This window comes from Planosporangium mesophilum, assembly GCF_016863255.1.
Taxonomy (GTDB): Bacteria; Actinomycetota; Actinomycetes; order Mycobacteriales; family Micromonosporaceae; genus Planosporangium; species Planosporangium mesophilum.
This window is the reverse complement of the sequence record NZ_BOON01000018.1, coordinates 1-55255: the sequence shown is the minus strand read 5'-3', so window position 1 is coordinate 55255 and position 55255 is coordinate 1. Positions and strand designations below refer to the sequence as shown.

Annotated in this window: 56 protein-coding genes and 1 pseudogene (1 of these 57 cut by a window edge); 32 read left to right on the top strand and 25 right to left on the bottom strand. The window is 71.8% G+C overall.

Annotated elements, in window-relative coordinates; genetic code table 11:
• The 3 genes in view from lnt to Pme01_RS10115 are tightly spaced (at most 4 nt apart) and all read left to right on the top strand, a layout consistent with a single transcriptional unit that may run on beyond the window.
• Positions 1-1171, top strand: partial view of an apolipoprotein N-acyltransferase gene (gene lnt, locus Pme01_RS10125; protein ID WP_373315479.1) — the 3' portion only. The gene continues 440 nt to the left of window position 1, outside the view; only the last 1171 of its 1611 coding nucleotides appear in the window; its start codon lies beyond the left edge, outside the window; its stop codon occupies positions 1169-1171.
• On the top strand, positions 1171-1971 hold the full coding sequence (locus Pme01_RS10120) for a polyprenol monophosphomannose synthase (RefSeq protein WP_373315481.1): 801 nt from the start codon (positions 1171-1173) through the stop codon (positions 1969-1971). Before lnt ends, Pme01_RS10120 begins: the two co-directional genes overlap by 1 nt.
• 4 nt (positions 1972-1975) lie before the next feature.
• Complete coding sequence (locus Pme01_RS10115) at positions 1976-2503, top strand: FxsA family protein (RefSeq protein WP_168114451.1); 528 nt, start codon at positions 1976-1978, stop codon at positions 2501-2503.
• Positions 2504-2570: 67 nt separating this feature from the next.
• Here Pme01_RS10115 and Pme01_RS10110 read toward each other — a convergent pair whose 3' ends face one another.
• Positions 2571-2909: an RNA polymerase-binding protein RbpA gene (locus tag Pme01_RS10110; protein WP_168114450.1), complete on the bottom strand. Its 339-nt coding sequence runs from the start codon at positions 2907-2909 to the stop codon at positions 2571-2573.
• 181 nt (positions 2910-3090) lie between these two features.
• Positions 3091-4215, bottom strand: a complete 1125-nt coding sequence (locus Pme01_RS10105) for a coiled-coil domain-containing protein (RefSeq protein ID WP_168114449.1) — start codon at positions 4213-4215, stop codon at positions 3091-3093.
• A 69-nt stretch (positions 4216-4284) separates the two neighbouring features.
• On the opposite strand from Pme01_RS10105, the gene Pme01_RS10100 reads away from it, so the two are divergent.
• Positions 4285-5226, top strand: coding sequence for a LysR family transcriptional regulator (locus Pme01_RS10100; protein WP_168114448.1), 942 nt, complete (start codon positions 4285-4287; stop codon positions 5224-5226).
• A gap of 42 nt (positions 5227-5268) precedes the next feature.
• On the opposite strand, the gene Pme01_RS10095 is transcribed toward Pme01_RS10100, so the two are convergent.
• The 4 genes from Pme01_RS10095 to Pme01_RS10080 form a co-directional block, all read right to left on the bottom strand.
• Positions 5269-6672 carry a hypothetical protein gene (locus tag Pme01_RS10095; RefSeq protein ID WP_168114447.1) on the bottom strand — a complete coding sequence of 468 codons (1404 nt, stop codon included), beginning with the start codon at positions 6670-6672 and terminating at the stop codon, positions 5269-5271.
• A gap of 297 nt (positions 6673-6969) precedes the next feature.
• Positions 6970-9159 carry an MMPL family transporter gene (locus tag Pme01_RS10090; RefSeq protein WP_168114446.1) on the bottom strand — a complete coding sequence of 730 codons (2190 nt, stop codon included), beginning with the start codon at positions 9157-9159 and terminating at the stop codon, positions 6970-6972.
• 80 nt (positions 9160-9239) lie between these two features.
• The gene (locus tag Pme01_RS10085; RefSeq protein WP_168114445.1) at positions 9240-9857 is read right to left on the bottom strand and encodes a TetR/AcrR family transcriptional regulator; all 618 of its coding nucleotides are present in this window, start codon (positions 9855-9857) and stop codon (positions 9240-9242) included.
• A 690-nt stretch (positions 9858-10547) separates the two neighbouring features.
• Positions 10548-11015: an HNH endonuclease gene (locus tag Pme01_RS10080; protein ID WP_168114444.1), complete on the bottom strand. Its 468-nt coding sequence runs from the start codon at positions 11013-11015 to the stop codon at positions 10548-10550.
• A 103-nt stretch (positions 11016-11118) separates the two neighbouring features.
• On the opposite strand from Pme01_RS10080, the gene Pme01_RS10075 reads away from it, so the two are divergent.
• From Pme01_RS10075 to Pme01_RS10055, 5 genes are all read left to right on the top strand, one after another.
• Positions 11119-11259 (top strand): hypothetical protein, encoded by a 141-nt coding sequence (locus Pme01_RS10075; RefSeq protein ID WP_168114443.1) that lies wholly within the window; start codon positions 11119-11121, stop codon positions 11257-11259.
• Between the two features lie 78 nt (positions 11260-11337).
• Positions 11338-12150 carry a hypothetical protein gene (locus Pme01_RS10070; RefSeq protein ID WP_168114442.1) on the top strand — a complete coding sequence of 271 codons (813 nt, stop codon included), beginning with the start codon at positions 11338-11340 and terminating at the stop codon, positions 12148-12150.
• 199 nt (positions 12151-12349) lie between these two features.
• Entirely contained in the window at positions 12350-12823 is a 474-nt protein-coding gene (locus Pme01_RS10065) for a GNAT family N-acetyltransferase (RefSeq protein ID WP_168114627.1), read from the top strand.
• Positions 12824-13119: 296 nt separating this feature from the next.
• Positions 13120-14091 carry a tyrosine-type recombinase/integrase gene (locus Pme01_RS10060; RefSeq protein ID WP_168114441.1) on the top strand — a complete coding sequence of 324 codons (972 nt, stop codon included), beginning with the start codon at positions 13120-13122 and terminating at the stop codon, positions 14089-14091.
• Between the two features lie 11 nt (positions 14092-14102).
• Positions 14103-15050 carry a DUF3500 domain-containing protein gene (locus Pme01_RS10055; protein ID WP_168114440.1) on the top strand — a complete coding sequence of 316 codons (948 nt, stop codon included), beginning with the start codon at positions 14103-14105 and terminating at the stop codon, positions 15048-15050.
• A 7-nt stretch (positions 15051-15057) separates the two neighbouring features.
• Here the strand turns inward: Pme01_RS10055 and Pme01_RS10050 are convergent, their stop codons facing one another.
• Together Pme01_RS10050 and Pme01_RS10045 are read right to left on the bottom strand one after the other, a co-directional pair.
• Positions 15058-16422, bottom strand: a complete 1365-nt coding sequence (locus Pme01_RS10050; RefSeq protein WP_373315480.1) for an MFS transporter — start codon at positions 16420-16422, stop codon at positions 15058-15060.
• Complete coding sequence (locus Pme01_RS10045; protein WP_168114438.1) at positions 16419-17189, bottom strand: glycerophosphodiester phosphodiesterase family protein; 771 nt, start codon at positions 17187-17189, stop codon at positions 16419-16421. The genes Pme01_RS10050 and Pme01_RS10045 overlap by 4 nt, the downstream gene beginning before the upstream one ends.
• 259 nt (positions 17190-17448) lie before the next feature.
• On the opposite strand from Pme01_RS10045, the gene Pme01_RS10040 reads away from it, so the two are divergent.
• Positions 17449-17712, top strand: coding sequence for a helix-turn-helix domain-containing protein (locus tag Pme01_RS10040; RefSeq protein ID WP_239088124.1), 264 nt, complete (start codon positions 17449-17451; stop codon positions 17710-17712).
• A gap of 10 nt (positions 17713-17722) precedes the next feature.
• Here the strand turns inward: Pme01_RS10040 and Pme01_RS10035 are convergent, their stop codons facing one another.
• The 3 genes from Pme01_RS10035 to Pme01_RS10025 form a co-directional block, all read right to left on the bottom strand.
• Positions 17723-18457 (bottom strand): DUF6319 family protein, encoded by a 735-nt coding sequence (locus tag Pme01_RS10035; RefSeq protein WP_168114437.1) that lies wholly within the window; start codon positions 18455-18457, stop codon positions 17723-17725.
• Between the two features lie 383 nt (positions 18458-18840).
• On the bottom strand, positions 18841-19335 hold the full coding sequence (locus tag Pme01_RS10030; RefSeq protein WP_168114436.1) for a YciE/YciF ferroxidase family protein: 495 nt from the start codon (positions 19333-19335) through the stop codon (positions 18841-18843).
• Positions 19336-19591: 256 nt separating this feature from the next.
• Entirely contained in the window at positions 19592-20134 is a 543-nt protein-coding gene (locus Pme01_RS10025) for a DinB family protein (protein WP_168114435.1), read from the bottom strand.
• A 710-nt stretch (positions 20135-20844) separates the two neighbouring features.
• Between Pme01_RS10025 and Pme01_RS10020 the strand changes: the two genes are divergently transcribed.
• The 3 genes from Pme01_RS10020 (at position 20845) to Pme01_RS10010 (ending at position 23047) form a co-directional block, all read left to right on the top strand.
• Positions 20845-21882, top strand: a complete 1038-nt coding sequence (locus Pme01_RS10020) for a tyrosine-type recombinase/integrase (RefSeq protein WP_168114434.1) — start codon at positions 20845-20847, stop codon at positions 21880-21882.
• An 84-nt stretch (positions 21883-21966) separates the two neighbouring features.
• Positions 21967-22194: an ATP-binding cassette domain-containing protein gene (locus Pme01_RS31635; RefSeq protein WP_203935541.1), complete on the top strand. Its 228-nt coding sequence runs from the start codon at positions 21967-21969 to the stop codon at positions 22192-22194.
• A gap of 235 nt (positions 22195-22429) precedes the next feature.
• A complete protein-coding gene (locus Pme01_RS10010) occupies positions 22430-23047 on the top strand; it encodes a hypothetical protein (RefSeq protein ID WP_168114433.1) in 618 nt (205 codons plus the stop codon).
• Between the two features lie 64 nt (positions 23048-23111).
• On the opposite strand, the gene Pme01_RS10005 is transcribed toward Pme01_RS10010, so the two are convergent.
• The 3 genes and pseudogenes from Pme01_RS10005 to Pme01_RS09995 all read right to left on the bottom strand — a co-directional run.
• A complete protein-coding gene (locus Pme01_RS10005; protein ID WP_168114432.1) occupies positions 23112-24404 on the bottom strand; it encodes a rod shape-determining protein MreC in 1293 nt (430 codons plus the stop codon).
• Positions 24397-24918 (bottom strand): SigE family RNA polymerase sigma factor, encoded by a 522-nt coding sequence (locus Pme01_RS10000; RefSeq protein ID WP_168114431.1) that lies wholly within the window; start codon positions 24916-24918, stop codon positions 24397-24399. The genes Pme01_RS10005 and Pme01_RS10000 overlap by 8 nt, the downstream gene beginning before the upstream one ends.
• A 274-nt stretch (positions 24919-25192) precedes the next feature.
• Positions 25193-26044: pseudogene (locus Pme01_RS09995) on the bottom strand (Tn3 family transposase); the annotation flags it as partial.
• Between the two features lie 118 nt (positions 26045-26162).
• Between Pme01_RS09995 and Pme01_RS09990 the strand changes: the two are divergent.
• Positions 26163-27530, top strand: coding sequence for a CoA transferase (locus Pme01_RS09990; protein WP_168114430.1), 1368 nt, complete (start codon positions 26163-26165; stop codon positions 27528-27530).
• A 38-nt stretch (positions 27531-27568) separates the two neighbouring features.
• Here Pme01_RS09990 and Pme01_RS09985 read toward each other — a convergent pair whose 3' ends face one another.
• Complete coding sequence (locus Pme01_RS09985) at positions 27569-28078, bottom strand: VOC family protein (protein WP_168114429.1); 510 nt, start codon at positions 28076-28078, stop codon at positions 27569-27571.
• 67 nt (positions 28079-28145) lie between these two features.
• Between Pme01_RS09985 and Pme01_RS09980 the strand changes: the two genes are divergently transcribed.
• Positions 28146-28646 carry a MarR family winged helix-turn-helix transcriptional regulator gene (locus tag Pme01_RS09980; RefSeq protein WP_168114428.1) on the top strand — a complete coding sequence of 167 codons (501 nt, stop codon included), beginning with the start codon at positions 28146-28148 and terminating at the stop codon, positions 28644-28646.
• Here the strand turns inward: Pme01_RS09980 and Pme01_RS09975 are convergent.
• On the bottom strand, positions 28606-29385 hold the full coding sequence (locus tag Pme01_RS09975; RefSeq protein ID WP_168114427.1) for an endonuclease/exonuclease/phosphatase family protein: 780 nt from the start codon (positions 29383-29385) through the stop codon (positions 28606-28608). The genes Pme01_RS09980 and Pme01_RS09975 overlap by 41 nt on opposite strands.
• 106 nt (positions 29386-29491) lie before the next feature.
• Here Pme01_RS09975 and Pme01_RS09970 point away from each other — a divergent pair, with 106 nt between their 5' ends.
• Together Pme01_RS09970 and Pme01_RS09965 are read left to right on the top strand one after the other, a co-directional pair.
• Positions 29492-29947, top strand: a complete 456-nt coding sequence (locus Pme01_RS09970) for an RrF2 family transcriptional regulator (protein WP_168114426.1) — start codon at positions 29492-29494, stop codon at positions 29945-29947.
• A 165-nt stretch (positions 29948-30112) separates the two neighbouring features.
• The gene (locus Pme01_RS09965; protein ID WP_168114425.1) at positions 30113-30859 is read left to right on the top strand and encodes an SAM-dependent methyltransferase; all 747 of its coding nucleotides are present in this window, start codon (positions 30113-30115) and stop codon (positions 30857-30859) included.
• A gap of 57 nt (positions 30860-30916) precedes the next feature.
• Here Pme01_RS09965 and Pme01_RS09960 read toward each other — a convergent pair whose 3' ends face one another.
• Both Pme01_RS09960 and Pme01_RS09955 read right to left on the bottom strand, forming a co-directional pair.
• Positions 30917-32398, bottom strand: a complete 1482-nt coding sequence (locus tag Pme01_RS09960; protein WP_168114424.1) for a methionine--tRNA ligase — start codon at positions 32396-32398, stop codon at positions 30917-30919.
• A 245-nt stretch (positions 32399-32643) separates the two neighbouring features.
• Positions 32644-33501, bottom strand: coding sequence for a hypothetical protein (locus Pme01_RS09955; protein ID WP_168114423.1), 858 nt, complete (start codon positions 33499-33501; stop codon positions 32644-32646).
• A gap of 760 nt (positions 33502-34261) precedes the next feature.
• Here Pme01_RS09955 and Pme01_RS09950 point away from each other — a divergent pair.
• The 7 genes from Pme01_RS09950 (at position 34262) to Pme01_RS31935 (ending at position 42817) form a co-directional block, all read left to right on the top strand.
• Complete coding sequence (locus Pme01_RS09950) at positions 34262-36586, top strand: xanthine dehydrogenase family protein molybdopterin-binding subunit (protein WP_168114422.1); 2325 nt, start codon at positions 34262-34264, stop codon at positions 36584-36586.
• Positions 36587-36597: 11 nt separating this feature from the next.
• Positions 36598-37074 carry a (2Fe-2S)-binding protein gene (locus Pme01_RS09945; RefSeq protein ID WP_168114421.1) on the top strand — a complete coding sequence of 159 codons (477 nt, stop codon included), beginning with the start codon at positions 36598-36600 and terminating at the stop codon, positions 37072-37074.
• A gap of 214 nt (positions 37075-37288) precedes the next feature.
• Complete coding sequence (locus tag Pme01_RS09940) at positions 37289-38962, top strand: IucA/IucC family protein (RefSeq protein WP_203935523.1); 1674 nt, start codon at positions 37289-37291, stop codon at positions 38960-38962.
• Positions 38959-40662: an IucA/IucC family protein gene (locus Pme01_RS09935; protein WP_168114420.1), complete on the top strand. Its 1704-nt coding sequence runs from the start codon at positions 38959-38961 to the stop codon at positions 40660-40662. The genes Pme01_RS09940 and Pme01_RS09935 overlap by 4 nt, the downstream gene beginning before the upstream one ends.
• The gene (locus Pme01_RS09930; RefSeq protein WP_168114419.1) at positions 40659-41813 is read left to right on the top strand and encodes an alanine racemase; all 1155 of its coding nucleotides are present in this window, start codon (positions 40659-40661) and stop codon (positions 41811-41813) included. The genes Pme01_RS09935 and Pme01_RS09930 overlap by 4 nt, the downstream gene beginning before the upstream one ends.
• 22 nt (positions 41814-41835) lie before the next feature.
• A complete protein-coding gene (locus tag Pme01_RS09925; protein ID WP_168114418.1) occupies positions 41836-42648 on the top strand; it encodes a TPM domain-containing protein in 813 nt (270 codons plus the stop codon).
• Entirely contained in the window at positions 42593-42817 is a 225-nt protein-coding gene (locus Pme01_RS31935) for a YqeB family protein (RefSeq protein ID WP_420850490.1), read from the top strand. The genes Pme01_RS09925 and Pme01_RS31935 overlap by 56 nt, the downstream gene beginning before the upstream one ends.
• Here the strand turns inward: Pme01_RS31935 and Pme01_RS09920 are convergent.
• The 4 genes from Pme01_RS09920 to Pme01_RS09905 all read right to left on the bottom strand — a co-directional run bounded on the left by Pme01_RS09920 (position 42777) and on the right by Pme01_RS09905 (position 47106).
• On the bottom strand, positions 42777-43301 hold the full coding sequence (locus tag Pme01_RS09920) for a DinB family protein (RefSeq protein ID WP_168114417.1): 525 nt from the start codon (positions 43299-43301) through the stop codon (positions 42777-42779). The genes Pme01_RS31935 and Pme01_RS09920 overlap by 41 nt on opposite strands.
• Before the next feature lie 153 nt (positions 43302-43454).
• A complete protein-coding gene (locus Pme01_RS09915) occupies positions 43455-44585 on the bottom strand; it encodes a non-reducing end alpha-L-arabinofuranosidase family hydrolase (protein WP_239088142.1) in 1131 nt (376 codons plus the stop codon).
• Between the two features lie 352 nt (positions 44586-44937).
• Complete coding sequence (locus Pme01_RS09910) at positions 44938-46413, bottom strand: molybdopterin-dependent oxidoreductase (protein WP_168114416.1); 1476 nt, start codon at positions 46411-46413, stop codon at positions 44938-44940.
• A 54-nt stretch (positions 46414-46467) separates the two neighbouring features.
• Complete coding sequence (locus Pme01_RS09905; protein WP_168114415.1) at positions 46468-47106, bottom strand: fasciclin domain-containing protein; 639 nt, start codon at positions 47104-47106, stop codon at positions 46468-46470.
• Positions 47107-47272: 166 nt separating this feature from the next.
• Here Pme01_RS09905 and sigK point away from each other — a divergent pair, with 166 nt between their 5' ends.
• The 5 genes from sigK (at position 47273) to Pme01_RS09880 (ending at position 50625) form a co-directional block, all read left to right on the top strand.
• Positions 47273-47881, top strand: coding sequence for an ECF RNA polymerase sigma factor SigK (gene sigK / locus Pme01_RS09900; RefSeq protein ID WP_168114414.1), 609 nt, complete (start codon positions 47273-47275; stop codon positions 47879-47881).
• 2 nt (positions 47882-47883) lie between these two features.
• Positions 47884-48630, top strand: coding sequence for an anti-sigma factor (locus tag Pme01_RS09895; protein WP_168114413.1), 747 nt, complete (start codon positions 47884-47886; stop codon positions 48628-48630).
• Positions 48631-48711: 81 nt separating this feature from the next.
• Positions 48712-49134 (top strand): DUF4383 domain-containing protein, encoded by a 423-nt coding sequence (locus Pme01_RS09890; RefSeq protein WP_168114412.1) that lies wholly within the window; start codon positions 48712-48714, stop codon positions 49132-49134.
• A gap of 133 nt (positions 49135-49267) precedes the next feature.
• The gene (locus Pme01_RS09885) at positions 49268-49747 is read left to right on the top strand and encodes a cupin domain-containing protein (RefSeq protein WP_168114411.1); all 480 of its coding nucleotides are present in this window, start codon (positions 49268-49270) and stop codon (positions 49745-49747) included.
• Between the two features lie 80 nt (positions 49748-49827).
• Positions 49828-50625, top strand: coding sequence for an SAM-dependent methyltransferase (locus tag Pme01_RS09880; RefSeq protein WP_168114410.1), 798 nt, complete (start codon positions 49828-49830; stop codon positions 50623-50625).
• Between the two features lie 7 nt (positions 50626-50632).
• On the opposite strand, the gene Pme01_RS09875 is transcribed toward Pme01_RS09880, so the two are convergent.
• The 3 genes from Pme01_RS09875 to Pme01_RS09865 form a co-directional block, all read right to left on the bottom strand.
• Positions 50633-50869 (bottom strand): hypothetical protein, encoded by a 237-nt coding sequence (locus Pme01_RS09875; protein WP_168114118.1) that lies wholly within the window; start codon positions 50867-50869, stop codon positions 50633-50635.
• A 142-nt stretch (positions 50870-51011) separates the two neighbouring features.
• The gene (locus Pme01_RS09870; RefSeq protein ID WP_239088121.1) at positions 51012-51251 is read right to left on the bottom strand and encodes a DUF397 domain-containing protein; all 240 of its coding nucleotides are present in this window, start codon (positions 51249-51251) and stop codon (positions 51012-51014) included.
• A gap of 126 nt (positions 51252-51377) precedes the next feature.
• On the bottom strand, positions 51378-52274 hold the full coding sequence (locus Pme01_RS09865) for a Sco1979 family transcriptional regulator (protein ID WP_505868747.1): 897 nt from the start codon (positions 52272-52274) through the stop codon (positions 51378-51380).
• A 211-nt stretch (positions 52275-52485) separates the two neighbouring features.
• Between Pme01_RS09865 and Pme01_RS09860 the strand changes: the two genes are divergently transcribed.
• From Pme01_RS09860 to Pme01_RS09850, 3 genes are all read left to right on the top strand, one after another.
• Positions 52486-53283: an SAM-dependent methyltransferase gene (locus tag Pme01_RS09860; RefSeq protein WP_168114407.1), complete on the top strand. Its 798-nt coding sequence runs from the start codon at positions 52486-52488 to the stop codon at positions 53281-53283.
• Between the two features lie 44 nt (positions 53284-53327).
• A complete protein-coding gene (locus Pme01_RS09855; RefSeq protein ID WP_168114406.1) occupies positions 53328-54062 on the top strand; it encodes a hypothetical protein in 735 nt (244 codons plus the stop codon).
• An 82-nt stretch (positions 54063-54144) separates the two neighbouring features.
• On the top strand, positions 54145-55131 hold the full coding sequence (locus Pme01_RS09850) for a TolB-like translocation protein (RefSeq protein WP_168114405.1): 987 nt from the start codon (positions 54145-54147) through the stop codon (positions 55129-55131).
• Positions 55132-55255: the final 124 nt, after the last annotated feature.

Genomic DNA, 55255 nt, shown 5'->3' with positions numbered 1-55255 from the left:
TACCCCGTTCGGCGGGTTCCCGTGGGCCCGGCTCGCGTTCAGCCAGGCGGACTCGCCGCTGCTGCGGCTGGCCGCCCTCGGCGGCGCCCCCACCGTCACCTTCGCGGTGGCCCTGGCCGGCGGCCTGCTCGCCGCGGCGGCCCTCGCCGCGGCACGAAAGGCGCCCCGGCGGGCGGCTGCCGTCCCCGCCGCCGCCGCGCTCGCCCTGGTCGGACTCGCCGCGGTGGTCCCGACGGCCGGTACCGGCGGCCGGCCGGTCACCGTCGCGTACGTGCAGGGCAACGTGCCCCGCCTCGGGCTGGACTTCAACGCCCAGCGCCAGCAGGTGCTGCGCAACCACGTCGCCGGCACCGAGGAGCTGGCCCGCCGGGTGGCCGCCGGGCAGGTCGCCAAGCCCGACCTGGTGATCTGGCCGGAGAACGCCAGCGACGTCGACCCGGTCGAGGACGTGGTCGCCGGTGACCTGATCACCCGGGCGGCCCGCGCGATCGACGCGCCGATCCTGGTCGGCGCCCTGCTGGAGGGGCCCGGCGACCGGACACGCAACGTCGGCCTGGTGTGGCTGCCGACCGGCGGTCCGGTCGCCACGTACGTCAAGCGGCACCCGGTGCCGTTCGCCGAGTATGTGCCGCTGCGCCCGCTGGCCCGCAAGGTCACCACCAAGGTCGACCTGGTGCGCTCCGATTTCCTGGCCGGTGACCGCCCCGGGGTGCTGCGGGTGGGCCCCGCCACCGTCGGCGACGTCATCTGCTTCGAGGTCGCCTACGACGGCGTGGTCCGCGACACCGTCACCGGCGGCGCCGAGCTGATCGTCACGCAGACCAACAACGCCACCTTCGACGCCGACGAGGCGGCCCAGCAGCTGGCCATGGTCCGGCTGCGGGCGGTGGAGCACGGCCGGGACGCGACGATGGTCTCCACGGTCGGCATATCGGCGTTCGTCACCGCCGACGGGCGGGTGCACGAGGTCACCGGCTTCAACACCCCAGCCGTCGAGGCGCGCGTACTGCGGCTGCGCGATACCCGTACGCTTGCTACCGGACTCGGCGCATGGCCGGAGTACGTGCTGCTGGCGGCCGCGGCTGCCGCGCTCGTCGGCGCGGCTCTGCTGGGAAGGAAACCACGGACGGTCGCTTCCGCGACGGCCGGCGAGAGCAAGGGGGAACAGTGATCGACAGCACCAACACACCGGATGGCTCGGCGGAGGGCTACCCCGGCGTCGGCCGGGTGCTCGTCGTGATCCCCACCTACAACGAGTCGGACAACATCCGCATCATCGTCGACCGGGTACGGCGGGCGACCCCGACCGTCGACATCCTGATCGCCGATGACAACAGCCCGGACGGTACCGGCGCCATCGCCGACGAACTGGCCGCCGACCCGCAGATCCACGTCCTGCACCGCCCCGGCAAGCAGGGCCTGGGAGCGGCGTACATCGCCGGCTTCGGCTGGGCCCGCGACCGCGGCTACGACGCGGTCGTGGAGATGGACGCCGACGGCTCACACGCGCCCGAGGACCTGCCCCGGCTGCTCGACGCCGCCCGCGACGCCGACGTGGTGATCGGCTCCCGGTGGGTACGGGGCGGGAAGGTCGTCAACTGGCCGGCGCGCCGGCTGCTGCTGTCGCGGGGCGCGTCGCTGTACACCAGGATCGCCATGGGCTACCCGGTGCGCGACGCCACCGCCGGCTACCGGGTGTACCGGATGCCCGTGCTCGACAAGCTCGAACTCTCCCAGGTCGCCTCCCAGGGGTATTGCTTCCAGATCGACCTGGGCTGGCGCTCGTACCGCAGCGGGTTCCGCATCGTCGAGGTGCCGATCACGTTCGCCGAGCGGGAGCGCGGCGCCAGCAAGATGAGCTCCAACATCGTCCGCGAGGCGCTGGTGCGGGTCACCGTCTGGGGCGCCGAGGCGCGGCTGGCGTCGCTGAAGCGGGCGCTGGGCGGCGCGAAGAAGCCGACCAGGGTGTAACGGGATGCGTCGCGCCCCGCTGATCGGTCTGGCTGCGATCGCGACGGTCGTGGTGGAGATCGCCGTGTTCGTCGCGGTGGCAAGGCTGGTGGGGCTGGTCTGGGCGGTCGCCGCGCTGCTGGCGATCTCGCTGCTCGGCGGCTGGCTGGTACCCCGGCAGGGGGTGCGGGCCTGGCGGCGCTTCCGGACGGCCGCGAGCGAGGGCCGGCCGCCGGGCCGGCAGGCCACCGAGGGCCTGGTCGGGCTCGTCGGCGCGCTGCTGCTGGCCGTGCCGGGGTTCGTCACCGGACTACTGGGCGCGGCGCTGCTGGTGCCGCCGCTGCGCTGGTACGCCCGGGACCGGGTCGAACGCCTCGTTGAGCGGCGCACCTCGCCTGCGCTGGCCGGCGACCTGTTCGGGCCGCGACGGGTACGGGTGCGGCGCGGCCGGCCCACGACCGCGCCGCCGGGCACATCATCCAGCCAGCCCCCGCCACCACCCCAGGGTCCGCCACCGCCCGCGATCGAGGGCGAGATCGTCGACAAGGACTGACAACGAAACAGCCGCCCCGACATGATGTCGGGGCGGCTGTTTTCAGTGCCGGGGCCTGGTGCCGGTGTCAGCGACCGCGGCGGGTACGGACCTCCTGCAGCCGTTCGGCCAGGATGTCCTCCAGCTCGGCGATCGAACGCCGCTCCAGCAGCATGTCCCAGTGGGTGCGCGGCGGCTTCGCGCGCTTCTGCTCCGGTTCGCTGCCGTCGACCAGTCGCGCGACGCTACCGTCGAACTTGCACTCCCAGGTCATCGGGACCTCGGCGTCGACAGCGAAGGGCACCTCGAACTGGTGGCCCTTGGCGCACAGGTACTCGCGGGTCTGTCGTGGCGCCAGCTCGGTGTTGCGGTCGGACTCGTAGCTGACGGCTCCGAGACGGCTTCCGCGCAGCATGCGCTCGCCCATGATCGGATCTTCCCCTTCGGGTAGTGTGCGGTCTTCACGTGCTACAACGACGCAGGTCGACCGGATCATTCCCGGTGACGGTTGGCGGCGGCGCTGACACCGGGCAGAGCCGGGTACGCCATTTTACCCATGATTCACCGGTGGCGGCGAATCGTACGCCTTATGGGCACCATAGGCAACGTCACGGGGTGAGCGCGGCCGCCAGGTTGGCCACCTGCTCGCTCAGCCGGCCGATCTGCGCGTGAGCCGCCGACAGCTCCGCGCGTACCGTGTCCCGTTCGCTGTCCGCGGCCCGCAGCCGGCCCCGCAGATCGTCCTCACGGGCCTGCGCGGCGACCAGTTCGGCGGTCAGCGCGGCCACCCGTCGTCCGGCCTCCGCCGCCTCGTCGCGCAGCCGGTCGACCTCGGCGCGGGCGGCGTCCACCCGGGCCAGTGCCTGGTCGCGGTCCCGGCCGGCGCGCTCGGCCCGGGTACGGGCGTCGTCGCGTCCACGGGCCGCCTCGTCGCGGTCGCGGGCGGACGCCTCGGCATCCCGCTGCGCCTGGGCCCGGGCGGTCTCGGCGTCGGCGGCCTGGCGGCGGGCCGCCCGCAGGTCGTGCTCGGCGTTCAGGCGCAGCGCCTCGGCCGCCGCGGCCCGGTCGCGGGCCTCGTCGCGCTCCGCGACCGCCCGGGTGGCCGCCGCGGTGGCCTGCTCGGCGGTGGTCCGGGCGGCCGCCGCGTCCCGGGCCGACTCCTCGGCCTGCGCCCGGGCGGCTGCCACCTGCTTGTCCGCCTCCGCGTGGGCGGCCTTCACCAGGTCCTCGGCGTCGGTGCGGGCGCGCTGCACCGTCTCCTCGGCAGCGGCGTGGGCGGCAGCGACGGACTCCTCGGCCTGCTCCCGGGTTCGTTCCGCGGCGGCGAGGGCCGCGTCGGCGGCGTCCCGGGCGGTGCGGGCCTGCCGCCGGGCGGTCTGCGCGTCCTCGCGGGCCTCGTCGCGCTCGGCGTGGGCGGCCGCGACGGCGGTTGCCGCCTCCGCCCGTACCGCGGCGACCTGCCGCTCCACCCCGGCCGGCGACATTTCGGCGTGCAGCGCCGCGGCGAGCGTCTCGCTGACCTGCTCGAGCCGATCCACCACCTCGAACGCCCGCGCCACCTGGCCGGTCAGGCCGGGGGAGTTGCGCTGGCGCATCCGCGCGGCGCGCGCGGAAGACTGGCAGGCGCCGTCGTTGTCGCGGCAGTACCGGAACGGGCGCCCCGCGCTGCCGCGCTGCGGCACCGGACGCCCGCAGTGCGCGCATGGCCGGGTGGACTCAGACTGATCACTCACCCGCGCGAATCTACTGGGTGCGCCGCGCGGACACCCGGCTGCGGGATCGGGGCGGCGTAGCGTTGCTTTGTGACCGACCTGGACGCGCGCCGGCTGCGGGTGCTGCACACCGTCGCGCTGCGTGGCGGCGTCACCGCCGCGGCCGCGAGCCTCCACGTCAGCCCGTCCGCCGTCAGCCAGCAGCTCGCCCAACTCGAGCGTGAGGCAGGGTGCGACCTGGTCGAACGGGTCGGCCGGGGAATCTGCCTGACGCCCGCCGGGCAGGCCCTCGCCGTCCACGCCGAACAGGTCCTGCACGCCCTCGACCGGGCCGGGGCGGCCGTCGCGGCCGCCCGTACGGGCGTCGCCGGCACGGTACGGGTGGGCACCTTCGCCACCGCCGGCGCGTTCGTCGCGCCGGCGGTCGCCCGGGCCCGGCGCCGCCACCCGGCGCTGGACCTGCGCGTCACCGAGGGCGAGGACGAGTCGACCCTGCTCGACCTGCGGCTGACCCTCCTCGACGTGGTGGTCATGCAGGAGTACGACCACGTACCGGTGACCCTGCCGTCCGGTCTGACCGCCCGCCCGGTCGCCGACGACCCGCTCTACGTGGTCACACCGGCGACCGGCCCGCTGTCCGGCCGGGTACGCCTGCGCGACCTGCGCGACGCGCCCTGGATCGCGCCCGCCCCCGCCACGCCGGGCGGGCGGGTCACCCGGCAGGCCTGCCGCGACGCCGGCTTCGAGCCGGAGATCCGGCACACCGCGATCGACGTCGCGCTGGTCCTCGACCTCGTCGCCGCCGGCCTCGGGGTGGCGCTCGTCCCGGCGCTGGTCCTGCGCCACGGCGTACCGGCGGGGGTGCGCACCGGACCGACCTGGGACCCGCCGCTGAAGCGAACGATCTCCGCGGTGGTGCGGACGGCCGGGGGCGGGCCGCAACGCCCCGCCGTCGCGGCGTTCCTCGCCGAGCTCGCCGCCGCGGGCGCGGCCGCCGCCGGAGCGGCCGGGTCGTACGCGGCCGGGTCGTAGCGCACGCCGGGGCCGGCTCTGCGGCGGCGGCCGGGACCGCGCCTACCAGCGCCAGCCCCGCAGCCCCTCCGCCAGCGGCCGGCGGGACCGGCGGGCGACGTCGGCGCCGAGGGACCGCACCAGCGGCGCGGCCAGGTAGCAGTACACCAGCCCGCAGTAGATGATCATGACGATGTCGCGGCGGGTGACCGGCAGGTCGGCGACGAAGGGATACCACAGCGCGCTGAACTCCGGCGTGTAGTGGCACAGCGCCTCGTTGGCGAAGTGGTCGACCACGCACGCCGGTGGGGTCTCCGCCGCGAACACGGCGGCGCACAGCCCGACCCAGGCCGACAGGGTGAGCACGGCCAGGGTCAGCGCCCGCGACCACAGCGCCTCGGCGGGCTCCCACAGCCGCACCGCGAGCGCCAGCGACGCCGGTACCGAGACGAAGAGCATGAACCGCGGCCCCCAGGTCAGGCCGCCGTACCAGGACCACCAGGGCGCGTACACGACGACCAGCCCCACGGTGAACAGCAGCCACCACCCGTAGAGCCGGTACAGGGTGGTGCCGTCGCGCAGTGGCAGCCGGCGCATGCTCGCGCGTACCGGCAGCATCAGGCCGGGGGTGAAGAACAGCAGGCCCTTGCCGAACGACAGGCACACCGACAGCAGCCCGAAGAAGATCGGGTACGAGAAGTCCAACCGGCCGCTGTAGGGCATGACCGTGCGGTAGCCGGAGGTGCCGCTGTAGCCGGTCTCCAGCGGAGAGCCGCGGCGCACCCAGTTGTCGGCCACCAGGACCGCCACGGCCGCGACGCCGGCCAGCGCGTACCGCAGCCGCCGGTCCTCCCACATCCGTCTGGCGACCACGAACGCGAGCGGGACCAGCGTCGCGGCCGTGTTGGCCACGCCGAGCGCCACGGCGGCCCAACCGGCCAGCGACCGTCCGCGCACCGCGATGGCGACGAGCCCGACCGCCACGGCGAGGGCGGTGAACGGCTCGGCGTTGAACTGCACCACGTGCGCGGCGAACATCGACGCGGCGATGAGGACCAGGAAGAACCGCCGCAGCAGCGCCGCGGGTAGCCGCCGGCGCAGTAGTAGGTACAGCACGCCGATCGCGACGGCGAACAGCAGGCTGTTGTACATGGTCGCCCACTGCTGCTGGTCCTGGCCGAGGAGCCGGGCCGCCAGCAGCAGCGGTACGGCGAAGAGGTGGCCCACGATCGTGTACCGGTTGTCGGTGAGGGTCCCGTCGTCGAGCAGCTGCCGGAGCGTGTCGTAGCGCAGGACGGCGTCCCCGAGCGCGGAGTGCCGAAGCACGAACACGAACGCGGCGAGCCCGGCCACGATCAGCGCCGTCTCGAACACCGCGGGCAGGCGTCCCCATCGCCGTCCGGGCGGGGCCGGCGGGCGGAGTTTCTCCGGGTCCCGGGCCGGCGGCTCGGAGGCGACGACCGTCATGCGGATCTCCAAGGGGGCGTACCGGGGAGCGGCGCACGGGAGGGACAACAATCGCCGCGCTCAACGCGGAAGTGTCCCACCGGCCGGAGGCGGGCGCGCCGGTCCGCGATCCGGACCACCCGACCGGGTGACCGCCGGTCCGCAGCGGTCCCGGGCAGATCGTCACCCGTCGTCACACCGCTGGACGCTACCGCGCTACCCCGGCATCCCGACGAACCCGCGCCGCGCGGCCCGCCCGGCGACGGTTACCGGCCGCCACCGTCCGACCAGGACGGTGGCGGCCGGTAGCCGGACAGGTCAACGCAGCGCGGGCTCCGGGGTACGGGCGCCCGACTCGGCGGCCGCGTCCTGGCTGAGCCGGTGCAGCAGCTTCTCACCCTCGACGTCGACGTCGGGCAGCGCCCGGTCGAGCCAGCGGGGCAGCCACCAGGCCGCGCGGCCGAGCAGGGTCATGACGGCCGGTACGAGCACCATGCGGACGACGATGGCGTCGAAGAGGACAGCCACCCCGAGGCCGAAGCCGATCGACTTGATGATGGCCTCGTCGGCGAGGATGAAGCCGAAGAAGACGCTCATCATGATCAGGGCTGCGGCGGTGACGACCCGGGCGCCGTGGCCGAAGCCGCTGATGATGGCCGGCCGGGACGCCGCGCCGTGGACGTGCTCCTCGCGCATGCGGGTGACCAGGAAGACCTGGTAGTCCATGGCGAGGCCGAACACGATCCCGATCAGGAAGATCGGCAGGAAGCTGATGACCGGTCCGGTCTGCTGCACGCCGAGCAGGTCGGCCAGCCAGCCCCACTGGAACACGGCGACGACGGCGCCGAAGGTGGCGGCGACGCTGAGCAGGAAGCCGACGGTGGCCTTCAGCGGTACCAGCAGCGACCGGAACACCAGGGTGAGCAGGACGAAAGCCAGACCGACCACGAGCGTGAGGTACGGCAGCAGCGCGTCGGCGAGCTTGGAGGAGATGTCGAGGTTGACGGCGGTGGGACCGGTGGCGCCGATCCCGACCCCGGCCGGGGTGTCGAGGGCGCGGATGGTGTGCACCAGGTTCTCGGTCGCCGCGGCGGCCGGGCCGGCGGCGGGGATGACGGTGAGGATGGCGGTGTCGCCGGCGGGGTTGGTCACCGCCGGGGCGACCACGGCAACGCCGGCCAGCCCGCGGATCCGCTGACCGACCTGGTCGGCGGTGGCCTTCGCGGTACCGGCGGGTGCGTCGACGACGACGGTCAGGGGGGCGTTGAAGCCGGGGCCGAAGCCGGCGGCGAGTAGGTCGTACGCCTTGCGCTGGGTGCTGTCCGGCGCGGCGGTGCCGTCGTTGGGCATGCCCAGCCGCAGGTCCAGGGCGGGGACGGCGACGACGCCGAGGCCGATCACGGCGGCGAGCAGCGCGGTGACCGGGCGGCGCACGATCGCGCGTACCCAGCGGGTACCGAGGGTGGGCCTGGCGCCGGCCCCCTCGGGGTCACGCTCGTGTCGGCCGGGGATGACGCGGGCGCCCGCGAAGCCGAGCAGGGCCGGCAGCAGGGTCAGGGCGATGAGGACCGCGAGGGCGACGGTACCGGCGGCGGCCACGCCCATCTGGGTCAGGAACGGGATGCCGACGACGGCCAGGCCGGCCAGTGCGATCACGACGGTGAGGCCGGCGAAGACGACGGCTGAGCCGGCGGTACCGACGGCGCGGCCGGCGGCCTCCTGCGGGTCGCGGCCCAGGGCGATCTCGTGCCGGTACCGGGAGACGATGAACAGGGCGTAGTCGATGGCGACCGCCAGGCCGAGCATCATCGCCAGGGTCGACGTGGTCGCCGACAGGTCGGTGAAGTGGGTCGCCAGGGAGATGGCGCTGACCCCGATACCGATGCCGAGGACGCCGGTCAGCAGCGGCAGGCCGGCCGCGACCAGCGAGCCGAACGTGATCACCAGTACCACCGCGGCGACGGCCAGGCCGATGACCTCGGCGGCACCGGCGTGCGGGCGTACCTGTACCGCGTCACCGCCGGTCTCGACGGTCAGCCCGGCCTTGCGGGCGGTGCCGACGGCGGTGTCCAGGGCGGCGCGGTCGGAGTCGGTCAGTCCGATCGCCGGGACCTTGTACGTGGCCTGGGCGTAGCCGACCGTGCCGGCGGGGTTGACCGCCCGGGTCTGGAAGGGGTCGGTGACCGAGGCGACCTGCGGGCTGTTGCGCAGGTCGGCCACGACACGCTCGATGGCCGCCCTCCGCTCCGCGGTGAGCGTCTGCCCGTCGGGCGCGGCGAAGACGATCCGGGCGGTCGCCCCGCCGGCCGACGCCTGGGGGAACCGCTCGCGGAGCAGGTCGATGGCCTGCTGTGCCGGCGTGCCGGGGATGCTGAACGCGCCCGAGGTCGGCTTGGACAGCGTCGCCGCGCCGACCAGGGTCGCCGCGAGTACGGCGAGCCACGCGAGCGTGACCAGCCAGCGCCGGCGGAACGCGAACCGGCCCAGCCGGTACAGCAACGAGGCCATCAACATTCTCCTGTTCAAAGGGTGTGCGAGAGCGCCCGACCACCCGGTGGGGGCGGCCGGTGCGAAGCGGTCGGATGGGGTCAGGCGGCCGGTGCGGCGGCGCCCACGGGAAGGCCGGCGCGCAGCTGCGTCAGGCAGTCACGGACCAGGTCGGGCAGCGGGATGTCGGTACCGCTACGGGCCCAGAAGTCGACCGACGTGGCGAGCGCGGTACCGACCGTGCCGGCCAGCAGGCGAGGCGCGAGATCCCGCTGCGCGTCGGTACCGGTACGGTCAGCGATGATCTTGGTCATGACCTCGCTGACGTGCTCCGTCACCAGCAGGATCTGAGCCCTCAGCGCCGGGCTCTCCCGGACCACCCGCATCAGCACGGCGAGCCGGTCGCGGTCACCCGCCATCTCGACGACCACCGAGGGCAGCACCGCGGCCAGGGAGTCCCACACCGGCTCGTCGGCGGGCCGGGTGCGGATCGTGTCGGCGAGGCTCAGGTACCGCTGCGCCAGTTCGTCGACGATCGCCTCTTCCCGGCTGGAGAAGTAGTTGCGGAAGGTGCGCGGCGACACGTCGGCCGCCTCCGCGATCGCCTCCGGCGTCGCCGCGTCCAGCCCCTGCGTGAGCAGCAGGGACCACGCCGCCCGGCTCAACGCCGCCCGCGTCGCGGCCTTCTTGCGCTCCCGCAGGCCCATGTCAGAGGTCACGTGTCTACCGTCGGATAATCTTGCCAATTTTGCAAGTTTTCCAGGGTTGCAAGACAGTGGCGTTTCTCATACGGCCCCCGGTGCGGCCTGCCGGCACCCGACGGCGCGCGGAGGTCATCCCCGGTCGCCTTCGGGGGCGCGACGAGTTACCTCACCGCGCCGCCCGACCCGCACCTCACCGTGCTCCCCGCCTTTGCTCTGCTCCCGGGCCGGCAACACGGGTAGCGGCGCTACGCACGATGCCTATCCGGGAGCAGAGCAAAGCACGCGAACGAGGAGGGCGGCCCGACCGCACTGGTCCGCGCAACGGCGGAGACGCTTGCCGACTTCGCTAACTTGATCTCAGCGAATTACCGTTACTGGTAATCCAATAATTGGAGTCATCATAATGCCGGTTATTGTGCGTAATGCTTGAGAGTGGTGTGACCAGGGAACAGCGACGCCGACAACGAGGCCACCGTCGTCGCAGCGTTCGACACGTTCCTCACCGCGGTGCTGGTGTGCCACAACGCGCACTTCGATATCGCCCGGCTCCACGAGTCGTCCGACCGCGCCGGCGTCCGCCGCTTTCCCGCCTGGTTCTCGGGCCGGTGAACCACATCTCCAGTGAACGCCCGCAGCCGTCCCCTGACCGCACGGTGTCAGCGCCGGTCGCTCCGCGGGCCCGCCGGTTCCCCGGGGACGGCGCCCTCAGGTGCCGCTCGGGCGGAGTCCGGTACGGGCGCGCGCGACCTCCTCGGCCTGCCGCTCGCGCCACCGCCGTTGGGCATCCCGGTTGCACACCCGGCACCCGCGCCGGTAACGACCCGTCGCGTCGTCGAGCTCGCGAGGGTGGCCCTGGCGGCACACCGGTCGCTGCCGCCGCGCCCGGGAGGTCTCGGTACGGGTCGCCTGGCGCAGGTGCGTGGGCTCGATGCAGTCCTTCACGCCGCAGCTCTGCGCGACGTCCAGGTCCGGGTCGTAGCCGCCGACGAAGACGACGTACGCCGCGATGTGGGCCCAGGCGCGGCCGGCCACCTTCTGGTGGACGCCGCTCCGCGAGCCGTACCCCCGGATGATCAGGCAGCCGCCGTCACCGCGGGTCGAGCGCTCCGCCAGGTAGGCCCGGAGGCTGTCCTCGGTGAAGTGCTTCGAAAGGCCCTTGATGTCGGCGAGCACACGCCGACGGTACCGCAGCCTCCCGGCGACCGAGGTAAGGCACCGATGGCCGACGTGAGCCTTACTCGAGGGGCGTACGGCACGACTGGTCCCGCGGTCGGCCATGGCCGACCTGCCGGCGGCGCATGAGATCCACGCCGATCCCGCGACCAGCGCGTACAACCCGGCGGGGCCGCACACCTCGTTGGCGCAGGGCCGCGAGACGCTGGCGGAGTGGCCGCCCGCGACGGGCATGTTGACCTGATTCGCCGACCGCCGCGCAAAATGTCAGACCCCCGCGGTGTACTTCAATCGTACAGATGTACTAACGATGGGAGTGCACATGTCACCGGAGCAGATCGCGCGGGACGCGGCCGACCTGGCCATGCGTCTGCTGCCCGTCGCCGTTCAGGCGGTGGGGCCGATGCGCGACAACGAGACGCAGGCTCAGTACATGGAGCGGGTCCGCGGCCTCGCGGTCGACCTGTGGATCGAAAGCGGTCCCCGCGCCGAGCTTACGCGTCGGCTCACCGAGCTGATGGACTCGCAAGTGTTCGTCGGCGTCCTCACCGCGGTGGAGATCGAGCAGTCCAGCACCCGCGCCATGCTGACCCTCAGCGTCACCAGGGACCGGGAGTCCGTCGAGGAGATGATCCGCACCGACCGGACCGACGGGCCGGCCGGCCGGGCGCTGTGGGAGACCGCCAGGACCCTGATCGGGCACCGGGTGGCGATCTACAAGCACATGGAGACCCGCGCCGACCCGAACAAGAAGTACCGGTGCGCCAAGCACATCGTCGACCTGGGGGTGGCCGACGACGCGGGCGAGGAGAGCCCGGTCGCGGCCATCCGGCCGGTGTCGGCGGCCCCGTCGCAGCCCGGACCGCGGTCGTTGCGCCAGAGCGGCCAGACGCCGAGCGCGGCGGACGCCCGCGTCGAGGTCGTGGCGACGCTGGAGCGGGCCGGCCACGCCGACCCCGGCTACCGGGAGGCGGCCTGCGCCGGAATCATGGACCGGGCCACGGTCCAGGGCGGGGTGGTGACCAACGTCGACATGCTGCTGCAACTGGCCCGGACCACGCCGCCGGCCGACACCGCCGCCGGCCGGATGATCAGCCAGCGGTACGGGCATCAGGCGGAGCGGCTGTCGGCCTGATGTACGCGGACGCCGGCAGGAGGTGCTCCGTCGGGGGGAGGGCGACGACCATGGCCGGACTGGCCGGCTACCAACCGTTGACGCGAAGGACCGCCGCCGCGTGACCTGTGCCGCGTGGCGTGGCAACGCGTCGGCGGCGGCCGGCGCCGGACATAGAGTGGTGGCCGTGCACAGCCAGCAACACATACGGATCATGCCGATGCGCGACGGGCACGCCGACGCGGTCCTGGACATCTACCGGATCGGTATCGAAGGCGGCGACGCGACGTTCGAGACCGAACCGCCCGACTGGCAGCGGTTCGCCGCGAGCCGGCTGCCCGGCCACCGGTTCGTCGCCGTCGACGCGGACGGCCGCGTGCTCGGCTGGGTCGCCTGCTCCCCGACGTCGACGCGGAGCACGTACGCCGGGGTGGTGGAGCATTCCGTGTACGTGCACCCCGAGGCCCGCGGCGCCGGGGTGGGCCGGGCCCTGCTGCGCGCGTTGATCGATTCGACCGAGGCGGCCGGGATCTGGACGATCCAGTCGGGCATCTTCCCGGAGAACGCCGCCAGCCTGGCCATGCACGGCACGCTCGGGTTCCGGGTCGTGGGTACCCGCGAACGGGTCGCCCGCCACCACGGTCGATGGCGCGACGTCGTTCTCGTCGAACGTCGCAGCCCCGTCGTGATGTGACCCAGGGCCCGGAAGGCAGCTACCCCGACATGTCCCGCTCCCTGGCCGGCCCGTGCGTATGCGGGCACGATCGACAGGCACACGAGCACTACCGGTCCGGCAGCGACTGCGCCCTGTGCGTCTCACCCCGCTGTGACCGGTTCCGCCCGCAGCGGGCCGGACGGCTCGCCACCCTTGCCCGACGCATCCTGCGTCACCGGTGAGCCCGGGCCATCCCGTCGGGCGCCCATTCCCGGACGCCCGACGGGATGGCCTACCGCAGCGGAGCGACGGCGACGGATATCCTGTAGCCGCCCATGAACCTCCCGATCCGCTCCCAGCCGCCCACCGGCGCCGTCGCGCACCCCGGCGACCTCGCCGATGTCACCACCGCGTGGCTGCGCAACCGTCGGCTGTCCCCGCACACCCGCCTGGCGTACCAGCGGGACGTCAATGCCTGGCTACAGTGGTGTTCCCGCCACGGCGTGGACCCGCTCACGGCATCGTTCTGGCACGTCAACGAGTACGCCCGCGAGCTTGAGTCCACGGTGGACGGTCGCCGGGGCCGGGCGGTCGCGCCGGCCACCGTGGCCCGTCGGCTGTCCGGGCTGGCGAGCTGGTACGAGTTCCTGACCCGGCTGCGGGTGGTGACGGTCAACCCGGTCGCCGGTGCCGACCGGCCCCGGGTGGACCGCGACCACTCGGCCACGGTGGGGCTGACCGCCGACGAGGTGGCCGCGCTGCTCGCCGCCGCCGACGCCGACGACGGCCCGCAGGCGCTGCGCAACCGGGCGATGCTCACCCTCCTGGCCGACCTGGGGCTGCGCGTCGGGGAACTGGTCGGCCTGGACCTCGCGGACCTGGGCCACGAGCGCGGCCACCGGACCGTCCGCTTCGTCGGCAAGGGCGGCAAGCCGCGCCGCCGCGCCCTCGCCCCGTCGACCGCCGCGACGCTCGACGCCTACCTGGCGGAGCGCTCGCCCGACACCGTCGACGGCCCGCTGTTCGTCACCGCGACCGGCGCCCGTGTCGACCGGGCGGCCGTGTTCCGGCTGGTGCGCCGGGTGGCCCGGGCCGCCGGCATCCCGGCGTGGGCCAGCCTGTCACCGCACTCGCTACGGCACGCCTTCGCCACCACGGCCCGGGCCGAGGGCGTACCGCTCGAAGACGTGCAGGACGCGATGGGCCACGCCGACCCGCGTACCACCCGCCGCTACGACCGCGACCGGCACAACCTGGACCGCGACCCGGCGTACCGGATCGCGGCGGCACGGGCGAAGCGCAGCTGAAGGAGGACCCCATGACGCAGTCCACGGCGGCGGCGATGCGCACGGCCGCGGCGGCCCTCGTCGACCGGCTCGACGAGGCGCACCGGGCGCAGGGCTGCCACCCGTTCTCCGACGACGGGATGCGCCGCTGGATCGAGTACCGGCCGCAGCCCCGGCCCGGGATCAGCCTGGCCGACCTGGCCGGGCCGGCCCGCAAGGCCACGCACCGGCTGCTCGCCACCGGGCTGAGCCCGCACGCGTACGCGCAGGCCATGACGATCGTCGCGCTCGAAGAGGTGCTCGACCGGTCCGAGGGGTGGGTACGCGGCCGGCACAGCAACGACTACTGGATCAATGTGTTCGGCGACCCGACCGGCGCCGGGCCGTGGGGCTGGCGGTTCGAGGGCCACCACATCTCGGTGACGATGACCGTCGACGGCGACCGGGTGTACCCGACCCCGGTGTTCCTCGGCGCCAACCCGGCGACCGTCAGCTACGCCGGTCAGCCGGTGGTCCGCCCCCTCGCCCTGGAGGAGGACCTCGCCCGGCTGCTGCTCGACGAGATGGGCGTACCGGGGCGGGCCCTCGCCGTCACCGCCGACACCGCGCCCGCCGACATCACCAGCGGGCAGTCCGCCCGGGTGGCCGCACCGGTGATCCCGCTGGGGATCCCGGCGCACCGGCTCGGCCCGGCCGCGCGGGAGCTGCTCGACCGCCTCGTCGCCGGATACCTCGACCGGCTGCCGCCGGAGCTGGCCCGCGCCGAGGCGACCCGCATCGACCGGCGCGAGCTGCACTTCGCGTGGGAGGGGCCGGTGCGCCCCGGCGCCGGGCACTACTACCGCATCCAGGGACCGGACCTGCTCATCGAGTACGACAACACCCAGAACGACGCCAACCACGCGCACACCGTGCTGCGCCGCCCGGACAGCGACTTCGGCGGCGACGTGCTCGCGGCCCACCGGGCCGAGGCCCACTAGGCAGGGATCAGAGCACCCGCGGCGGGGTGTTGCCGGCGGCGACGATGGCCCGGCGCATCGGCACCGCCGCGAGGGCCACGAACCCGACGACGAAGAACCCGACCAGCGAGATGATCGCGACCCGGTAGCTGCCGGTGAACTGGTACGCCAGCCCGAACAGCAGCGGGCCGAGCCAGCTCGTACCCTTGTCGGAGATCTCGTAGATGCCGAAGTACTCGGCCTCCTCGCCGTGCGGGATGAGCTGGCTGAACAGCGACCGGCTCAGCGCCTGGGTGCCGCCGAGCACGATGCCCAGCAGCATCCCGAGGGACACGAACGCCATCGGCCGGTGGGCCGGCAGGACGTACGCGGCCGCCAGCACCCCCGTCCACAGCACGAGGCTGGCCAGGATCGTCTTCCACGCGCCGAAGCGGCGGGCCAACCGACCCATGCCCATCGCGCCGGCGAACGCCAGGAACTGCACCATCAGGATCGTCTGGATCTGTACCGACGGGTCCAGGCCCAGTTCCTTGTCGGCGTAGACGCTGGCCATCGCGATGACCGTCTGGATGCCGTCGTTGTAGATCAGGTACGCGGCCAGGAAGAACAGGGTCAGCGGATACCGCCGGAGGTTGCGCAGGGTACGGCCGAGCTGCCGGAACCCGTCGAGGAGCACCGGGCCGCGGGCCGGACCGGCCACCGCCGGGCGGTTGCGCAGCCGCACGAGGGGGATCGTGGTGAACGCCGCCCACCACACGCCGGCCGACACGATGCTCCACCGCGCGATCTCGCCCCGGCTCATGCCGGCCGGCTCGATCGTGACCGCGGCCAGGTTGAGCGCCAGCAGCAGACCGCCGCCGAGGTAGCCGACCGCCCAACCGACGCTGGAGACCCGGTCGCGGTCGTCCGGGCCGGCGAGCTGCGGCAGGAACGAGTAGTAGACGACGATGCTGGCCCCGTAGCCGAGGTTGGCGACCAGGAACAGCAGCGCCCCGAGGAGGTACCGCTCGCCGGTACACAACACCAGGCCGACGGTTGCGGCGGCGCCGATGTACGCGAACACCGCCAGCAGCTCCTTCTTGCGGGCGGTCCGGTCGGCGATGGCGCCCACCGTGGGCAGCACGAAGACCTGCAGCAGCACCGACAACGAGACCGTGTACGCGAACAGCGCGCCCGCCGCGACCGGGATGCCCAGCGGGTACACCAGGCCGCGCTCGTCGGCCGCCGCCTGCGCGACCGACCCGAGGTACGGGCCGAGGAAGACCGTGACGACCGTGGTGTAGAAGGCGGAGTTGGCCCAGTCGTAGAAGTACCAGCCGACGCGTTCGCGTCGGGTGCTGGGCTCCTGGCGTACCCCGGCGTCGGTGACCATCGGCGTCCCCATCTCGTTCAGGCGGCCCACAGGCCACGGCTGCGGTACACGTCGCGCAGCACCTCGATGCGATCGGTCATGATGCCATCCACCCCGAGGTCGAGTAACTCGTGCATCTGGGTGGGGTCGTCGATCGTCCAGACATGGACCTGGAGCCCGATCCGGTGGGCGTGCGCGAGGAACCGAGGCGTGACCACCCGGATGCGGCCCTGCCGGACCGGCACCTGGGCGGCGACCACCCCCGGCGGTACCCGCTGGGCGCGCCCCAGCCGGGCACCGGTCCACAGCCGCGCCACCTCGCGGGTACCCATCGACGTCGCCACCCCCGGCCCGAGCTCGCGGCGCACCCGGCGCAGCCGGGCGTCGGAGAAGGAGGCCAGCAGTACCCGGTCGAGCGCCCCGACCCGGCGGACCGCCTCCACACCGGGTACGAGGGCCTGGTCGGACTTGAGGTCGATGTTGAACCGGACCTGCGGCCACGCGCCGAGCACGTCGTCGAGGCGGGGTACGGCCGCCTCGCCGCCGACCCGCATCGCCGCCAGGTCGGCCCAGCGCACGTCACGGACCCGGCGCGGGTCACCGGTCATCCGGCCCAGGGTCTCGTCGTGGAAGACGACCGCGACCCCGTCGCTGGTGGCGTGCACGTCGGTCTCGACGTAGCGGTACCCCAGTTCGACGCAGCGGGCGAACGCGGCGGCGGTGTTCTCGTCGCCGGCCGACGCGCCGCCGCGGTGGGCGAACGCCAGCGGGGTCGGTGCGTCCAGGTACGGGTACGGGTGGCCGGCCATGGTCTGCCATTGTGCAGGCTCCGGTGAACCGGCGGTGACCGGCCCGGGCCGCCCGGCACGGTCGAGTCGCGCCGTGGCGGCGGCCGGTTCCCGTACCGAGGACATGACGGTGCGAGATCGATCCCGGTCAGTCCGTTCCACCGGTCGGCGCGGGCCCCCCGCGCGGCGCCGGAGTGCGTATGCTCACCCGCGCACACGTACCGAAGCGGCGGTCTCATGCCATGGAGGCGATTGGTGTGACAGCGAACGAGCCGGTCGGGTGAGCATCGATCCGCAGGCCGCCGCGGCGGCCGGGGACGGTGACCGACCCGACCACACCCCGGGCGCCGACCTGGCGCCCGAGCAACGCGCGCTGCTGGAGCGGTTGGCGAAGGGCCAGACGATCGCGGCTGCCGCGCAGGCCGAGTTCCTGTCGCTGCGCACGGCCCACCGGCGCATCGCGCAGGCCCGCCAGACCCTGGACGCGCCCACCACCCGCGAGGCGGTGCTGCGTTACCGGCGCACCAGCGGCGATGGTCGGTGACCCCGTCTCGTCAATGCGCGTCGCGCAGCTCCGCCAGGCGCGCCTCGATCTCGGCCAGCTCGGACCGTAGCCGCTCCGCCTCGGCCTCCGCTTCGGCCCGCGCCGCCGACACGATCTCCTCGACCGCCTCGTGCACCCCGGGAACGTCGAGCATCCCCACCATCTTCAGTGCCTCCGTCGCCTTGATGACGTAGGGCTTGGCGAGGCTCTTGCTGCCCTGCTGCGCGGCGACCATCCACTCGCCGTCGGCGTACGACAGGGTGACCGTCAACGTCGCCGGCGGCTTGACACGCGCGGCCTTGCGGGCCGGTGCCTTCGCCGGGCGGGTCGGCTGCCCGCCGTTGCCGGACGCGGCCTCGTCGGGGGTCGGGACGTCGCTCACGGGACTCTCCTCGCGGGGTGCGGGCACGGCGGTACGGGTGGCGGCCGGCGGGTCGGGGGGAAGCAGCGGCGGGCCGGGCGGCTCGGCGGGTGCGTCGGCGGGCCCCGCCTTGGGCTGCCGCCGGGGCGGGGCGCCCTTGGGAGCGATCGCCAGGTCGGCGGGGGAGAACGGCAACTCGTCGCGGCCGAACCGGACCACCACCCACTCGTCGCTCACCGCCGGGTCGGCCAACTCCACGACCTGCCCGTGCTGGCCGACGATCTGCCCGGCGGACTCGGTGAAGACCACCTTCGGCCGACGCCCGGCGGTGAGAGCATCACGGATCTGCTCCAGCTCCGCGGTGGACAACCCGCGCACGGCCATGTTGGACCCTTTCCCCGGCACACCTGTACGTCTGTACATATGTTCTAGCAGCAGGCTCCGACACTCCGGCGGCCACCGCGGCCGGCGGGCCAGCACCACGCCGGCAGCATCAGATGCCTGGAGAACGTACCGAGCGGCGCCCGGTACGGTGCAGTCGGGTACTCGAGCACCGTGTCGACCCGCGCGTACGCCTCCTCGTGCACCGCCCGGGCCAGCTCGTCGACTACGAAGGCGCACCCGAGGAGCCGCCCCGCGAGCTCGGCCGGGTACGCCTTCGTAGTCGCGTGTCAGGTACACAGGGGACAGGTACACGCAGCGGCCGTCGGTACCGGCCCATTCGTGGTCCGGCACCGACGGCTCTACGATCTCCAGGCTGACGCGGGTCAGGCGGTCGCCATCACGCGCCGGCTCATCTCGTGGCCGATCCGCTCCGTCCGGCCGGTGCTCTCCTCGTTGATGACCAGGTTGGTCTGCAGGAGCTGGGCGCACTGGTTCTCGCCCATGAGCATGGCCTTGTCGATCAGACCCTTGTAGCTGCCGAGCCCGAAGTGAGACGCCTTCAGCATCATGCCGCAGGTGTACATCTCCATCGACTCGGGCGACGGGTTCTGGCTCATGAACTGCTGGTACTCCGCCCGCATCCCGTCCACCGCCAGGCACGGGACATCGCGCGGCTGGCTGCCCAGCGCCTGGAAACACGACTCCAGGTTCTTCACCTTCTGCTGGGACTCCTGCTGCTCGACCCGCATGATGTCCTGCAGGGGGCCCGACCTGATCTGCCCGACGATCTCACCCTTCCACGCGGCCTTCTTCTTCTCCGCGTCGTGCATGCCGGACAGTTCGTAGAGGAACAGGTCCGCCGGACTCGTGATGGGCATGGGCTCCTCCTGGTCACTCGTCTGCTGTACCGGTCGCGAGCGGACTACCCGCGCCGGCACGGCCTAGTCCGCTCCGGCGACGAATTCAGTGACGCGCCGAGCCCTCACGAGATCCGCAGTGGACGGTTACCCAAAGTGATGGGGTGGAGGTAGGTGGTCAGGGGCGATGATCCCCGCGGGCGACAGCCCACCGTTCTCGGTGCAGGCAGACGACCGAACCACCAAGCCCGGAGATCCACGGCCGTGACCGCTGCGACTACTCGCCGGTTTGTCCGTCCACCGACTCCCGGATCAGGTCGGCATGGCCGTTGTGCCGCGCGTACTCCTCGATCATGTGGCACAGGATCCACCGCAGGCTCGGCGCCCGACCGTCGGACCAGGTGCGCACAGCCAGCCGGTCCAGGCCGCCGCCGTCCGCGAGAGCCTCCGCGACCAGGGAACGGGACCGGGCCACGGCGTCCTGCCAGAGCGCGAACAGCTGCTCGGGGGAGTCCTCGGCCGCCGATTGCCAATCCCAGTCGGGGTCGGCCGTCCAGTCCACCGTGTCCCACGGCGGCCGCCGGTCCCGCCCGTGCAGCGACCGCGAGAACCAGCCGTCCTCGACGAGCGCCATGTGCTTGAGCATGCCGCCCAGGGTCATCGACGAGGCCCCCACGGTCGCCTTCAGGTCGGCCGCGTCCAGCCCCGCGCACTTCCACGCCAGGGTCGCGCGCTGGTAGTCCAGGAATCCCAGCAGCGTGGCGGTTTCGTCGGCCGCGAGCGGAGGCTCCGGGCGACCATGCCCGTCGATGTCGGTCATGGCGGGGGAGTCTACCGTCGGGGCCGGCGCCGTCAGGACTGATTTCCGCCGGCCTCGTACGGACCGACGGACCTCGACGTGTCCGGCAGGCAGCAGCGCAGCGGCTCGCCGCCGGTGGGCGACGAGCGTCCTTGGACGGCACGGACGCCGCGCCGGGACGCGGCCCCGTGAGTTCCGCCGCACCGGTAGGTGCGCTTACAGCGTCTGGATCGATTCGGCGTCGTTGGGGCGCGCACCTGGCCCCTCTTGGGGGGCCGTTCCGAGTTGGTCGATAATGCACATTATGTCAACCTAATAGCACGGGGCCCCTCTTGGAGCGTCCTGGGCGGGGTTTCGACCCATGCCCTGCCACCACGACCTACCGGCGGGTGACACAGAGATGCGCGTCCGGCGTCCGCATGACGACACGACGGCACCGGCCACGTGTGGCGTGTGTGCGAGGTACCCGTCGCACTGATGGCGGGCCGTCGGGCGGCCGTCTCCGAGGTTCGCCTACCGGGCCATGGTGATCCACGCGCGGACCGGACGCGCTTTCGTTCTCGTCCGCACATCTCTGGCGCGCGGCCACACCGCCAGGCAGGTGCACGAAAGAATGACCCCGGCCTCCGGCTGGTCATCCGCGGTATCGAGACCCCGCGGTATCGAGGCCCGGCCCCCACGGCTACCGCTCCCCCTGTCGACCGCCGCGAAATTCATGCATAATATTCCTTATGCAGGACAAAGAGGACGAACGGGTACTTACTCTGATCGAGGAGTTCCTCGTCGCCCGCGCAACCCGTAAGCCTTCCCCGCACACGCTCCAGGCGTACCGGCGTGACCTGCTTGCGATCGCCCGGCTGGTGGCCGAAGCTCCCGACGCTCCCCTCCCCCTGGCCGAGCTTCCGATCCACGCGCTGTCGGCCCGGACCCTGCGCGCGGCCTTCGCCCACTTCGCCACTCCCCGCGCCGCCGCGTCGGTCTACCGCGCCTGGTCGAGCTGGAACAGTTTCTTCACGTTCCTGGTGGCCGACGGGATCGTCGCGGGCAACCCGATGTCCGCTGTGGACAGACCCAGTCCCCCGGCTCCCCTGCCCAAGCCGCTGCGCGGCGAGGACACCCCCGAGCAACTGCTGACCGCGGTGGCACGCGACGACCAGCGCCAGCGCCACCCGTGGCCGGAGCGCGACCTCGCCGTCCTCGCCCTGGCGCTGTGCGCCGGGCTGCGCCTGTCGGAACTGCTGGCGCTGCAGGTCGGATCGATCGCCGGACGCCCCGGCGAGCGCCGGGTCCACGTCTCCGGGAAAGGTGGCCGGCACCGGGTCGTGCCGATCGAGCCGGAGCTTGACGGGGTGCTGGCCAACTATCTGGACAGCCGCGGACGTCGCTTCGGCGCGCGTTCGGTACGCCCCGAGTCGGTGCTGCTGGTCGACCGGCACGGTGAGCCGCTGCGTCGGGGCGGCCTGCAGTACCTGGTCGATTCGTGCTACCGACGGGCGGGAATCAACGAGCGGGTGCCGCAGGGGGCGCGGTTGCATGCCTTGCGGCACACGTTCGCGACCCGTCTGGCCGAGGACGGGGCGAACGCGTCGGAGATCATGCGGCTGCTCGGGCACGCGAGCCTGGCGTCGAGCCAGCACTACATCGAGGTGACCGCGGGTCAGCAGCGGGCGGCGGTACGGGCCAACCGCACCAACCGCGCCCTGGGTAGTCTCCTGTCCCCGGCGGCCACGGGTGACGAGGGCGGAGGGGCTGACGCCGCGCAGCTGTGATAGCGCACGACGGATTGATGATGTGTTGTCGCGCTATCTCGCTTGCACCAGTTTGCGACCTGACGGGGCGACCGTGCTGGCGGCATCACCAGCACGGTCGGTACCGGTCGCACCGGCCTGGTCGGGCTCAACGGCTCGGGTAAGTCCACACTCCTGCGCCTGATGGCCGGCGACACCGCCGCGGACCACTTCGAGATCGCGAATAGTCGGGTCGACCTGTGGACGGGCGATATCCAGGATCGAAGGACCAAGCGAGCGCCACGTCGGGTCAGCGCCGGTGGCGGCGGTGGTGCTCATCGTTCTCGGCGGTGATGCGGGCGGAGGTCTCCTCACCGAGCCGGACGTAGATGCCGAGCGTGGCCGTGTCACCAGACCTCCGGCCCACACCTGCTCATCGATCCTTCTCGATAACACATGTCCGCTGTGCATGGGTCACCGAAGGCGGGTGACAAGCCTCACAAGTCATAGCCAGACGTCAATCTTGTGACAGTCGATCGCTTCCCGGCAGGATCAGCCCACCACTTACTGCAACGGGGAGGATTACAGAGTGTCACACTCGTTCAAGAGGCGGCTCGCTGCCGCCACCGGCGCTGCGACCGTAGGTCTGCTGCTACTGGCTGCTCCGGTTCAGGCGGCGCCTACGGCAGAAGCAGCCGACGTCACGCCGAACACCGCGAAACCTAGCGCTGCCGAGATCGAGGCGAATAATGCCGCCGCGAGGGCGTCGCTGCCGCCGAACGTGACCATGACGGTTATCGGGGAGCTCCCTAAACTCTCTGGCCCGACCGACCATTACTCTCAAAACGGCTCAACCATTGCAAGCGGAGCAACCGTCCTCGCCGCGGCGACAGTGCCGTACAACTTCACATTTGATGGAGTCCGGTCCTTGTATGGCCGCACATTCCAATTGACCGAAAGCAGCACAGTTTGTAAGGACGTCAAGGCCACCTGGGACAACGGCTACCACGACCAGTACCATTATTTCTACATCTCACTGAATGGCTCGTCAGTCACGGTGCCTGCTGATGGCGTCGCCCGGTCGTATTGCTGGTCGCAGGTTCCCACCTACACAGACCATCAGTTCTACTACGCCGTCGCAAACAATTCGGGAGGACATTACGCATTCGTGTCCGGCAGTGGCCGGGTTCGCTATTCCTGGCAATGATTCTGTACGGTTAAGATAAAAGTGTGCGGGAGGCCACCTTCCTCCCGCACACTTTTTTTGGGCGTTAGCAATCGCCGCCAGTGGGCGACGTCATGATTGACACTTCGCGCAAGTGGGTGAGGTCAACCGTCGGTGCCAGTTCCACACTGCTGGCTTCCGCCGCTTTGTCCGAGGAAGCTCGTCCAACCGTGACAGCGCCGACTTGGTCATTCGGCTGGCACGGATCCGGCACCAGAACACGATTTCCCGCCGTCACCGTATACACCTTTTCACCTGTCGGTATGCGCTCCATGACGAGACTCGTTCCGGTGCCACGCACCGAGCCCGGCACATCGCTGATGTCGGTGTGGGCTGGGCCGGCGAATCCGGTACTGGTAACCAGGTCAATTGTCGCTTCGCCACGCGTGACGTCAATTGCGGTCACGCGTCCAACCAAACCCTTGGTCACAACAGCGAGTTGGCCTCGCCGCACCGCCTGGTTCTGCTGGAAAGCCACAACTATCTGTTGGCCGGTTTTAGTCAACACCTTGCCCGGTACCGCGCGCGCGTCGTCGTCGGCACCGCCGTCGCCTGGTACCTCGAACACCTTCGTCATCTTGGCCAGCGGTCGATTCGGCTTGATAAAGCCGGAGACAGTCGTTGTTTGCGCTGTCGCGTTCAGCGGGAACCCCTTGACGATAAGGCGGCTGGTCTGCGCGTTGGGCTCGCCGATCATCTCGTCGTCGATGACCGTATTTGAGACGCGCACCGCAGTAACACCTGGCATAGCAACAGCGATGGCGTAGGTACCCCACCCATCCGTGCTGACTACTCCGACCGGTCCGGTCAACCGGGGACTGACCAGGCTGATCACCTGGGTCGTGACGGGGTCGGGTGCGGGCCGATCCGCCCGTAGACGCAAAGCCTTGGCCGCGCTCGCATCGCTGGTGAAGAAGGCCAGCCGCGCGACACCCTGCTTGTCGTAACCCTGCAAGACTGCGATCGAGTGCAATTGTTGGTGATTCCGCGTTGCGACGAGAGCCCGGACAGCGGTGTGAGGCCCTCCTGTCCCGGCAGAATCCCAGACGTCCGTGGCCTCACGTACCAGACTGGCATCGACATCACCGACAGCAGACCAGCCCAGGAACGGGCCATCCGGGGGTGGTGCGGCCAACTGCGGCGACGAGCCGACTCCGACCACCCTGAACATGGTCACCAGTACTGCCACGCACACGGCGGCCGCCGCACCGGCGGTCATACGCCGCCGCCAACGAAGCCGACGTGATCGCCGCATGACTTTGTCTTCGTAATCCTCGACAGGTTTCACCGGCTCGGCCAGGGCAGCAAGGCGGTCACGCAACTCTATCTGGCTATGCATATCGCACCTCGTGTTCAGTTGTGGCGTCGACCCCGACCCAACGCTGGCGGAGAGTCCGCAGGCCCCTTGACGAAAGACTCTTGACTGTGCCCACCGAACAGCCCAACGCCCGCGCCGCGTCCTGCTCGGACAGGTCTGCATAGAAGCGCAGGACGACCGCGGCACGCTGTCGTGCCGGCAGAGCATCCAGCGCCCGACGGAGCCAGTCCCGCTGTTCTACCCCCACGTACTCGTCCCGGGCCTGGCTTTCCACCAGCCGGCTGAAGGGCTGCTCCCACCAGGCCCGGCGGCGCCGCGCGCTGAGGTAGGTATTGATCAGGGTCCGTTGCACATAGTTGTCGATCCCCTCGGACCGCTGCAGACGCGACCACACCACGACTGTCTTCGCCAAAGTGGTCTGCACCAGGTCCTCGGCTCGGCCAGCATCCCCACAGAGCAGGAAGGCCTCACGAAGCAAGCGACCGTAGCTAGCCTTGACGAAGGCTGTCGCCTCCTCGTCGTCCTGGCTGTGCATGCTTCCTCACCATCCTCGCCAACATCGTCACAGCAACTACATACGCTGTGACCGCATCGAAACGTTGCCGTCAGGAAAGAGTTTCTAGACCAATTTGCCGAGCATGTTGTGGATGCGGCGGCAGCAATACGGGACGACTGCCGCGTTTCGAACACCGATCGCGGCGGCGAACGGGCCGGGCGTTCTCCGCGAACCAGGCCGTCAGTCGACGCTTTCGCCCCGAGGTGTACCTCTTCCCGTAGAGCCCGGCGACCGCGGCGCGCGGTGGATCTCAGACGTGAGCGGCGACCCGCAAGAGAAGCCGCCGCTCACGAAGACGTCGATCAGCTGCCTGCGAGACGACCTTAGTCAGCCGCAGCGGCCGGCAGCCGTCGTGTCGACCGAACGGGTGCCGTAGAAGTGCACGTTCCCGTGGTGGGTCGGCCAGATGTGCGCCAGGATCTCGTCGTCGAACTGCCAGTCGGACCGGCGCAGGGCGGCCGCCGGTGTCGAACAGCGCGAAGTTCGCCAGGGTCGCGCCGTGGGTGTCGGTGGCGTGCTCGAAGGTCGGCAGGTCGGTCTCGTTGCCCAGCAGCCCGTCGAGCACGTAGTGCGACTCCGGCGCGGTCGCGACGATGACCTTCGTGTCGAAGGTGGAGTGCTGGTCGCAGACGTGGGTGTAGGTGGAGACGCCCGGCCCACGGGCGAAGTACCGGGACAGGTGCCGTGCGGTGATGCTCTTGCCGTTGACCGGGAACCGCTGCCCGTCCGAGCTCGACAGGGTACGCGAGCCGAATGCCCGGGTCAGCGGCGGCCGGTGGTGGTAGTTGACCACCGCGGCGTTGGCCGCCTCCAAGATCTCCGGTCGGAAGTACCACTCGGCGGTCCAGGCGAGGTACGACATCGAGGCGTCCAACATGCTCAGCTGGCCGTGGTCGCGGGGCAGCCGCGCGCGGCGCTCGGCCCACGCCGCGCGCATCCGGTCCGGGCCGATGCTGGTGCTCAGCAGGTTGCCGATCTGCTCGTCGCCGATCCCGGTCTCGAGCACGATGGTCAGGATCTCGTCCAGCAGCGCCTGCCGGCTCTCGCCGCCCTTGGCCCGCTCTGCCAGGGCGTCGGCGACCTCCTTTTTCGCCGCGGCCTCCCGATGGGCCGCCCGGACTGACAGGCGCCGGCCCGCTCGCGACCCGGCGGGCTCGGTTACCCCGCTCACCCTGCGGCTATATGACCCGGCTGGTGCCGCGGTCGGTCCTAGAGTCCACGCCATGAACAACGCCGTCACCGACGCCGTCGCGGACCTCTGCCGGGGCGTGGACACCGACCCCGCGGCGGAGCTCCACGTCGCCGGCACCGAACCGGTGCTCACCTCGCCGTACCGGGTCGATGCTGCCGCCGCGGCGACCGTGGCCGCCGCCACGCTGGCCGCCGGCCGGCTGTGGCAGGCGCGCGGTGGGCCGGCGCCGACGGTACGGGTGGACGTGCGGCACGCCGCGCTGGCGTTCCGCAGCGAGCGGTACCTGCGGGTGGACGGCCGGGCGCCGGCGGTGTGGGCCGACTTGTCCGGCGACTACCGGGCAGCCGACGGCTGGGTACGCCTGCACGCGAACTATCCGGCTCACCGGGAAGCGATCACGCGCGCCCTGGGCGTACCGGAGGACCGGGAGCGGGTCGCGGCCGCGGTGGCCGAACGCGGCGCGGTGGAGGTGGAGGACACGGTGGTGGCCGTGGGCGGGGCGGCCGCTGCGCTGCGTACGCCGGCCGCCTGGGCCGAGCACCCGCAGGGCCGCACGGTGGCGGGGCTGCCGCTGGTCGCGATGGAGCGCCTCGGTGACGCCCCGGCCCGGCCGTTGCCGGCCGGCGACCGTCCACTGGACGGTGTGCGGGTGCTGGACCTGACGCGGGTCATCGCCGGGCCGGTTGCCGGGCGCACCCTCGCCGCGCACGGCGCCGACGTGCTGCGGGTGGGCGCCGACCACCTGGCGCTGGTACCGGCGCTGGTCGTGGACACCGGGTTCGGCAAGCGCTTCACCCACCTGGACCTGCGCACCGAGCCGGGCCGGGACGCGCTGCGCGAGCTGATCAGGGGCGCCGACGTGCTGCTGCAGGCGTACCGGCCGCGCGCGCTGGAGGCGTTGGGCTTCGGCCCCCGCGAGTGTGCCGCGCTGCGCCCGGGGCTGGTGTACGTGTCGATCAGCGCATGGGGTCAGGACGGCCCGTGGCGGCAGCGACGCGGCTTCGACAGCCTGGTGCAGCTGGCGACGGGTATCGCCTGGAACGACGGGGCTGCCGTGGCGCTGCCGTCGCAGCTGCTCGACCACGGTACGGGCTGGTTGGCGGCGATGGCGGCGATGGTGGGGCTGCACCGCCGGCACACCGTGGGCGGGTCGTGGCACGCCCGGCTGTCGCTGGCCCGTACCGCCCGCTGGCTGGACGGGCTGGGCCGTGCCTCCTCGGCCGGCTCACCCACCGGGGAACCGGCCTACCCCGACGACCTGATGTCGCGGATGGACAGCGACTTCGGGGTGCTCGACCACGTCCGGCCTCCGGGGGCGCTCGACGGGTACACCCCGCGATGGGACACGCCCCCGCGCCGGCCGGGCGCGGACGCCCCCGCCTGGGCTACCGCGCGCTAGCGGTTCGGGCGGCCGGGGACGTGGGCGGCAGGAGGGCCCTAGTCGGTGACCGGCACCCCGCCAGCGACGCCGCCGCGGGTCTCGGCGCCGTAGCGGGCCTTCTCCTTGCCGATGTCGAGCGTCCCGACCTGCTTGGGGGCGTCGTCGAGAAGCTCCTCGGGCACCACCCAGACGACGGAGAACTCGATGCCGTCGGCGTCCTTGGCGTACAGGCTCTTGAGGACGCCGTGGTCGGTGGCCCCGACGAGCGCGCCGGCGTTGGCCAGGATTCCGGCCAAGCGTTCGAGCTCGGCGAGGGTGTCGACCTCCCAGGCCAGGTGGTACAGGCCTACCGCGCCCCGCCGGGCCGGCCCCCTGCTGGCGGTGGCCTCCGGGTCGGCCTGGAACAGGCCCAGGTCGGCCCGGCTGGTCGAGCCGGGCGCCGCGAGGAAGATCGCGTCCGGGAACGCCATGGTGGTACGGAATCCGAGGGTGTCCCGATAGAAGGCCGCGCTGCGCTCGACGTCACTGACGTAGAGCACGGCGTGGTTGAGACGGTGCACCGGCATTCGTACCTCCTGAGGTTCTCTTCGACGGTAACAGGTGGTTGAGCGTTCAAACGGTAAGGTGACGAACATGGCCGAACCACGCTGGCTCGACGCGGACGAGCAACGCACCTGGCGTGCGTTCTTCGGCGCCACCCAACTCCTGTTCGACCGGCTCGACCGGGAGCTGCAGCGCGACGTCGGCATCCCCCACGCGTACTACGAGATTCTGGTATGGCTGTCGGAGGCGCCCGGACGCTCCCTGCGCATGAGTGAGCTGGCTCGCCGTACCCGCTCCTCGCGCAGCCGTCTGTCGCACGCGGTCGCCCGGCTGGAGGAGCGCGGCTGGGTCGACCGCCGCGACTGCGTCACCGACAAGCGCGGGCAGATCGCGGAGCTGACTGACGACGGCTTCGCGGCGCTCGCCGCGGCGGCGCCCGGGCACGTGGCCGGGGTGCGGGCGCACCTGTTCGACGTGCTGAGCCCCGAGCAAGTACGTCAGCTGCGTGACATCAGCGAGGCGATCATGGGGCCGCTCGACGACGACGCGATCACAGCTCCACCACCAGGGGGCGATGGTCCGACACGGTGACCGCCGGGGTCTCCACCGCCCGTACCGCGGGCAGCCGCCCGCCGCCGCGCGGGTCGAGCAGGACGTGGTCGAACTGTACCCGGGGTGCCGGGCTCGGGTACGTGGGCAGCTGGGCGAGCATCCGCCAGCCCGACACCACGGCGGCCATCCGGCCGGGAATGTTGAGGTCGCCCAGCAGCAGCCGGGGCGACGGCAGGGTACGCAGGGCACGGATGACCTGTCGCAGTTGGCGCACGTTCCAGCCCGGTACGAACGACAGGTGGGTGGTGGCCACCGTCATCGGACCGAGTGGCCCGTCGACCACGGCCGCCAGCAGGACCCGCGGCTCGTCGTCGATCAGGATCAGCCGGCTGCTGGGGCCCGACAGGTACACCGGGGAGCGCATCCGCGCCGCCGGCAGCCGGGTCACCTGCCACGACCGCACCGGCCAGCGGGTCGCGAGGGCCACCCCGTAGTGCGGTTCACCGACGCCCGCGTCGGCCGCGGTGACGGTACGGAACACCTCGCCGGGAGTACCGATCACGGCCGGCTCGAACCGGTGCGCGGCCTTCTCCCCCAACGCCGTCGCGGCCAGCGCCGCGAGGTCGGCCCGGCCGCTACGCGGCTGGTCGCGGTCGACCTCCTGCATGCCGAGCACGTCCGCGTCGAGCTCGGCAACGGCCGCGCGCAGCCGCGCGGGGTCGACCTGGCCGTCACGCAGGGACCGCCCGTGCATCAGGTTGAACGTAACCAGCCGCACGAAAGGTAACGATATGGTGCCCGCCGCGTGGTCGCCCAGCCCCCGGCGCGCCGGCTGATCGTCCCCGCCGACCCGCAGTCACCCGGCGACTTGGCATGATGGGCGCATGCAGGTCTCCGCGCGCGGCGACTACGCCGTCCGGGCCGCCCTCGGACTCGCCGCCGCCTACCCGAACACCGTCTCCGCGCAGGCGCTCGCGGAGGAGCAGTCCATGCCCCGCAAGTTCCTCGAAGCCATCCTGGCGGACCTGCGCCGCGCCAACCTGGTACGCGGCCTGCGCGGCGTCGACGGCGGGTACGTGCTGACCCGCCCGCCGGCCGAGATCAGCGTCGGGCAGGTGCTGCGCGCCGTCGACGGGCCACTCGCGGCCGTGCGGGGTCTGCGCCCCGAAGACGCCATGTACGAGGGCACCGCCGCCCATCTGCAGCAGTTGTGGGTGGCCGTGCGGGCGGCGGTCCGCAACGTGCTCGACGAGGTCAGCCTCGCCGACCTCGTACGCGGCCGGCTGCCGGCCCACGTACGCCGGCTGACCGCGACCCCGGACGCCTGGCAGCCGCGCTAGCGCACCCGCGGGTCCACGCCCGGTGTCGGCGAAAAGCGGTAGACCGGCGACTTCTGCAGCGGCTAGGTTGTCGATCTTCACGTCTTCCGGGGGTGCTTTGTATGCGTGTGGTCGTCACGTCCTGCCTTCGTGTCGCCCCTACTCCTGACGTGAGGACCTTCAGAAGTGGATCTTCCTCGTAGCTTCACCATCCGCGAGAGCAACCACCGCATCCACAACCCCTTCACCGACTCCAAGCTCGCCACCCTGGGGCGCGCCATCCGGCTCCGACCGGGGATGACCATGCTCGACCTGGCCAGCGGCAGCGGAGAGATGTTGTGCACGTGGGCCCGCGAGCACGGAGTCACCGGCACCGGCGTCGACATCAGCACCGCCTTCGTCGACGCCGCGCGGGCCCGCGCTGTCGAACTCGGCGTCGACGACCGGGTGACGTTCGTGCACGGCGACGCCGCCGCGTATGTCGCGGCCACTCCGGTCGACGTCGCGGCCTGCATCGGCGCCACCTGGATCGGCAGCGGCGTCGCCGGCACCCTCGACCTGCTCGAACGCGATCTGCACCCGGGTGGGCTGCTCCTCGTCGGTGAGCCCTTCTGGCGAACGGACCCGCCCGACCAGGCAACCGTTGAGGGCTGCCACGTCTCCGCCAAGGAGGACCACCACGATCTGCCGGGGCTGGTCGCCCTGTTCGGCAAGCTCGGCTGGGACCTGGTCGAGATGGTCCTCGCCGACGAGGACAGCTGGGACCGCTACGTCGCCGCACAGTGGCTCAACGTCCGAACCTGGCTGGACGCGAATCCCGACGACGACCTGGCCGGTGAGCTGCGGGCCGAACTCGACGACGCACCGCTGCGGTACGCCCGTTACCAGCGGCCGTACCTGGGCTGGGGTGTCTTCGCGCTGATGCGGCGCTGACGACCGCGCGGGGAGGCCTCGGCAATTGACCGAGACCTCCCCGGGCCAAAGGAGCGACTACTGGCCGATCCGGACGAACAGTGGCCGGGCCGGCGCCAACACCTCACCCGCACACTGAGCGGCCACCCGCCCCGCCAGCCCCGGCAGGAACGGCGCCAGCTCCACCGCCAGGCACCGGCACGCCGCCACCAGCAGCCCCAGGCACCCGTCCAGATCCGCGTCGCGGCCCGCCGCCGCCAGCTCCCACGGGCGTACCCGCTCCACGTACCGGTTGGCCTCCGTCACGATCTCCCATACCGCGCCTGCCGCCCGACGGAAGTCGAACACCGCCAGCGCGGCGTCGACCTTCCCACCGACGCTGTCACATGCGGCCCGCAGCGCCGCGCCCTCAGCGGTGATGCCGATCTCCGGCACCCGGCCACCCCCGCACCGGTGGACCATCGCCACCACCCGGTTGACGAGGTTGCCCAGCCCGTTGGCCAGGTCGGAGTTCGCGCGGGCGACCAGGCGTTCAGGGGTGAACTCCACGTCGCCCACGCGCGGCACCTCGCGCAGCAGCCACCACCGCACCGCGTCGGTGCCGTAGCGCGCCACCAGATCGGACGGCTCCGCCCCGGTACCCGAAGATTTGCTGATCTTCGCGCCACCGGCGGTCAGGTAGTCGTGCACGAAGATCTCCGTCGGCAGCGGCAGCCCCGCCGACAGCAACATCGCCGGCCAGTACACGGCATGGAAGCGCAGCACCCCCTTTCCCAGCAGGTGCACCCGCCGGTCCGCGCCCACCCACCACCGCCGGTACGCCTCGTCGCCGGTGCCGTAGCCCGGCCCGGAGACGTAGTTGCCCAGCGCGTCCCACCACACGTACACGACCTGGCCGGGATCGTCCGGCACCTCGATGCCCCATCCGCGCGCCCGTGCCCGCGAGCGCGACACCGACAGGTCACGCAGCCCGCCGTCGAGGAAGGCCAGGACCTCGTTGCGCCGGGACTCCGGTTCGACGCGCAGGCGCCCCGTCGCGATCACCTCACGCAGCCGGTCGCGGTAGCGGGACAGCCGGAAGAACCAGTTCTCCTCCGCCACCGGCTGCGGTGCCACGTTGTGCTCCGGGCACACCCCGCCCGGCAGTTCACCCGGCTCGTAGAACTGCTCGCACCCCACGCAGTACAGGCCCTCGTAGTACCGTCGGTACAGGTCACCGGCGGCCGCGCAGTCCCGCCACAGCCGGTGTACCCCCGCCCGGTGCCGGGCGTCCCGGCCGGTGCGCACGAAGTCGTCCAGCGACAGGTCCAGCAGCCGCCCCAGGTCGGCGAAGGCCGAGGCGTTGCGGTCGACCAGGTCCGCCACCGGCACCCCGGCCGCCTGCGCGGCGAGGACGTTCTTCAGCGAGTTCTCGTCGGTACCGGTCTGCGACCACACCTCGTCACCGCGGCGGCGGTGGTGGCGGGCCAGCACGTCGGCCTGTACCAGCTCCAGCGCGAACCCCAGGTGCGGGCGGGCGTTGACGTACGGCAGCGTCGTGGTGAGGTAGGTACGGGTCACGGAAGCTCCTCGATTCGACGGGTGGGGCTTCCGGCCCGCGAATCGCGTGGAGGCCCCGGTACCAGGGCCTCACGACAACCGTCAGCAGCCCCGCAGGCGGGGAATCATGCGACGGGTCGGCGAGATCATCCCCGGATGGTACGGGCCGGTGTTCCCGTGACTCCATCTGTTTTCGCTGGGCGTCGGTCCCCGCCGCGCGCCGATCTACGACTGGTGGCGGCTGCCACCGGACCGGTGAGTCCCCATCAGCCCGTCGAGAGGGCTCGCGTGACGGTGAGCAGCAGCGGCGAACGGACGCCGAGCTGGGCGACGGAGTCGGCGACGACCTCAGCCAGCCACCCGGCCGCGTCACACGACCACTCGGCAAGCTCTCCGCGCAACACCACGCCGTGCAGGGGCGGACCGTTCCAGAATCTGTCGTCGAACGGAGGAGGCAGGACGGCGTCCCAGCCGGCGACGTCGTGGGACCCGCACCCGAATACGTCCTGGTCCAGGCGGGCGAGGTGCTCGATGACCTGCTTTGCGACAGCGGGGATCGATGGGTCCCGACCACTGTTGATGTTGACCTCCACCGGAGTCCTCGCTTCCGGGGCGCACTCGGCGAACCATTCCTTCGTCCGCATCGCCGGCACGGGCGCGTACGGCGGACGCGACGCGGGGTCGAGCCCCTGAACCGGCAGGAGGACCTGTACCGCAGACAGGTCCAGCGTGCCGGCCCGCGCTGTCGCGTCCCAGGCGCACCGCAGGAACGGCTGCACGGGTAGCGGTCGGTCGTCGGCCACCGGACTGGCCTCGACCTGGAACCACGAGATCAGTTCCGCTCCGGGAGCGGCGCGGGGGTGGTTCCACCCGGCGTCGTTCATGCCCCACAGCCCGGGCGCACGGAGCATGCGGTCCTCGAAGCCGCCCCCCGCCGACCTGTCGTCGAGCCAGCCCATGGCGATCGACCGGTGGTAGAACAGCGAGTAGGCGTCGAGGTCGGAGTCGGGATCGCGCCAGGCGTGCGGGACGAGCTCGCCGTACAGGGCGGCGAACATGACGCCTGCGGCCCGACGGGCCGCGGGCGCCACGCCCGGCTGTGCTGTGACGCTGTGCTCGGGCATGCTGGATCCTCCCTGGCTGCCACGCAGCCGCGCCGTTCGTTGCCGGCCAACACATCCACGTCGGCATCCGCCACGCCGGACAGGCCCTAACGCATCAAGTGGAGCCCGACAGGCACGATCGTTGCTGCAGTTCCCCTTCTCCACCACCCGTGACCGGGCACGTCCCCCGAGGACCAGTGTGGGTTGTCCCGCCACTCTCCGGTGTGCAGCCGATCAGCGCTGGTTCCGATGCGCCGTCTGTTCGAGCAGCGCTTGGTCAGGTCTCGCAGCCCAGATCCTGTCGACGTAGTCGTAAGCGTTGTGTTTGGGCTGGCAGCTATAGGACGGGTCCTCCCCCCGGGACCGCGGCGAGGCGGCCGTGCCGCGTAGCGGCTGATGTTTGGCGTGGCGGTAGCCACGCTCGCTAAGGCATCCTAGGACGCTAGGTCATACGGGGGGCGCCAGCGCGGGCGTGCTGGCCGTCGTCAACCCGGCTGCGACGGTGTCCCGGGTACCGGTCCGAGCAGGTGCCCGACGGTTGGCAGGCGTACCTCGCGGACGTTTCCACCGCAGGAGACGACCTTCGAGCCGTGGCGGTCCAGACGATGGACCACGGTCCGCGCTCCGCTGTCGTGGCGTACCACCGACTCCAGGAACCGTTCAGGGTGCGCTGTCGGCAGAGCAGTACCACCGGGCACTACCGATGTCGGAGATCGAGGCATAGCATCGACCGGCATCTTTCACTCATCGTCTCGCGTGTCCGCTGTGGACGGAGCCCGGCATGAAGTCTGACGATTCCGCACCCCCTCGGCCCGAGGACGGCGGGGACCTCTCCTCCCGGCGTCGGTTCCTCGGTTATCTGCTCGCGGCGCCGACGCTGGTGGTGGCCGCGGAAATAGGCGCTCCGGGGCGGGCCGAGGCGGCGATCCCTTCCCTGCCGCAGCCGGCAGAGCTCTATGACAGCATGGATCTGTTCAGGGATGCGGCGCTCCCGACGGCGAACCTCATCACCATCCAGATCAATCGGGACGGCACGGCGTCGTTCGCCCTCCCCCGGGCCGAGGTCGGGCAGGGCATCACCACGTCCACGGCCATGCTGATCGCCGAGGAGCTCGACCTCCCGGTCGACCGCGTCCACGTCGGACTCGCCGACGCCCGGCCCGAGCTGCTGTTCAACCAGCTGACCGGCGGATCGGTCAGCACCGTGACCACGTACACCCCGATCCGGGTGGCCGCCGCGATCGCGCGCCAACGCCTGCTGCGGGCCGCGGCCATCGAACTCGGGGATGGCGTCTCGAACCTGGTCACCAAGGGCGGTGAGGTCGTCTCGACCGTCACCGGGCGGGCTCTGTCCTACGGCGAGCTGGCCACGAAGGCCGCCGGTGTCGTGCTGGAACAGGTCTCGGTCACCCTGAAGCCGCGCTCCCAGTTCACCGTCATCGGCACCCCGCAGTCCCGCGTCGACGCCCTGGACGCCGTCACCGGCCGAAAGGCGTTCGCGATGGACCTCCAGGTACCGGGCGCCAAGCCGACGATGGTGTGCCGCCCACCGACGATCAACGGGACGGTCCGCGGCGTACGCAACACGGCGGAGGTCAGGGCGATGCCCGGGATCACCGACGTGGTGGTGATCCCGACGGGGGTGGCGGTCCGCGGCCAGACGTTCGGCCAGTGCATCGACGCCGTCCGCGCGTTGAAGGTGGACTGGGGGCCGGGCCCGGTGGACGGCGCGTCGGACGAGACCGTCCTGCGGGAACTGCGCCGGGCCGAGCTACCGCTGGCGGTACCGGCCGTGCCACTGCTGGCACAGACCGTGGACGGCGACTTCACGTCCCACTTCGCCAGCCCGGCCGCCCTGGAACCGCTGTGCGCGGTCGCCGACGTACGGTCCGACCGCGCCGAGATCTGGGCACCGCTCAAGGTCCCGATCGTCGCACAGAAAGCCATAGCCGAGGCGCTCGGTGTACCGCAGAGCGCCGTCACCGTACACGTCACCCAGGCCGGTGGTTCCTTCGGCCGGAAGCTGTTTCCCGACGCTGCGGTCGAGGCGGCGCTGGTGTCGAAGGCGGTCGGCAAACCGGTGAAGCTGATGTGGCACCGGGTCGACGAGTGCCGGGCGGGTCGAGCCCATCCGATGAGCACCACCCGGGTGCGGGCAACCGTTCTCGCCGGACAGGTGCTGACCTTCGAGCTCCGGCACACCAGTGTCACCACCGACTTCGGTCAGGGCCTGGGCGAGGTCCTCACGGCAATGGCGATGAAGCTGCCGGTGGGGAATTACGGCTTCGCCCAGGGCGCCTTCCTGCTCACCCAGAAGGTGCCGTACCACTTCGGCGTCGTCACGCAGCTGCTCAACGAGGTGGAGATCGGCTTCAACACGGGCAGCATGCGGCAGGTCTACTCGCCCGACGTCTGCTGCGCCCGGGAGCTCATGGTCGACGAACTCGCCGCGCGGATGGGTAAGGACGCGTACCGGTTCCGGCGTGAGTTCCTCAAGGACGACCGGTCCCGGGCGGTGCTGGACAAGGTCGCCCGGGCGGGCAACTGGGGCCGCACCATGGCACCGGGTACCGCGCAGGGTATTGCTTTCCACGCCGAGTTCAAGGGGTACAGCGCGGCTCTGGTCGAAATCGACTGCCGACCCCGGACCACGGGCCGGAAGGTCCCCGACGCCGTCACCGGTCCGCGGGTGACGAAGGTCGTGTTCGCCGTCGACGTCGGCCTGCCGGTCAACCCGCGCGGGCTGGAAGCCCAGATGATGGGCGGGATCATGGACGGTATCGCGCTCGCGCTCACCTCCAGCCTGCACCTCAAGGACGGGCATTTCCTCGAAGGCAGCTGGGACAACTACTTCTACACCCGGCAGTGGAACGTCCCCCCGGAACTCGAGATCCACATCATGCCGGCGACCACCGACCAACCCGGCGGAGCCGGCGAGTTCGCCGTCGGCCCCGCCAAGGCGGCCGTCGCCTGCGCCTACGGCCGCGCGACCGGCACGATGCCGACGAGCTTCCCGATCAACCACGGCACGCTCAGCTTCGAACCGAAGCCCACCGTGCCCCCGATCCCGCAGTCCCCCATCGACGGCCTCGACCACGCCTTGTAGAAGGAGCGACCGTGCCCCGCCACACCTTCATCCTCAATGGAACACGCATGTCGGTCGAGGCCGAGGACGACGTGCGGCTGCTCTGGGTGCTTCGTGACCTCCTCGGCTTCACCGGACCGAAGTACGGCTGCGGCATCAACGTGTGCAAGGCGTGTACCTGCCACATCAACGGCAAGGCGTTCAACCCGTGCTCGGTGCCGATCTCGGCCATCAGGCCCGACGACGAGATCACCACCATCGAGGGGTTGGCCGCCTCCGTCGGCCGCGACCTGCATCCGATGCAGGAAGCATGGCTGGACAACGACGTCGCGCAGTGCGGCTACTGCCAGCCCGGCCAGATCATGGCGGCCGTCGCCAAGGTCCGACAGGCACGCGCCGAAGGGCGCGAGATCCGGGATGCCGACCTGGACGAGATCCGCAACATCTGCCGGTGTGGCACCTACAACCGCATCCGGCAAGCCATCAAGGCCGGCGCGGCCAGGATGTGACCTCTGCGACCGTGGACACGTGTGCCGCCCATAGGTCGCCCACGTGTCCACGGTCTCGGAGGAACGGACCTCTCCCCTGCTGGGGCGCTGAGCGCGGTGGCGGGAGCCACCGCGCCTACAGCATCCTAGGAAGCTAGGTTCACCCCATGCGTCGACACCTGTCGCTTATGGCCCGATAGCCTGAGAAGCAGCCGCTGTCGACAGGGGGTACCGGGTGGCGCATCCAGGCACGACCGGCACGGCCGCACCCCCGGCGGACACCGGGTACCTGACCCACGCCGAGTCCGCGACCGGGGCCGCGCTCGAGGGCGACCCGACCCTCAGAACGGCGTACGCCGACGCGCTCCCCGGGGCCCGGGCGGCCGTCCTCTCCCGACTGTGGGGAGCCCTGGGCGGCGAGCCGATCCCCGGTGTGCTGCGGGTGACCCGCGAGCACGACGACCTCGTCATCGAACTCACCGGCCACGAGCTGCGGGGCCCCTCCGCCGCGGCACGGCTCTTCGCCGTCGCGCCGCCGGGGCTCGCCCCGGTGCTCGACGGGAGGCCGTACGAGCACCCGGCCGACCTCCTCGCCGCGCTCGACCTGCCCGGCCACGCCGACCGGCTGCGCGCCGAGGTCGACGAGTCCGTCGCCAACCTTGCGCTGGCCCGCGCCGCGCAGCCCGCCCCCGACGGCGGCCCGCCCGTGCTCGAGCGGCTGTCGCGCCGGGAACCGGGGGCGGCGATCGCGTACGCCGAACAGCTCGTCGTGGACGGTCATCCGCTGCACCCCTGCTGCCGCACCCGGCGCGGACTGTCCACCGCGGACGTCCTGGCGTACGCCCCGGAGCACCACCCGATCGTCGGCCTGGCCGTCGTCGACGTACCGCCGGACCAGTGGCTGTCCACCGGGGATGGCCTGCCACCCCGCCTGCTGATGCACCCCTGGCAGCGCGACCACGTCCTCGACCGGTATCCGGGGCTGCGCCCGACCGGCGAGACGGTCCCCGCCCGGCCGCTCATGTCGTTACGTACCCTCGCGCCGGTCGACGAGCCGGAGTGGCACGTCAAGACCGCCGTCGACGTCCAGATGACCAGCGCCGTCCGTACCGTCTCCGACGCCGCGATCCACAATGGACCTGCACTCTCCGCGCTGCTGGGCGACCTCGGCGCCGCCATCCCCGGGCTGGGCCTGCTGGCCGAGGTCGCGGCCGGTGCGGTGGTGGTCGACGGCGCCCCCGACCGCAGCCTCGCCATGGTGCGCCGGCGCGCGCCCCGCCCGGCCCCCGGCGAGGTGGTCGTACCCCTCGCAGCCCTCGCCGCGCGCTCTCCCGCCGACGGGCGCCCGCTGGTCCGCGAGGCGGTGACCCTCGGCTACCGCGGTCACCCGGACGGGTTCTTCACCGCCCTCGTCAACCTGCTGTTTCCCGCGTTGACCACGCTGCTGTACCTGGGCGTCGCCCTCGAGGCGCACGGTCAGAACATGTGCGTCGTCCTGCGCGGCGGCCGGCCGGTCCGGCTGCTCTACCGCGACCTGGGCGGGGTGCGGATCAGTCCGCGACGGCTGGCCGCCTCCGGGCTCGAGTCACCGCCGCTGCGCGGCGACATCATCAGCGACGACCCGCACGTCCTGCGTACCAAGCTCACCGCGGCGCTACTGTCAGGCGTGGTCAGCGAGCAGGTGGCGGTCCTGGGCCGCGAGTACGACCTGGACCCGGCCGGGCTGTGGCGGATCGCCGACTCCGCCCTGGCCGACGCGTACGCCGCGCTGCCCGCGGCCGCCGGCGCGGACGGGGCCGTACTGCGTACCAGCCCCTGGCCGGTGAAGGCGACCACGGCGATGCGGCTGGCCGACGACCCGCTCGAAGACCGCTGGACCTGGCGCGACAACCCGATCGGGGCCCGATGACGACGACGACCACCGGTACCGCCCTGGACGCCGCCGTGGCGTCGGCGCGCAGCGAACTCGCCGAGGTCGCGCCCGAGCTGTGCGCCGGCTTCACCGCCGCGCTCCCCCGCGCCGTGCACACCGTCGCGAGCCGGCTGGTCGGCGCCGCGTACCGGGAGGACCTCGCCGGGATGCGCGACCCCGACCTGCTCGCCCGGACCGCCGACGGCGTGACCCGGCATGCGTTCGACCGGGCGGAGGCCCCGCTGGTCCGCGACCCGGCGCGGGTCCTCGCCGACCTGCCGCAGCGCATCGGCGGCGCTGACCTCGCCGTCGAGCTCGCCGACGCCGCCGTCAAGTTGGCCCTGGCGTACGCGCGGCGGCCGTCGCCGGACGGCAGCGTCGGGCGAGCGCGCGACAGCGTGGCACGAGCCGAGCCGCTGTCACCCGACGACCAGGCGCTGTACTTCGAGCGGCTGTCCGTCGACGGGCACAACCTGCACCCGTGCGGGCGGACCCGGCTGGGCTGGGGCGTCGCCGACGCGCTCGCCCACGACCTGGAGTCCGCCTCCGTCACGGTCGGGTTCGTCGCGGTCCGCCGCGACCTGCACGTCGGCGACGACGTCGGTGAACTGCTCGGCGTACGGGCGCACCGGTCCGGGTACGCCGTGCAGCCGGTGCACGCCTGGCAGCTCGACCGGGTGCTCCGCCGGCGGTACGCCGGCCTGGTCACCGACGGCGCGCTGGTACCGATGGACGGCGTCACCCGTACCGGCGCTCCCACCGCGGCGCTGCGCACCCTGCTGCTCGACCCCGTGCCCGGTCAGCCCCGCCGGTACCTCAAGCTGTCGCTCGACATCCAGGTCACCTCGACCCGGCGCACGATCTCGGTGGCCAGTACCCGCAACGGCCCCGCCCTGTCGGCGCTGCTGCACCGGCTGCTCGCCGACGAGCCACGGGTCATGCTGCTCGACGAGGAGGCCGGCGCCGCCACGCTCATCGGGGAAAAGCGCCGCGACCTGGCCGCGATCGTGCGCCGGGGCCTCGACGGCCGGCTGCGCGACGGCGAGGTGGCGGTTCCCGGTGGGGCGCTGTACGCCACGTCGCCGGTGACCGGCGCGACCGTGCTCGCCGAGCTGGTCGACCGGTACGCCGCCGGCCGCCGCCTCGGGCACCGGGCGGACGCGGCGGCGCGCTTCGTGGCCGGGTACGCCCGGTTGTTGCTGCCCCCGCTGCTGCGGCTGGCCACCCGGCACGGCATCGCGATCGAGGCGCACCTGCAGAACTGTGTGCTGCTGTTCCGGGACGGCGCGCCGCACCGCCTGGCGCTGCGCGACTTCGCGGGGCTGCGGGTACACCGGCCCCGGCTGGCCGCGAGCGGCCACCGCGTCGCGCTGTGGCCCGGCTCGGTGATCGGGACCGACGACGCCGACGTGATGCGCGCCAAGCTCGGGTACACCGCGCTGCAGGCGCACCTGGGCGAGGTGATCGTCCAACTGGCCGCCTCGCACGGACTGGACGAGGACGCGGCGTGGCGGTCGGTACGCGACATCGTCGACGAAACCTACGACGAGCTGCGCGGCGACCCGGCGGTGGCCGGCGACGCCGCCGACGACCACCGGTTCCTCACCGCGCCGCTGGTTCCGCACAAGGCGCTGGTACGGATGCGGCTGTGCGGCAGTGGCGACGTGTACGTGCCCGTGCGCAACCCACTTCGATGATCCCGCCGAAGGTCACCGGGGCGCTGGCCGCGCTGCCCCGCCCGGTCTGCGCGTACGTCTACGACCGGGAGGTCCTGCGGCGCACCGCCGCCGAGGTGCGGGCCGCGCTGCCGGCCGGGGCGCTGCTGCTGTACGCGGTCAAGGCCAACGGGCATCCGCAGGTCGTGGCCGCCCTGGCCGAGGTGGTCGACGGCCTCGAGGTCGCCTCCGGTGGTGAGCTCGCGCTGGCGACACAGGCCGGCGCGGCCACCATCGCGTTCGGCGGCCCGGCCAAGACCGACACGGAGCTGGCCGCCGCCGTGTCCACCGGCACGCTCGTACACGCCGAGAGCCTGCTCGAGCTACGCCGGTTGGCCGCCGTCGCCGGCGGCCGGCCGGTACGCGTCGCGCTGCGGGTGAACCGCCCCGGCGCCGGGCTGTCCGGCAGCCACGCCATGACCGGCGTGCCCACCCCGTTCGGCATCGAGGAGGCCGCGCTCGGCGAGGCGGTCGCGCTCGTCCGGGGGCTGCCGGCGCTTAGGTTGGTCGGGTTCCACCTGCACGCGGTCTCCAACAACCTCGACGCGGCCGCGCACGCGGCCTACGTCGCCGACGCGCTCGACTGGGCGCTCGCCACGGCCCGCCGGCTGGGCGTCGATCTGAGCTACGTCAACGTGGGCGGCGGGTTCGGCGTGGACTACACCGGGAACGCGCGGTTCGACCTGGCGGCGCTGCGGGCCGGCCTCGCCGGGATCGCGCTGCCCGAGGGGGTGACGCTCGCGTTCGAACCGGGCCGGTACCTCGCCGCCCCGGCCGGCTGGTACGCCGCCGAGGTGCTCGACCTCAAACGCACCCACGGCCGCTGGTTCGCGGTCCTGCGCGGCGGCACCCACCATTTCCGGCTGCCCGCCGCGTGGGGGTACAGCCACCCGGCGACCGTCCTGGCCCGCGACGCGTGGCCGTACCCGTTCGAGCGGCCCGAGGTGCGCGACGCCGTCGTCGACGTCACCGGCGAGCTGTGCACGCCGCGCGACGTGCTGGCCCGCGACCTGCCGGTGGACCGGCTGCGGGTCGGCGACGTGCTGGTCTTCGGCAACACCGGCGGGTACGGCTGGGACATCTCGCACCACGACTTCCTGCGCCACCCGTACCCGAGCATCGCGGTGATTTGACGGCCGCGCGCACAGTGGGGACATGGGACGGGTATTGATGATCGTCACGGCCGCGACCGTGCTCGTGCTGGCCGCCACCGGGCCGGCCGCGGCGGCACCGGCGTATCCGGCGCCCGACGGCCGGTGCGTCGACACCACCGGGGTGCTCGGCTCGGACCTGTGCAGCCGGATCACCGCCGTACTGCGGGCCGACGAGGACCGCACCGGTGACGAGATCGCGGTGGCGGTCGTACCTACCACCGGCGACGCAAGCATCGAGAGCTGGGCTACCGGGCTGTTCAACAGCTGGGGCGTCGGCAAGGTCGGCCAGGACAACGGCGTACTGCTCGTCGTCGCGGTCGACGACCACCGGCTGCGCATCGCCACCGGCCGGGGCATGACCGGCCGGCTCAGCGACGACCGGGCCGACCAGATCATCACCACGACGATCACGCCCGAGTTCCGGCACGACAGGTACGCCGCCGGCATCCTCGCCGGGCTGGACGAGATCCGCCGTCGGCTGGGCCACCCGGTCGAACCCGGCGCGGAGCTGGCCGGTCTCACCGGCGCCGGGGCGTCGCCCGTCCACGGTGGGCAGGCCGCGCCCGCACCCGAGCCCGACCGGGACGACGGCGGCTTCCCATGGTGGTACCTGATGGTGGCCGCGGTCCCCGTGATGGCCGTCGTCATCGTCGTCACCGAACGCTCGCTACGCCGGGTCGGACGCGTTGCCGGCCCCCGGGACACCCATCTGCCCATGGCTGGCTCGGGAGGCAGCTCCTCCGGGTCGTCCGGTACCGGTGGCGGTTTCGGGGGTGGCGGCTCCGACGGTGGCGGCTCGTCGGGAGGTTGGTGAGCCAACGACCCTTGGCTTCTCCCGCGGTACCCGTGCGACCTTCCTGGCCGGCCTGCCCCTGCTCGGTGCCGCGCTCGGGTTCTTCCTGCCCCGCCTCGCGGCCGCCGCGCTGCGGCTGCCGTGGGTGCCTACCCCATCGACTTCGCGCCGTCGAGCGCCTCCCGGATGATGTCGGCGTGCCCGGCATGCTGGGACGTCTCTGCGATGATGTGCAGCAGGACGCGCCGCGCCGACCAGTGCAGGCCCGGCGGGTTCCACGGCGCCTCCGGCAGCGGGTGCGAGGCGTCGAGGTCCGGCAGCGTCTCCACCAGCTCGTCGGTGCGCCGGGCCACCGCGTCGTACTCATCGAGCAGCCCCGCCAGGGTCTCCCCGGGCAGCACACGGAAGCTGTCCGCGTGCCGCTGGAGCGCTGCGTCGTCGGTCCAGGACGGCATCTCGGACGGCCCCCCGAGGATGAACTTCACCCAGTTGCGCTCGACGTCGGTGACGTGCTTGACGATCCCGCCGAGGCACAGCTCGCTCACGGTCGTGCGGCGCGCGGCCTGCTCGTCGGTGAGGTCCCGGGTGGTGTTGCGCAGGAAGAAGCGGTGCTTGGCCAGCGCGTCCAGCAGGTCGGCGCGCTCGCCGGTGACGACGGCCCCGTCCACGGTCATGGGTTTCCTCCTTCGCCCCAATGGTCAAGGTGGACGGTACCGGCGGCCACCGACGGTTTCCGGCACGGATGCGGCCGGCGGCGTAGGACACATCCACATGACGACGGTTGCCCGGGAGCCGTCCGCCACACGCCCCGTCGCATCGTCGCGAGGTCAGTAGGTGGAGTTGGTCTGGGTGAGCAGCCCGAGCCGCCAGGGCAGGCTGTCGTAGTCACCGCCGGCGTTCGGATCCATGCCCTGGTAGAGGTACCGAAGGTGGCACGGGCTGATCGTCAGGGTCTGGTCGTACCCCGCCCGGATCAGCTCGCCGTGGCTGATGTCGCTGGTCCACGCCGTCCCGCTGAAGGTCACGTTGTCAGCTCGGGCGAACGGGTTGCTCTCGGTCGCCGCCAGCGGCGTCCAGTTGCCGTTGATCGTGGGCGAGGTCCAGGACCGGAAGTAGCGCCGGCCGTCCGACCCGATCGCCTCCACGATCAGCAGGTACTGGTTGGAACCCTCCACCTTGTAGACGTTGCTGGCTTCGAACAGATTGTTTCGGTTGGCGTCCTGCAACGCGATCACCGGCTCGCTCATGCCGTTGGGGAAGTCGGCCAGGGTGGTCTGCGACCGGTACAGGTGCCCGTTGTCGTCCGAGGAGAACAGGTAGCAGTTGGCGTCGTCGCAGATGACCCACATGTCGACCCAGTAGCCGTTGCCGATGTTCTGGGCGATGATGCTCGGCATCGACGGGTAGAAGTCCTTCGGCGCACTCCAGCCGTTGGGATCGCCGATGTCGGGGTTGGTGGAGTAGGACGCGTTGTCGGTCTGGTAGACCAGGTACCACAGGCGCTGCGGGGCGAAGTAGAACACCTGCGGCGCGGCCCGGTACCCGGTGCCGATGCCCGATCGGTCCAGGTAGTAGTGCGTGGCCGAGCCGGCCTGCGACCAGTCGGCGAAGTTCAGGTACACCATGCTGTACCCCGACGAGCTCGCCACGCTCGCGAACACGTGCCATCTGCCGTTGTAGTAAACCACCGACGGGTCCTTGATGCTGACGACGGTGTGCGTCGCGTCCGACTTCGGCGCGATCAGCAGGCCGCTGGAACTCCACCGGAAGCTGGACGGCAGCGAGTCACCGCCGCCACTCGTCGGGGTCGGCGAGGGGGGCGTCGGTACCGGGTTGGATCCGGTCCACGAAGCGTTGAACCCGAAACTCATGCTGCCTCCGGTGGGGATGTTGCCGTTCCAACTGGTGTTGGTGAGCGTCACCTGTGCACCCGACTGTGTGTAGCCCGCGTTCCACAGCTGGGTGGTGGTCTGGCCTGCGGTGACGACCAGGTGAGCCGCCAGCCGTTCAGCGGGTCGCCGAGGTTGGTGGCGTTGATGTTATCGTTAACATCCATCGATGAGAAAGAATCTCACAACGTTTCCCGGCACCACAATGGTCGGCCTCGGTCACCTCGGCGTCCAGGACAGCGCCGATCGCCGGCACCGGGCTCGGTCGTGAACGGTCGGTCCGGCCCGGTCAGCGCGTGGCGCGGCTCAGGCGCGTGGCGCGGCCACGCTGTCGCGCTGGACGAGCGCCGGGGCGATGGCGACGATGCCCGCGACGCGGTGGTCGAGGTGGCGCTCGACGGCCGAGATCATGGACGCGCTGTCAGGCCACCGTGACAGCCAGGGTGTGCCAGCCGGTCGCGCCGTCGGGAAAGACGGGTACCCGCTTCTCCTCCTGTACCGCGCCGGTCCCATCGGTCGCCCGTACCCGTAGCGTGTGCGCGCCCCGCGTGGCCTGCCACCGCCAGGTCCATTGCACCCAGGTGTCGACCGAGGGCACTCGGGCCAGCGTCGCCCGCTGCCAGGGCCCGCCGTCGACCTGCACCTCCACCGCGGCGATGCCGCGACGCTGCGCCCAGGCCACGCCGGCGACGGTGAACATCCCGGCCGGTACGGTCGCGAGCGCGGCCGGCCGATCGATCCGCGAGGCGGTCTTGACCGGCGCGACCCGCGCGTAGCCGCGCGTGACCCAGTACGCGTCGACGTCGGCGAAGCGGGTGACCTCCAGCTCGCTGACCCACTTGCAGGAGCCGGCGTACCCGTAGAGCCCCGGGGTCAGCATCCGTACCGGGAAGCCGTGCTCGGCCGGCAGCGGCTCGCCGTTCATGCCCACCGCCAGCATCGCGTCGCGCCCGTCCAGCAGCGCCGCGATCGGCGTACCGATGGTCATGCCGTCGACCGACCGCGCGATGAGCTGGTCGGCACCGGCCCGGAGGCCGGCGTCGCGCAGCAGCGGAGCCAGCCGCGCCCCCAGCCAGCGGGCGGTGCCCACGTACGGGCCGCCGACGTCGTTGGACACACAGGTCATCGTGATGTCGCGCTCGATCAGCGGGCGGCGCAGCAGGTCGTCGAGGGTGAGGGTACTCGGCCGGTCCACCATGCCCTTGATGGTCAGCCGCCAGGTGTCGGGGTTGACGCGCGGCACGGTCAGTGCGGTGTCGACCCGGTAGAAGTCGCGGTTCGGGGTGAGCAGGTCGGGCAGCGGCGGCGCCGCCGGCTCGGCCGGCGCGGGCAGGCGTACGGCGGCGCGGCGCCGGGCCGCGGTGTCGGCGCGGAAGCCCCGGAGGCCGTACGCGGTGCCCGCCGCCACCGCCGCCAGCCCCGCCGTGGTGAGCATGCGACGCCTCGACAACGGCCGGCCGTCGGCAGCGGGCTCCCCTGCCGGCCGCAGTAGCAGGTACAGGACGCCGACCGCCACGCCACCCCCGACCACTCCCGGGACGGCATCGGCCCAGGCAGCGCCCGGGCGGGTCGCTGCGGCCACCGCCCCGACCAGGGACAGCCCGCCGATCGCAACGGCCGCAACCGTCGGCCGGCGCAGCGCCAGCACGCCGAGCCCGGCTGCGGCGGCGGCGAGCACCAGACCCATGCCGAGCAGCAGCGCCGGCTTGTCCCAGGTGCCGAGGGTACGGACGGCGAGGTCCTTGACCGCGTGCGGCGTCGCGTCGATGGCGGCCGAGCCGACCGCGAACAGCGGGTCGGCGCCCGGGCGCAGCACCGCCGCGACGAGCGCGGCCGCGGACAGCCCGGCCGCGGCGGCCAGCAGTCCGGTCAGGACGCCCTGAAGGGTTCGACGCATGCTCTCCTCCTAAAGAAGGTGACGGGGGCGCGGGCCCCCGTCACCTTCGAAGCGTCAGCTCGCGGGCATCAGGACGGTGTCGACGATATAGACGGTCGCGTTGGCGGTCTGCACGTTGCCGCAGACCACCTTCGAGGAGCCGTTCACCGTGTACGACGTGCCGCTGCCCGCCACGGTGATCTCGCCGCCCTGCAGCGTCTTGTGCGTACCGGCCAGCTGGGCGGGGGTGAGCCGCCCGGCGACGACGTGGTAGGTCAGGACGCTCTTGAGCTTGTTCTGGTCGGCGAGGACCGCGTTCATGCTGTCCGCCGGGATCTTGGCGAAGGCGTCGTCGGTCGGGGCGAAGACGGTGATGTCCTTGGCGCTGTTGAGGGTGTCACCCAGCTCGGCCTTGGTGACCGCGGTGACCAGGGTCTTGAGGACCGGGTTGCCGGACGCCGCGGTGGCCACCGGAACCTTGGCCATGGCGGTGAAGCTGCCGGGGTTCGACGCGTCGGTCGGTACGGCCGCACAGCCGGCGCCGAACGTATCGCCGGTCATGGCCGCCTGCGTGGTCGGTGCCGGCGCCGGGGCGGCGGGGGTCGTGTTCTGCGGGCTGGAGGACGTGTTGCCGCCGTTCGATCCGCACGCGGACAGGGCGAACACGCCAGCGGCGCCGACCGCGACGAGGCTGGCGATCCTGGACTTGATCATTTACTTCTCCCGAAGAGGTAGGGGTGTCATCGATGGGTATTCGCCGGGCGTCGACGTTCGGATGGGCGGCGCGACGGATGGCGAATGTCATGCGTCGCTCGACCCATCCGGCGGCCGGGCGGCTCCGAATCCCCTGCCGATCCGATAGCGTCACGGCGGAGGGCCGATGAATCAGCACCGTGAGACCGGGCCGCTCGCCGTCCCCGATCCAGTGGGATCGGGGACGGCGACCATGGCCGACGATCTGCTCAGACGGGTCGCCCTCGGCGACGAGTCCGCGTTCGCGTCGCTGTACGACGTGGTCGCCGCCCGCGTGTACGGGCTGGTGCTGCGGGTGCTGCGCGACCCGGCCCAGGCCGAGGAGGTGGCCCAGGAGGCGCTCGTCGAGATCTGGCGGACGGCCGGGCGCTTCGACCCGGCGCGTGGATCGGCCACAGCCTGGATCTTCACCATCGCGCACCGGCGGGCCGTGGACCGGGTACGCGCCGAGCAGGCCGGGGTCGAGCGGCTCCGGCGGGTCGCCGCGAGCAGCGTCGACACGCCGTACGACGAGGTGGTGGAGCAGGCGACGGCCCGGCTGGACCGGGCTCAGGTACGCCGCTGCCTGGAGGGCCTGACCGAGCTGCAACGGGAGGCGATCACGCTGGCCTACTACGGCGGCCACACCTACCGGGAGGTCGCCGAGCTGCTGCACGCCGCCCTCCCCACGGTCAAGGCCCGGATGCGCGACGGCCTCATCCGGATGCGGGACTGCCTCGGCGTGGCGGGGGTATGACCATGGCACGCAATTCTGGCGCCGGCGACATCCACGCCCTGGCGGGCGCGTACGCCCTCGACGCGCTCGACGACCTCGAGCGCGCCACCTTCGCCCGGCACGCCGCCGAGTGTGAGGTCTGCGCCCTCGAGGTGGCCGAGCTACAGGAGACGGTCGGGCGGATGGCCCAGTCCAACTGGTCGGTGCCGCCGCCGCGGCTGCGCGCCGCCGTACTGGCCGAGGCCGCCCGTACCCGTCAGGTCGGCAACCGGCGCTCCGACGACGGCCCGGGTACGGGCGCGGCCGCCCGCTGGCGACGGCGCACCGCCATGGCCGTCGCGGCCGGCATCCTCGCCGCGGGCGGCGGCGTCGCCACCTGGGCGTTGACCCAGCAGCAGGTACGCGACGAGCACGCCCGGGTCGTCGCCGAGCAGGAACGGTCACGCCGCATCAGCGAGGTGCTGTCCGCACCGGACGCCCGGCTGACCCGCCAGGGGAACGTGACCGTGGTGATGTCGGCGTCGCGCGACACCGGCGTGGTCGTGCTGGACGACCTGTCCGATCCCGGCCCGACGCAGGCGTACGAGCTGTGGGCCGGCAGAGGCGGCCAGATGAGCAAGGTCGGCCTGCTCGGACCCGGCGAGCGCGCCGGGACGGTGCTCGTCACGGACATGGCCGGCGCCGACACGCTCGGCGTGTCCAAGGAACCGGCGGGCGGATCGCAGCGGCCCACCGAGGGCTCCATCGTGGCACTGGTCACGCTCGCCTGAGCCGAGCCATCCACAATGGTCACAGCGACGAATCCGGGGTGAGTCACCGACGAGCGGTGGCGTACCTCGGAGGTAATCACCATGGCATCCCAGACCCGTTCGGAAGTAGTGTCCGGTCGCCGGATCAACCAGGTCGTCGCTGGCGCGTTCGGCGCGGTCTTCGTGATCGTGGGCCTGCTCGGCTTCACCGTGTCGGGCGGGCACAGCGCCGCCGGGCACGACGGCGGTCAGCTGCTCGGCCTGTTCGGCGTGAACGTGCTGCACAACGTGGTCCACTTCGCGATCGGCGCGGTGCTGATCGCGGCGGCGGTGGCCGGTGCCCGCACGGCCCGGACCCTCAACGTCGTCATCGGCGCGGCGTACCTGCTGCTCGGCGTCCTCGGCCTGTTCATCGCCGGGGACAACCCGGTCAACCTCATCGCCATCAACGGCGCGGACAACGCGCTGCACCTCGTGCTGGGCGTGATCCTGCTCGGCGTGGGCCTGGGCGCCGACCGGCGCTGAGGCGGGCGGCGGGTCTCCCCTCGCCCCGGATCATGGGCATACGGTAGGGGGGCAGCGGTCACCGTCGCCGGGCGATCCGGCCCGGCGGCGGACCGCGTCCGGCCTACCCGCACGATGGGAGACGTTCGCGCCCATGACCTATCCACCAGTTCGCTACCAGGGCAACAAGGGCGAGGTCAGCGCCGTGTACCGGCCCGCCGACCACGAACCGGACCTGAGCAATCCGAACGGCACCAGGGTGCACTACCTGGCGACCGGCGCGTCGACCAACGGCGAGTACGGCCTGTACCGCTGGGACTTCGGCCCGGAGCCGAGCGGCCCCGCCCCGCACTTCCACCGGTCGATCTCCGAGTCGTTCTTCATCCTCGCCGGATCGGTGCGCATCTACGACGGCACCCGCTGGATCGACACCGCCCCCGGGGACTTCGTCCACGTACCCCAGGGCGGGATCCACGCCTTCCGCAACGAGTCCGGTCAGCCGGCGTCGATGCTGCTGCACTTCGCGCCCGGAGCGCCGCGCGAGGCGTACTTCGAAGGCATCCGCGACCTGGACGGGAAGAGCGAGGAGGAGCGGGCGGAGTTCTTCCTCCGGCACGACAACATCTGGCTCTGATCTCATCGATCCTTTTGCCGGTATTGATGTCATCCGTTGAGTCGGTAGGCTTCAGTGACCGACCGAGTGCGAGGTGTGTGATGGCCGAGCGTTCCGTTTGGGTACCCGACGGCATCGATGTGGAGACGCCCAGCGCCGCCCGCATCTACGACTTCCTGCTGGGCGGCTCCCACAACTTCGCCGCCGACCGGGCCGTCGGGGAGCGGGTGCTCCAGGTCCAGCCCGGCGGGCGGGAGATCGCGGGCTCGAACCGGGCGTTCCTCGGGCGGGCGGTGCGGTACATGGTCGAGCAGGGCATCACCCAGTTCCTCGACCTGGGCTCCGGCATCCCCACCGTGGGCAACGTGCACGAGGTCGCACAGGGCATCAACCCGCTGTGTCGGGTGGTGTACGTCGACTACGACCCGGTGGCCGTGGCCCACAGCCGGCTCATCCTGCAGGGCAACGACCTGGCCACGGTGGTCGACGCCGACCTGCTCCAGCCGGAGGCGGTGCTCGACGCGCCGGCCGTGCGGCGGGTCATCGACTTCGACAAGCCGCTCGGACTGCTGATGGTGGCGGTCTTCCACTTCGTGGCGGACGAGAGGAAGCCGCTCGAGATTCTGGCCAGGTACCGGGCGGCGCTGCCGTCGGGGAGCCTGCTGGCCCTGTCCCACCTGACCGCGGACCAGATGCCGGCCGAGATGGATGCGGTGGTCGAGGCGATGCGCAACAGCCGGGACCCGATGTACTTCCGCTCCTATGACGAGGTGGCCGCCATGTTCGACGGCCTGGAGCTGGTGAAGCCGGGAGTGGTCAGCGCGGGGCGGTGGCGCAACGATCAGGGGGACGGCAGCGGGCAGGAGGGCATCTACGCCGGCGTGGGGCGCAAACCCTGAGCGGCGTTCACCCCGTACCGCGGTCGAGCTGGCAGCGGACCGCCCGGGCACGTCCCGGGCGGTTGTCGGCGGTGGTGGCGCCGGGCCGCTCGTCGGTGGTGCGGGGATCGACCCAGCCGGCGCAGCCCGGGCAACTTTTGATCATGCCGCAGTCGGGACACCAGCCACTTTTGACCTTGAACGACAGCAGGCCCGAGAGAAAGCCGAGCAGCATCCCCAGGGCGGCTGTCAGCACGTAGCCCACACCGCGCTCCTCTCGATGCGAGGCATCCGGGAGTCCGCCCGCCGCCGGCCGGCACGGCCGACCACGTCCGCGGGATGGTCGGTGGCGCGGGGTCCGCGAAGCCGCCGCGCCACCGACCACGATCGCCCCCGTCAGGAACGGGTCAGCCGACCAGATCGTCGAACTCGCCGTCCTTGGCTCCGGCCAGGAACGCCGCCATCTCGGCGCGCGTGTAGATCAAGGCGGGGCCTTCGGGGAATCGTGAGTTGCGTACCGCGACGTCGCCACCGTCGAGCCGGGCGACCTCCACGCAGTTGCCCACCGCGCCGCTGCGGGCGCTCTTCCGCCAGGCCACACCGGTCAGCAGAGTGGCCGGGACACCACTATGGATGTTGTCTCTCACCGCAACACACCTGCCCTTCGCAGCCACAACCGGCACGTGCACGTGATTGTGCATAGACGTTAGCACGCCAAAAAGCACCGTCAATGCACGTGCATATGGATCGTGCGCCGGGCGCGGGGCAGGAAGCTACATCTCGGCCCGTAGCTTGAGCAGCAGCTGCCTGGTGTTGGCGGGGGTCTCAGCGTCCACGGTCAACCGGTCGAAGACCCTGCTGTACAGCTCGATCTCCACGGGCTTGTCGAGGTAGAGCGCGCCGATGAGGTGTTCTATGTAGACCAGGTCGGGCAGCTCCGGCTCGCTGAAACGCAACATCGTGAACGAGCCCTCGGCCGCGTACCCGCTCAGCCGGAACGGCACCACCTGCAGGGTCACCTGTGGTTTCCGGGTCAGTTCCAGAAGACACTCCACCTGGGCGAGCATCACGTCCCTGCCGCCGATCGGGCGGTGCAGCACCGACTCGTCGATCACCGCCCACAGCCGCGGCGCGCCCGGCCTGGCGAGGACCGTCTGGCGCTGCATCCGCAGGGCGACCCGGCGGTCGATTTCCTTGCCGCCCAGTTCCGGCCGCCCGTGGCTGGCGATCGCCCGGGCATAGGCCTCCGTCTGCATCAGGCCGGGCACGAACTGCTGCTCGTACGTCAGGATCCGGGTCGCGTCCTCCTCCAACCCGATGTAGTCGTGAAACCAGTCCGGCAGCAGGTCGCCGTAGCGGTGCCACCAGCCGGGTTCGTTCGACCGCTTGACCATGTCCAGGAACGCCGTCCGCTGCTCCTCGTCGGCCACTCCGTACAGGGTGAGCAGGTCAGCGACGTCGCGCTCCTTCAGGCTGACCCTGCCCAGTTCGAGCCTGCTGATCTTCGACTCCGAGTTGCGGATGGAGTACCCCGCCTCATGGCGCGAGATCTCGGCGGCCTCACGCAGCCTGCGCAAGTGAGCACCGAGGACGATGCGTAGCGCGGTCGGGCTACCGGCCCGTTCGGTCGGTGGATCACCCGGTGTCGTTTCGGGACCGGCTGCGGTCACGGCTACCTCCTCCGAGCGTGCCAACGAAGGCATAACTGCACAAACGTGCACTACGGCGCATATCCAAAACAACGGTTCCGGTATACGCCTGTCGACTCCGTGCTTAGGCTAAGTCGACTTGTGGTGCATGCACAGATGCCTTCCTTCCCCAATGCTCTGTGAGGCCGCGATGCCCGGAACCACACACGCACCGTCGAACAGAGATCTACCGGTGCACATCGACACGACCAAGGCGAGCATCGCCAGGGTCTACGACGCCTTCCTCAACGGCAAGGACAACTACGAGATCGACCGCGAAGTCCTCCGGCAGGTTCAGCGCGTGGCGCCCGAGGCGACCCAGTTGGGCTGGGACAACCGGAACTTCCTGATCCGCGTGACCCGGTTCGTGGCGTCCCAGACGGGCATCACCCAGTTCCTGGACTGCGGCTCCGGCCTGCCCACCGCCGAGAACACCCACCAGGTGGCCCAGCGCATCCAGCCGGACGCCCGGATCGTCTACGTCGACAACGACCCGGTGGTACTGGCGCACGGGCGTGCGCTTCTCGAGGAGAACGACCAGACCCACTTCACCGCGGCGAACATCTTCAAGCCGCGGGAGGTCCTCGAGGACGAGGTCGTCCGCAGGTACCTCGACTTCGACAGCCCGATCGCCCTGTTCCAACTCGGCACCCTGCACCACTACGACGGCGAGCCCGGCCCCAGCGAGATCATGCGCGAGTACATCGAGGCGCTCCCCTCGGGGTCGTACGTGGCGATCAGCCACTTCTACGATCCCGAGACGCCCGAGCACAGCGAGCTGGCCCGGAGGTTGGAGGAGACCTTCCTGCACAGCCCCATGGGCACCGGCGTCTTCCGTACCCGGCCGGCGATCGAAAGCATGTTCGCCGGTCTGGACCTGGTCGAGCCCGGCCTCACCCTGTGCGCCGACTGGTGGCCCGACGGCCCCCGTCTCAAGCCGCTGCCCCCGATCTCGCACTGCATCGTCGGCGCCGTGGGCCGCAAGCCCTGACCCTGCCGACCAGGTCCGCGGCGCGCTGCCGATACGGTCGGGCGATGTTCGCCGTCTCGCACCGGAACCGGGTACGGGAGCTCCTGCTCGCACTGGCCGAGGCCGACCCTGCCGTCGTCGGCGCCGCGGTCACCGGCTCGTACGGCGGCGACCGGTGGTCGGACATCGACCTGGCGTTCGCGATCCAGGGTCGGCTCGGCGCGGCGTTGGAGCGCTGGACCGAGCGGCTGTACCGCGACTTCGACGCCCTCCACCACTGGGATCTGCCGTCGGGTTCCACCGTCTACCGGGTGTTCCTGCTGCCCGGATGGCTGGAGGTCGACCTCGCGTTCACGCCGTCCGCCGAGTTCGGCCCGCACGGGCCGAACTGGCGCGTCGTCTTCGGTTCGGCCGTGCCGGGCGAGCCCGGTACGCCTCCGTCCCACGACCGCCTCGCCGGCCTTGCCTGGCATCACGCCCTGCACGCCCGGGTCTGTATCGAAAGGCGCCGGTGGTGGCAGGCCGAGCACTGGATCAGCGCGGTCCGCGACCAGACGCTCGCGCTGGCCTGCCTGCGCCTGGGCTACCCCACCGACTACGCCAAGGGCGCTCACCTGTTACCGGCGGCGCTCACCGCGCCGCTCGAGGCGACACTGGTGCGGTCGCTCGACGAGACGGAGCTGCGGCGCGCCCTGGCCGCGGCGGTGACCACACTCGCGGCGGAGCTGGCGTGCACGGATGCGGCGCTGGCCGCCCGACTACGGCCCCTACTCGCGGAGCTCGGCGCGACCGGACCGTGACGGCGAGGGAACCCGGGCGGCTGTCGCGGTGTCTCCCCTGTACCTGTCCACGCACAGCCGCCTGCCGAAGAGGGGCCGCACCATGTCGATCCGGTCAGTGGTGGTGATCGTCGCCGTGTCCGCCCTCCTCGCGGGGTGTACCGGGCGGCCCGGATCGGCACCGGCTCCGACCGGAACCGGGTCCCGCCCGGTGGGGACCCCGTCCTCGACGTACGCCATGACACCGCTGCACGGGGTCGCCCTGACCGGGCCGGTACGGCTTCGCCTGCTGGTGGCCAGCAACCCGCCGGAACTGGTCGATGTGGACACCGGCGCCCGTACCCCGGTCACCGGGCTGCCTGCGGGCGCCGACCGGCCGACCTGGGTCACGGCGGTCGGTCAGGACGCGGTGATCACGTCATCGTGCCTCACCTGCGATGCAGGCGGCGACGTGTACGTGCTGCGGCGGGGCACGACCGTGGCACGGCGGATCGCAGCCGGCTCATCCGTCGTCGCGTCCCCCGACGGCCGGGGTGTGTGGCTCACCCGGTACGACGGCACGACCTGCACGCTGCAGGAGGTGGCCCTCGACGGGCAGACCCGTACCGCGAGCCGGCCGGTCGACTGCCACGTCGTGCCCCGTGCGGTCACCGGTCGGTACCTGCTCACCGGCGCCGCGACCGGCGACGGGGCGCTCGTCCTGACCGACGTGCAGGCCGGCAGCCGCACCACGATCCGCCGGCCGACCGCGATCGGTGATCCCTCCGACGGCCTGGCCAGCCCCGACAACCGCTATCTGGCGATCGCCTTCGAGCACCCGGCCTGGCCCGGCCCTACGCAGAGGCTGGACCTGTGGCTGCTGGAGCCGGCCTCCCAGCGGTGGCAGCAGGCGCCGTCGATGCCCGTACCGGCCGCGCTGAAGTTCACCGCGATGACCTGGCTCCCCGACGGGCGGCTCGTGCTGCTCGGCGACTTCGAGCACGTCGGACAGGCCGTCGCCGTCTGGCGCCCCGGGGAGGACCAGTTCGGTATCCGTACCCTCGCGCTTCCCGAGCAGCGCGCGGAGGCCTTCGTCGTCTGGCCCTCCTGACCGCGCGTTATTCGAGGCTGGTGTCCTCCTGGTACCGGGCACCGCCGCGCGCCTCCGCGGACAGCGGCTTCGCGCCGCCCTCCGGCGGGCTCGTCAGCGAGTGGCCGGGCGCGTGCTGGGGGTA

Excerpts from the sequence above, each read along its gene's own strand:
- Pme01_RS10115 (WP_168114451.1), top strand. The coding sequence starts at position 1,976 with ATGCGTCGCGCCCCGCTGATCGGTCTGGCTGCGATCGCGACGGTCGTG.
- Pme01_RS10110 (WP_168114450.1), bottom strand. The coding sequence starts at position 2,909 with ATGGGCGAGCGCATGCTGCGCGGAAGCCGTCTCGGAGCCGTCAGCTAC.
- Pme01_RS10095 (WP_168114447.1), bottom strand. The coding sequence starts at position 6,672 with ATGACGGTCGTCGCCTCCGAGCCGCCGGCCCGGGACCCGGAGAAACTC.
- Pme01_RS10090 (WP_168114446.1), bottom strand. The coding sequence starts at position 9,159 with ATGGCCTCGTTGCTGTACCGGCTGGGCCGGTTCGCGTTCCGCCGGCGC.
- Pme01_RS10075 (WP_168114443.1), top strand. The coding sequence starts at position 11,119 with ATGGCCGACCTGCCGGCGGCGCATGAGATCCACGCCGATCCCGCGACC.
- Pme01_RS10070 (WP_168114442.1), top strand. The coding sequence starts at position 11,338 with ATGTCACCGGAGCAGATCGCGCGGGACGCGGCCGACCTGGCCATGCGT.
- Pme01_RS10065 (WP_168114627.1), top strand. The coding sequence starts at position 12,350 with ATGCGCGACGGGCACGCCGACGCGGTCCTGGACATCTACCGGATCGGT.
- Pme01_RS10060 (WP_168114441.1), top strand. The coding sequence starts at position 13,120 with ATGAACCTCCCGATCCGCTCCCAGCCGCCCACCGGCGCCGTCGCGCAC.
- Pme01_RS10055 (WP_168114440.1), top strand. The coding sequence starts at position 14,103 with ATGACGCAGTCCACGGCGGCGGCGATGCGCACGGCCGCGGCGGCCCTC.
- Pme01_RS10045 (WP_168114438.1), bottom strand. The coding sequence starts at position 17,189 with ATGGCCGGCCACCCGTACCCGTACCTGGACGCACCGACCCCGCTGGCG.
- Pme01_RS10035 (WP_168114437.1), bottom strand. The coding sequence starts at position 18,457 with ATGGCCGTGCGCGGGTTGTCCACCGCGGAGCTGGAGCAGATCCGTGAT.
- Pme01_RS10030 (WP_168114436.1), bottom strand. The coding sequence starts at position 19,335 with ATGCCCATCACGAGTCCGGCGGACCTGTTCCTCTACGAACTGTCCGGC.
- Pme01_RS10025 (WP_168114435.1), bottom strand. The coding sequence starts at position 20,134 with ATGACCGACATCGACGGGCATGGTCGCCCGGAGCCTCCGCTCGCGGCC.
- Pme01_RS10020 (WP_168114434.1), top strand. The coding sequence starts at position 20,845 with ATGCAGGACAAAGAGGACGAACGGGTACTTACTCTGATCGAGGAGTTC.
- Pme01_RS10005 (WP_168114432.1), bottom strand. The coding sequence starts at position 24,404 with ATGCATAGCCAGATAGAGTTGCGTGACCGCCTTGCTGCCCTGGCCGAG.
- Pme01_RS10000 (WP_168114431.1), bottom strand. The coding sequence starts at position 24,918 with ATGCACAGCCAGGACGACGAGGAGGCGACAGCCTTCGTCAAGGCTAGC.
- Pme01_RS09990 (WP_168114430.1), top strand. The coding sequence starts at position 26,163 with ATGAACAACGCCGTCACCGACGCCGTCGCGGACCTCTGCCGGGGCGTG.
- Pme01_RS09985 (WP_168114429.1), bottom strand. The coding sequence starts at position 28,078 with ATGCCGGTGCACCGTCTCAACCACGCCGTGCTCTACGTCAGTGACGTC.
- Pme01_RS09980 (WP_168114428.1), top strand. The coding sequence starts at position 28,146 with ATGGCCGAACCACGCTGGCTCGACGCGGACGAGCAACGCACCTGGCGT.
- Pme01_RS09970 (WP_168114426.1), top strand. The coding sequence starts at position 29,492 with ATGCAGGTCTCCGCGCGCGGCGACTACGCCGTCCGGGCCGCCCTCGGA.
- Pme01_RS09955 (WP_168114423.1), bottom strand. The coding sequence starts at position 33,501 with ATGCCCGAGCACAGCGTCACAGCACAGCCGGGCGTGGCGCCCGCGGCC.
- Pme01_RS09950 (WP_168114422.1), top strand. The coding sequence starts at position 34,262 with ATGAAGTCTGACGATTCCGCACCCCCTCGGCCCGAGGACGGCGGGGAC.
- Pme01_RS09935 (WP_168114420.1), top strand. The coding sequence starts at position 38,959 with ATGACGACGACGACCACCGGTACCGCCCTGGACGCCGCCGTGGCGTCG.
- Pme01_RS09930 (WP_168114419.1), top strand. The coding sequence starts at position 40,659 with ATGATCCCGCCGAAGGTCACCGGGGCGCTGGCCGCGCTGCCCCGCCCG.
- Pme01_RS09925 (WP_168114418.1), top strand. The coding sequence starts at position 41,836 with ATGGGACGGGTATTGATGATCGTCACGGCCGCGACCGTGCTCGTGCTG.
- Pme01_RS09920 (WP_168114417.1), bottom strand. The coding sequence starts at position 43,301 with ATGACCGTGGACGGGGCCGTCGTCACCGGCGAGCGCGCCGACCTGCTG.
- Pme01_RS09910 (WP_168114416.1), bottom strand. The coding sequence starts at position 46,413 with ATGCGTCGAACCCTTCAGGGCGTCCTGACCGGACTGCTGGCCGCCGCG.
- Pme01_RS09905 (WP_168114415.1), bottom strand. The coding sequence starts at position 47,106 with ATGATCAAGTCCAGGATCGCCAGCCTCGTCGCGGTCGGCGCCGCTGGC.
- sigK (WP_168114414.1), top strand. The coding sequence starts at position 47,273 with ATGAATCAGCACCGTGAGACCGGGCCGCTCGCCGTCCCCGATCCAGTG.
- Pme01_RS09895 (WP_168114413.1), top strand. The coding sequence starts at position 47,884 with ATGGCACGCAATTCTGGCGCCGGCGACATCCACGCCCTGGCGGGCGCG.
- Pme01_RS09890 (WP_168114412.1), top strand. The coding sequence starts at position 48,712 with ATGGCATCCCAGACCCGTTCGGAAGTAGTGTCCGGTCGCCGGATCAAC.
- Pme01_RS09885 (WP_168114411.1), top strand. The coding sequence starts at position 49,268 with ATGACCTATCCACCAGTTCGCTACCAGGGCAACAAGGGCGAGGTCAGC.
- Pme01_RS09880 (WP_168114410.1), top strand. The coding sequence starts at position 49,828 with ATGGCCGAGCGTTCCGTTTGGGTACCCGACGGCATCGATGTGGAGACG.
- Pme01_RS09855 (WP_168114406.1), top strand. The coding sequence starts at position 53,328 with ATGTTCGCCGTCTCGCACCGGAACCGGGTACGGGAGCTCCTGCTCGCA.
- Pme01_RS09850 (WP_168114405.1), top strand. The coding sequence starts at position 54,145 with ATGTCGATCCGGTCAGTGGTGGTGATCGTCGCCGTGTCCGCCCTCCTC.